General features: G+C 69.9%; 52 protein-coding genes (2 of these 52 running past the window's edge). 20 read left to right on the top strand and 32 right to left on the bottom strand.

What is annotated here, in order from left to right:
- From Q7X29_RS10365 to hrcA, 11 genes are all read right to left on the bottom strand, one after another.
- Window positions 1-107: the 5' portion of a DUF7373 family lipoprotein gene (locus Q7X29_RS10365; protein ID WP_316573913.1), read on the bottom strand. It extends 1,102 nt beyond the left edge of the window; 107 of the gene's 1,209 nt are visible here — the first part of the coding sequence; its start codon is at window positions 105-107; its stop codon lies beyond the left edge, outside the window.
- Complete coding sequence (locus Q7X29_RS10360) at window positions 94-1,788, bottom strand: serine/threonine-protein kinase (protein WP_316573912.1); 1,695 nt, start codon at window positions 1,786-1,788, stop codon at window positions 94-96. Before Q7X29_RS10360 ends, Q7X29_RS10365 begins: the two co-directional genes overlap by 14 nt.
- A gap of 158 nt (window positions 1,789-1,946) precedes the next feature.
- Window positions 1,947-4,778, bottom strand: coding sequence for an ABC transporter substrate-binding protein (locus Q7X29_RS10355; RefSeq protein ID WP_316573911.1), 2,832 nt, complete (start codon window positions 4,776-4,778; stop codon window positions 1,947-1,949).
- A gap of 90 nt (window positions 4,779-4,868) precedes the next feature.
- Window positions 4,869-5,774, bottom strand: coding sequence for a GTPase Era (era, locus tag Q7X29_RS10350; protein WP_316573910.1), 906 nt, complete (start codon window positions 5,772-5,774; stop codon window positions 4,869-4,871).
- The gene (locus Q7X29_RS10345; protein WP_218717359.1) at window positions 5,767-6,102 is read right to left on the bottom strand and encodes a cytidine deaminase; all 336 of its coding nucleotides are present in this window, start codon (window positions 6,100-6,102) and stop codon (window positions 5,767-5,769) included. Before Q7X29_RS10345 ends, era begins: the two co-directional genes overlap by 8 nt.
- Window positions 6,095-7,468: a hemolysin family protein gene (locus tag Q7X29_RS10340; protein ID WP_218717360.1), complete on the bottom strand. Its 1,374-nt coding sequence runs from the start codon at window positions 7,466-7,468 to the stop codon at window positions 6,095-6,097. The genes Q7X29_RS10345 and Q7X29_RS10340 overlap by 8 nt, the downstream gene beginning before the upstream one ends.
- Window positions 7,465-8,019 (bottom strand): rRNA maturation RNase YbeY, encoded by a 555-nt coding sequence (ybeY, locus tag Q7X29_RS10335; RefSeq protein WP_189033070.1) that lies wholly within the window; start codon window positions 8,017-8,019, stop codon window positions 7,465-7,467. Before ybeY ends, Q7X29_RS10340 begins: the two co-directional genes overlap by 4 nt.
- 63 nt (window positions 8,020-8,082) lie before the next feature.
- On the bottom strand, window positions 8,083-9,144 hold the full coding sequence (locus Q7X29_RS10330) for a PhoH family protein (protein ID WP_218717394.1): 1,062 nt from the start codon (window positions 9,142-9,144) through the stop codon (window positions 8,083-8,085).
- A 210-nt stretch (window positions 9,145-9,354) separates the two neighbouring features.
- The gene (locus Q7X29_RS10325; protein ID WP_316573909.1) at window positions 9,355-10,095 is read right to left on the bottom strand and encodes a 16S rRNA (uracil(1498)-N(3))-methyltransferase; all 741 of its coding nucleotides are present in this window, start codon (window positions 10,093-10,095) and stop codon (window positions 9,355-9,357) included.
- Window positions 10,096-10,099: 4 nt separating this feature from the next.
- Window positions 10,100-11,254, bottom strand: a complete 1,155-nt coding sequence (gene dnaJ / locus Q7X29_RS10320; protein ID WP_218717362.1) for a molecular chaperone DnaJ — start codon at window positions 11,252-11,254, stop codon at window positions 10,100-10,102.
- Window positions 11,255-11,384: 130 nt separating this feature from the next.
- A complete protein-coding gene (hrcA, locus tag Q7X29_RS10315; protein WP_218717363.1) occupies window positions 11,385-12,419 on the bottom strand; it encodes a heat-inducible transcriptional repressor HrcA in 1,035 nt (344 codons plus the stop codon).
- A gap of 295 nt (window positions 12,420-12,714) precedes the next feature.
- Here hrcA and Q7X29_RS10310 point away from each other — a divergent pair, with 295 nt between their 5' ends.
- Together Q7X29_RS10310 and Q7X29_RS10305 are read left to right on the top strand one after the other, a co-directional pair.
- Window positions 12,715-13,113 carry a hypothetical protein gene (locus Q7X29_RS10310; protein ID WP_316573908.1) on the top strand — a complete coding sequence of 133 codons (399 nt, stop codon included), beginning with the start codon at window positions 12,715-12,717 and terminating at the stop codon, window positions 13,111-13,113.
- Complete coding sequence (locus Q7X29_RS10305) at window positions 13,110-14,897, top strand: hypothetical protein (protein ID WP_316573907.1); 1,788 nt, start codon at window positions 13,110-13,112, stop codon at window positions 14,895-14,897. Before Q7X29_RS10310 ends, Q7X29_RS10305 begins: the two co-directional genes overlap by 4 nt.
- A gap of 90 nt (window positions 14,898-14,987) precedes the next feature.
- Here the strand turns inward: Q7X29_RS10305 and Q7X29_RS10300 are convergent, their stop codons facing one another.
- From Q7X29_RS10300 to Q7X29_RS10285, 4 genes are all read right to left on the bottom strand, one after another.
- Window positions 14,988-15,215 (bottom strand): hypothetical protein, encoded by a 228-nt coding sequence (locus Q7X29_RS10300; RefSeq protein ID WP_218717366.1) that lies wholly within the window; start codon window positions 15,213-15,215, stop codon window positions 14,988-14,990.
- Window positions 15,216-15,416: 201 nt separating this feature from the next.
- Entirely contained in the window at window positions 15,417-15,959 is a 543-nt protein-coding gene (locus Q7X29_RS10295; RefSeq protein WP_316573906.1) for a DinB family protein, read from the bottom strand.
- Window positions 15,960-16,001: 42 nt separating this feature from the next.
- Complete coding sequence (gene hemW, locus Q7X29_RS10290) at window positions 16,002-17,189, bottom strand: radical SAM family heme chaperone HemW (protein WP_316574029.1); 1,188 nt, start codon at window positions 17,187-17,189, stop codon at window positions 16,002-16,004.
- 99 nt (window positions 17,190-17,288) lie between these two features.
- Entirely contained in the window at window positions 17,289-17,717 is a 429-nt protein-coding gene (locus tag Q7X29_RS10285; RefSeq protein ID WP_316573905.1) for an SgcJ/EcaC family oxidoreductase, read from the bottom strand.
- A gap of 434 nt (window positions 17,718-18,151) precedes the next feature.
- On the opposite strand from Q7X29_RS10285, the gene Q7X29_RS10280 reads away from it, so the two are divergent.
- The 8 genes from Q7X29_RS10280 (at window position 18,152) to Q7X29_RS10245 (ending at window position 27,342) form a co-directional block, all read left to right on the top strand.
- Entirely contained in the window at window positions 18,152-19,942 is a 1,791-nt protein-coding gene (locus tag Q7X29_RS10280; protein WP_316573904.1) for a nitrite/sulfite reductase, read from the top strand.
- Window positions 19,943-19,962: 20 nt separating this feature from the next.
- Window positions 19,963-20,682 carry a phosphoadenylyl-sulfate reductase gene (locus Q7X29_RS10275; RefSeq protein WP_218717370.1) on the top strand — a complete coding sequence of 240 codons (720 nt, stop codon included), beginning with the start codon at window positions 19,963-19,965 and terminating at the stop codon, window positions 20,680-20,682.
- 72 nt (window positions 20,683-20,754) lie between these two features.
- Window positions 20,755-21,714, top strand: coding sequence for a sulfate adenylyltransferase subunit CysD (gene cysD, locus Q7X29_RS10270; protein WP_255587402.1), 960 nt, complete (start codon window positions 20,755-20,757; stop codon window positions 21,712-21,714).
- Between the two features lie 82 nt (window positions 21,715-21,796).
- Window positions 21,797-23,092: a sulfate adenylyltransferase subunit 1 gene (locus Q7X29_RS10265; protein WP_218717371.1), complete on the top strand. Its 1,296-nt coding sequence runs from the start codon at window positions 21,797-21,799 to the stop codon at window positions 23,090-23,092.
- Entirely contained in the window at window positions 23,092-23,877 is a 786-nt protein-coding gene (locus tag Q7X29_RS10260) for a sirohydrochlorin chelatase (RefSeq protein ID WP_316573903.1), read from the top strand. Before Q7X29_RS10265 ends, Q7X29_RS10260 begins: the two co-directional genes overlap by 1 nt.
- 874 nt (window positions 23,878-24,751) lie before the next feature.
- Window positions 24,752-25,579 (top strand): pentapeptide repeat-containing protein, encoded by an 828-nt coding sequence (locus Q7X29_RS33035; protein WP_394358676.1) that lies wholly within the window; start codon window positions 24,752-24,754, stop codon window positions 25,577-25,579.
- A 127-nt stretch (window positions 25,580-25,706) separates the two neighbouring features.
- Window positions 25,707-26,276, top strand: a complete 570-nt coding sequence (locus Q7X29_RS10250; protein WP_255587403.1) for a hypothetical protein — start codon at window positions 25,707-25,709, stop codon at window positions 26,274-26,276.
- A 112-nt stretch (window positions 26,277-26,388) separates the two neighbouring features.
- Window positions 26,389-27,342 carry a hypothetical protein gene (locus Q7X29_RS10245; protein ID WP_316573901.1) on the top strand — a complete coding sequence of 318 codons (954 nt, stop codon included), beginning with the start codon at window positions 26,389-26,391 and terminating at the stop codon, window positions 27,340-27,342.
- Between the two features lie 65 nt (window positions 27,343-27,407).
- Here Q7X29_RS10245 and Q7X29_RS10240 read toward each other — a convergent pair whose 3' ends face one another.
- On the bottom strand, window positions 27,408-28,016 hold the full coding sequence (locus Q7X29_RS10240; RefSeq protein WP_316573900.1) for a TetR/AcrR family transcriptional regulator: 609 nt from the start codon (window positions 28,014-28,016) through the stop codon (window positions 27,408-27,410).
- A 104-nt stretch (window positions 28,017-28,120) separates the two neighbouring features.
- Here Q7X29_RS10240 and Q7X29_RS10235 point away from each other — a divergent pair, with 104 nt between their 5' ends.
- The gene (locus tag Q7X29_RS10235; RefSeq protein ID WP_316573899.1) at window positions 28,121-29,539 is read left to right on the top strand and encodes an MFS transporter; all 1,419 of its coding nucleotides are present in this window, start codon (window positions 28,121-28,123) and stop codon (window positions 29,537-29,539) included.
- A gap of 10 nt (window positions 29,540-29,549) precedes the next feature.
- Entirely contained in the window at window positions 29,550-30,239 is a 690-nt protein-coding gene (locus Q7X29_RS10230; RefSeq protein WP_218717378.1) for an SGNH/GDSL hydrolase family protein, read from the top strand.
- Between the two features lie 45 nt (window positions 30,240-30,284).
- On the opposite strand, the gene Q7X29_RS10225 is transcribed toward Q7X29_RS10230, so the two are convergent.
- Window positions 30,285-31,223: a helix-turn-helix transcriptional regulator gene (locus Q7X29_RS10225; RefSeq protein WP_218717379.1), complete on the bottom strand. Its 939-nt coding sequence runs from the start codon at window positions 31,221-31,223 to the stop codon at window positions 30,285-30,287.
- A 90-nt stretch (window positions 31,224-31,313) separates the two neighbouring features.
- On the opposite strand from Q7X29_RS10225, the gene Q7X29_RS10220 reads away from it, so the two are divergent.
- Window positions 31,314-31,736, top strand: coding sequence for a VOC family protein (locus Q7X29_RS10220; RefSeq protein ID WP_218717380.1), 423 nt, complete (start codon window positions 31,314-31,316; stop codon window positions 31,734-31,736).
- A gap of 4 nt (window positions 31,737-31,740) precedes the next feature.
- On the opposite strand, the gene Q7X29_RS10215 is transcribed toward Q7X29_RS10220, so the two are convergent.
- Both Q7X29_RS10215 and Q7X29_RS10210 read right to left on the bottom strand, forming a co-directional pair.
- The gene (locus Q7X29_RS10215) at window positions 31,741-32,541 is read right to left on the bottom strand and encodes an HAD hydrolase family protein (RefSeq protein WP_316573898.1); all 801 of its coding nucleotides are present in this window, start codon (window positions 32,539-32,541) and stop codon (window positions 31,741-31,743) included.
- Between the two features lie 96 nt (window positions 32,542-32,637).
- Entirely contained in the window at window positions 32,638-34,863 is a 2,226-nt protein-coding gene (locus Q7X29_RS10210) for an Hsp70 family protein (protein WP_316573897.1), read from the bottom strand.
- A gap of 525 nt (window positions 34,864-35,388) precedes the next feature.
- Between Q7X29_RS10210 and Q7X29_RS10205 the strand changes: the two genes are divergently transcribed.
- Entirely contained in the window at window positions 35,389-36,150 is a 762-nt protein-coding gene (locus Q7X29_RS10205; RefSeq protein ID WP_218717383.1) for an SDR family oxidoreductase, read from the top strand.
- Between the two features lie 66 nt (window positions 36,151-36,216).
- On the opposite strand, the gene Q7X29_RS10200 is transcribed toward Q7X29_RS10205, so the two are convergent.
- The 8 genes from Q7X29_RS10200 to Q7X29_RS10165 form a co-directional block, all read right to left on the bottom strand.
- On the bottom strand, window positions 36,217-37,803 hold the full coding sequence (locus Q7X29_RS10200) for an FAD-dependent oxidoreductase (RefSeq protein WP_316573896.1): 1,587 nt from the start codon (window positions 37,801-37,803) through the stop codon (window positions 36,217-36,219).
- Window positions 37,804-37,815: 12 nt separating this feature from the next.
- Window positions 37,816-38,829 carry an AurF N-oxygenase family protein gene (locus Q7X29_RS10195; RefSeq protein ID WP_374104839.1) on the bottom strand — a complete coding sequence of 338 codons (1,014 nt, stop codon included), beginning with the start codon at window positions 38,827-38,829 and terminating at the stop codon, window positions 37,816-37,818.
- A 317-nt stretch (window positions 38,830-39,146) separates the two neighbouring features.
- Window positions 39,147-40,544: an FAD-binding oxidoreductase gene (locus tag Q7X29_RS10190; RefSeq protein ID WP_316573895.1), complete on the bottom strand. Its 1,398-nt coding sequence runs from the start codon at window positions 40,542-40,544 to the stop codon at window positions 39,147-39,149.
- Between the two features lie 172 nt (window positions 40,545-40,716).
- Complete coding sequence (locus Q7X29_RS10185; RefSeq protein WP_218717386.1) at window positions 40,717-41,712, bottom strand: sulfate/molybdate ABC transporter ATP-binding protein; 996 nt, start codon at window positions 41,710-41,712, stop codon at window positions 40,717-40,719.
- Window positions 41,709-42,515 carry a sulfate ABC transporter permease subunit CysW gene (cysW, locus tag Q7X29_RS10180; protein ID WP_218717387.1) on the bottom strand — a complete coding sequence of 269 codons (807 nt, stop codon included), beginning with the start codon at window positions 42,513-42,515 and terminating at the stop codon, window positions 41,709-41,711. Before cysW ends, Q7X29_RS10185 begins: the two co-directional genes overlap by 4 nt.
- A complete protein-coding gene (gene cysT / locus Q7X29_RS10175) occupies window positions 42,512-43,363 on the bottom strand; it encodes a sulfate ABC transporter permease subunit CysT (protein ID WP_218717398.1) in 852 nt (283 codons plus the stop codon). Before cysT ends, cysW begins: the two co-directional genes overlap by 4 nt.
- Before the next feature lie 92 nt (window positions 43,364-43,455).
- Window positions 43,456-44,505 (bottom strand): sulfate ABC transporter substrate-binding protein, encoded by a 1,050-nt coding sequence (locus tag Q7X29_RS10170; RefSeq protein ID WP_316573894.1) that lies wholly within the window; start codon window positions 44,503-44,505, stop codon window positions 43,456-43,458.
- Window positions 44,506-44,718: 213 nt separating this feature from the next.
- Window positions 44,719-44,808 (bottom strand): Ms4533A family Cys-rich leader peptide, encoded by a 90-nt coding sequence (locus tag Q7X29_RS10165; RefSeq protein ID WP_019045829.1) that lies wholly within the window; start codon window positions 44,806-44,808, stop codon window positions 44,719-44,721.
- A 74-nt stretch (window positions 44,809-44,882) separates the two neighbouring features.
- Between Q7X29_RS10165 and Q7X29_RS10160 the strand changes: the two genes are divergently transcribed.
- On the top strand, window positions 44,883-45,932 hold the full coding sequence (locus Q7X29_RS10160) for a M48 family metallopeptidase (protein WP_316573893.1): 1,050 nt from the start codon (window positions 44,883-44,885) through the stop codon (window positions 45,930-45,932).
- A gap of 81 nt (window positions 45,933-46,013) precedes the next feature.
- On the opposite strand, the gene Q7X29_RS10155 is transcribed toward Q7X29_RS10160, so the two are convergent.
- Entirely contained in the window at window positions 46,014-46,277 is a 264-nt protein-coding gene (locus tag Q7X29_RS10155) for a hypothetical protein (RefSeq protein WP_218717390.1), read from the bottom strand.
- A 107-nt stretch (window positions 46,278-46,384) separates the two neighbouring features.
- Between Q7X29_RS10155 and Q7X29_RS10150 the strand changes: the two genes are divergently transcribed.
- Window positions 46,385-48,352: a glycoside hydrolase family 15 protein gene (locus Q7X29_RS10150; RefSeq protein ID WP_218717391.1), complete on the top strand. Its 1,968-nt coding sequence runs from the start codon at window positions 46,385-46,387 to the stop codon at window positions 48,350-48,352.
- Between the two features lie 4 nt (window positions 48,353-48,356).
- On the opposite strand, the gene Q7X29_RS10145 is transcribed toward Q7X29_RS10150, so the two are convergent.
- On the bottom strand, window positions 48,357-50,159 hold the full coding sequence (locus Q7X29_RS10145) for a P-loop NTPase family protein (protein WP_218717392.1): 1,803 nt from the start codon (window positions 50,157-50,159) through the stop codon (window positions 48,357-48,359).
- A gap of 60 nt (window positions 50,160-50,219) precedes the next feature.
- Window positions 50,220-52,163 carry a hypothetical protein gene (locus tag Q7X29_RS10140; RefSeq protein WP_316573892.1) on the bottom strand — a complete coding sequence of 648 codons (1,944 nt, stop codon included), beginning with the start codon at window positions 52,161-52,163 and terminating at the stop codon, window positions 50,220-50,222.
- A gap of 279 nt (window positions 52,164-52,442) precedes the next feature.
- Here Q7X29_RS10140 and Q7X29_RS10135 point away from each other — a divergent pair, with 279 nt between their 5' ends.
- From Q7X29_RS10135 to Q7X29_RS10125, 3 genes are read left to right on the top strand one after another with little or no spacing between them, the layout of a single operon-like run.
- Window positions 52,443-52,808, top strand: coding sequence for a hypothetical protein (locus Q7X29_RS10135; RefSeq protein ID WP_218721353.1), 366 nt, complete (start codon window positions 52,443-52,445; stop codon window positions 52,806-52,808).
- Between the two features lie 35 nt (window positions 52,809-52,843).
- Entirely contained in the window at window positions 52,844-53,536 is a 693-nt protein-coding gene (locus Q7X29_RS10130) for a response regulator transcription factor (RefSeq protein WP_218721354.1), read from the top strand.
- Window positions 53,537-53,574: 38 nt separating this feature from the next.
- Window positions 53,575-54,798 carry a HAMP domain-containing sensor histidine kinase gene (locus Q7X29_RS10125; RefSeq protein ID WP_316573891.1) on the top strand — a complete coding sequence of 408 codons (1,224 nt, stop codon included), beginning with the start codon at window positions 53,575-53,577 and terminating at the stop codon, window positions 54,796-54,798.
- Between the two features lie 12 nt (window positions 54,799-54,810).
- On the opposite strand, the gene lepA is transcribed toward Q7X29_RS10125, so the two are convergent.
- Window positions 54,811-56,658, bottom strand: coding sequence for a translation elongation factor 4 (gene lepA, locus Q7X29_RS10120; protein WP_218721356.1), 1,848 nt, complete (start codon window positions 56,656-56,658; stop codon window positions 54,811-54,813).
- Window positions 56,659-56,763: 105 nt separating this feature from the next.
- Here lepA and Q7X29_RS10115 point away from each other — a divergent pair, with 105 nt between their 5' ends.
- Entirely contained in the window at window positions 56,764-57,315 is a 552-nt protein-coding gene (locus Q7X29_RS10115) for a type II toxin-antitoxin system PemK/MazF family toxin (RefSeq protein WP_218721357.1), read from the top strand.
- A 63-nt stretch (window positions 57,316-57,378) separates the two neighbouring features.
- Here Q7X29_RS10115 and Q7X29_RS10110 read toward each other — a convergent pair whose 3' ends face one another.
- Window positions 57,379-57,497: the final stretch of an aquaporin gene (locus Q7X29_RS10110; RefSeq protein WP_218721358.1), read on the bottom strand. It continues 658 nt past the right edge of the window; the window shows 119 of its 777 coding nt (coding positions 659-777); its start codon lies beyond the right edge, outside the window; the stop codon is at window positions 57,379-57,381.

Here is a 57,497-nt window from a genome sequence, read left to right as displayed (position 1 = left end):
TCGACCCGGTCCGGTTCGGGCGTACCCGTCACCGTGCAGCCGGTCAGTGCGAGGGCGGCGAGCAGGGCGGCCGCCCGCAGTGCCGCGCGGGGATCACAGCGGCGCATCGGTCCACCACTTCTCGCGCAGTTCGGCGCCGTTGTCGCCGCCGTTGACATCGATCCGGCAGAACGAGCGCGCCGGCTCGTCGAAGTAGACGTGCAGGAATCCGGTCACGGTCTTGTCCAGTCCGATATTGCTGCCCCAGTGCAGGTTTCCGCTACCCGAGGGGCGACGCCACTCCTCGTTGCCCTCGACCTGATCGGTGCTGGGCTGCACCAGCATCCGGGAGCGGTCGGTATTGCAGACGACCGTGATCGCGACGGCGGGATCACGATTTCCGCTGCAACTCATCCGCGCGATCGGTCCCGCCTTGTCGGTCGGCACGAAGTCGAACTTCTCGTCGAACATGTAGCAGCCGGTCAGCTCCTGGTAGCCGGCGCCGAAGGGGAAGGCGGGCAGCAGGTCGGGGAAAGTATCGGCCACGAAGCTGTAGGCACCCCACGCGGTCGCCGGTGGCAGCGGGGGCGGTGAAGTGGTCACGGCCGTCCGCGATGCCGAACCGTCGGGGCCGGAGGTGAGCAATACCGCCGTCGCGAGGCCGAGGACGACGACCACCGCGGCCGCCACCTGGACGGAGCGACGGCGGATCAGCCTGCCCAGCGGCGTCCGGCGGCGCAGCAGCGCCGCGGTGAACGGGTCGGCCGCGGGCATCGGGGCGGGCGGCCAGGAACCGCCGAAGCCCGAACCGGCGGGCAAGGACGGACCGGACCGCTCCTGGGCCGGGGCGTCCTGCACCGACGGCTGCGCCCGCACCGGGGCACCAGCGGTGGCGACGGGAATCGGTTGATCGGGAGCGGAGATGGCCGTCGACGACGCCGGGTCCGCCCCGGCCGGCGGCAGCACCCGCCCGTCCATCGCGGCGCGAGCGGCCGCGGCCAGCTCGCCGCAGGAGGCGAACCGCTGCGCCGGGTCCTTCGCCATCGCCTTCGCGATCACGGCGTCGCACTCGGCAGGCAGCTCCGGCCGGATCGACGACGGTCGCGGCGGTGGCTCGTGCAGATGCGCGTACATGATGGCCGCGGGCGTCTGCCGGACGAACGGCACTGTACCGACCAGCAATTGGAACAGGGAGCAGCCGAGGGCGTAGACGTCGGCGCGCAGGTCGACCCGGTCACCGCTCAGTTGCTCGGGCGCGACATAGGACAGGGTCGCGGTGAGTCCGCCGCCCGCGGACAGCGTCGCGGTGTCCTCGGCGCGGCGCGCGATCCCGAAGTCGGTGACCAGCACCCGGTCGGCGTGCCCCGGCTCCTCGGCCACCAGGATGTTGGCCGGTTTCACGTCGCGATGCACGAGTCCGGCCCGGTGCACCGCGTCGAGTCCGCGCGCCGCCTCGCCGATGATGCGCACCGCCCGCGCCGGATCGAGACCCGTCGGGGCGGTGCGGACGAGTTCGGCGGCGTCGGAACCGGCGACGTACTGGGTGGCGATCCAGAGTTTGCCGTCGGTCTCCCCGCGATCGCGCACGGCGACGAGGTTCGGATGGGTCAGCGTGGCGGCGAGTTCGGCCTCGCGCAGGAACCTGGCGCGGAACTCGGGGTCGGCGGCGTGGTCGTCGGCGAGGATCTTGAGCGCGTCGTGTCGGGGCAGCCGCGGATGGCGGGCCAGGTAGACGGTGCCCATGCCACCGGCGCCCAATCGCCGTTCGATCAGATACCCGGCGAACTCCGCGCCCTCTGCGATACTCACCCGCCCCGGTCTCCCACGGTCACAGCACTACCGGGACCCTTCCGGCAGCGTTTCCGAATCGGTCGCCGCTGAAGCCGGTCCCCACCCGGAGGTCATGTTCGAGCGACTATAACAGCACGAATCCGGCGGTGCGGTCCGGGAATTCCGGCATTACCGCACTAGCGCCCCGGTTCAGCCCAGCTCTCGAGATCGCTCTTGGTCCCCGCCGGGCAGCCGTCCTGACCGCTCTGGCGCGGGAACATCATCAGGCAGCGTTGCGGACCGGGCCCGCCGACCGCCGTGGTGACCAGTACCGCGATCGACGAGCCGTCCGCGACGCGCCGCGTCGAGAAGCCCAGGGTGCCGGTGACGCCGCGATAGTCGCTCTCGCGCAACTGCACCGCGATGGCGGTGCGGTTCGGCGGCAGGTCGGCGAGCACACCTCGGCTGGCGCGCACGGCCTGCAGGAACAGGCCGCTCACGTCGAACGCGAGGCCGGTGCGGTCACCCGCCCAGGTCGGGCGGTAGTCGGCCAGTTCCGGGTAGCCGCGCAGGTCCTCGATGAGTCCGGCCAGTTCGACGCACAGCTGCTCGTGTTCGAAGGGCACCGGCTGATTGCCGAGTTTGCCCACGCCGCTGACACAGTCGGCGCCGCCGAGCATCACCGGCGCGGCCTTGGCCACATAGCGCACCGTCAGGTTGGCGGGCAGCGCGGCGGTGGCCTTGGGGTCGGTGATCAGCCGGGTGACCGCGTCGTTGCCGAGGATCGCCGGACCCGCGCCGCTCAGACAGCCGCGACTGACCGCTTTGGCGAAGGTGGGGAAATCGTCGTTGCGGCCCGCGAAGAACAGCAGGGTGCGCCGGTCGGCACCCTCGGTCTCACACGGTGCGGGGAAGCGGTAGAGCTGTTGCTGTTCGCGCCAGCTCAGACTCTGCTGGGCGACACCGCGGGTGCTGAGCTCGGCCTGCAGATCGGCGACCAGTGTGGTCACGTACAGGTCGTCGGCCGCTTCCGGGTGGTAGATCGTCACCTTGTCGTAGCGGGCGGTGCCGTTCGCCTCGCGCGCGCCCTGGACGTAGTCGGCGACCAGCCGGGCCTGCACGGTATTGCTCGGCGCCGCTTGGAAATACAGGGGCGAGGCCTGGTCGAGCCCGTCGGCGGACAGCGTCGTCGCGACCGCGGGCACGCCCAGTTCACCGAGCCGGGCGATCGCCGCGCGGGTCTCGTCGGTACTGCGATCGATGCCGACCACGCCGAGCACGCTGGGATCGTCGGCCACCAGACCGCGCAGCGCGTGCTCGACCACCCAGGTCGCCTGGCGCATGTCGGAGCCGCCGTTGGCGACGACGACACGCAACAACGGTTCGGACTCGTCGGAGGCCAGCAGGGCGCGGCGCTGCTGCACCGCGAGCCCGGCCAGCTCCTCGACCTGGGCGTGCGGGTAGCGCACGTTGGTGTCGGCATAGCTGAGACCGGCGAAGTACACCAGCGAGACCAGCGGCCGGTTGGGGTTGCTCTCGCGGGCCTGCACGGCCGCTTCGTTGAGCCGGAACACCTCGCGCTGCATCGCCGTCAGCTCGGGATCGTCGGCGAAGAGCTGCGCGGTGTTGTCGCTGTAGCCCACGCACTCACCGTCGCGCAGGCTCACCGAGACCCCGCCGGTCCACGGCCACTGCGAGCACGGCGCGCCACGCAGCGGCGGGAAGTAGACCAGCGCGGCAGCGATGGCCAGCGCGATCGGGATGAGCACGCACAGGCCGACGAACCAGCTGCGCGCCGCCATCGGCGGTGCGGGCGGCAGCGCGAGACCGCGGAAGCGCGGGTCGCTGATCCGCGGCGGGGTGTCGGCGGGCAGCAGCGCGCGCAGCGGCAGGAACCAGGCGTCGGCCTGCCGGTGGGTGCGCCGGTTGTCGATCTCGCGCACCCAGCTCTGCAACGGGTCCGGCGGTTGCGACGACGGCTGATCGGCCAGACTCTCCAGGGTGCGCAGGGTGCGCAGCTCGCCGATGTCGCCGAGTTCACCGACCTCCCGATTCGGGCCCTCGTCGCGGAAGGCGACGAGCACCAGCGGATCGAAATGGCCGGTCTCGTTCCTGATCTCGTTGATCCAGGTGAGGATGCGCGCGCCGTCGCTACCCTCGGCGAGCCCGCCGAGCAGCGCGACCGGGTAGGCGGTGCGCCGCCAGCTCGACGGCCGCCAGATCCGGCGCCGATACGCGTCGCGCAGATCCTCGAGGAACGCGTGGATGAGCAGTTTGGCGACCTGCTCCTCGTTCTCGTCGACCCGGTGCGAGGCGGTCAGGCGGGACGCGAAACCCAGGAAGCTGCCGGACAATTCGGGTGCGAGGTAGCGCTGGTGCAGGAACCACCTGGTCACCTTCGACATCCCGGGAATGCGCCCGGACACCCACAGCCACAGCCGCAGGACCGGCCACAGCGCGAGCACCCCGAACACCACCCGCGAGATCGTGTCGCCCGCGACGCCTTCGGCGGTGTCGGAGCGGCTCGTCGGCGATCCGCTGCGCAGCAGTTTCGGCAGGCGGCGCCGCAATTCGTCGGGCGCCTCGGACTCGTCGCTGGTGACCCGTTGGCGCGTCAGCCAATCGGCGGTGCGGTAGCGCGGGAACTTGATCGCGCCCATCGCGGTGTCGTCGGCGGCGAAGCCCGCGACGAGCTGCTGGATGATCGGCAGACAATGCCCGGCGATCTCCTGATCGTCGTGCGAGCTGACCGCGCTGAGATCGGGCGTGAGCGCGGTGCGCGGCAGGTCCGGCGCGTGCAGATCGACCTTGGCGCGCGGCGTCGCCCGCCTGCCTCCCGATTCGCCCAGCCAGCTGTAGAGGTCGGCGACCAGCGCGGAATGCCCCTGTACCCCGACCAGTTCGACGATCGGCCGGGGCAGCGTGCGGCGTCCGCGCAGCAGCGTGCGCAGCACTCGCGGCTTGGTGTCGGGGATCTCCAGCGCCCGCAGCAACTCCAGCAGTTTGCCGACATCATTGGCATCGGGCACTTCGACGGCCTCCCCGGGCGATCAGCGAGCACGCCGGGCACTGTCGGCGTATTCGCCGAACGATACCCCGTACCGCCGACGCTCAAACGGTCAAAAGCCCAGCTTCCCCAGCTGTTTCGGATCGCGCTGCCAGTCCTTGGCCACCTTCACGTGCAGGTTCAGGTAGATCCGGGTACCCAGGATGTGCTCGATCTGCTTGCGGGCGTTGGTGCCGACCTCCTTGAGGCGGGAACCGTTCTTGCCGATGATGATCGCCTTCTGGCTCGGCCGTTCGACATACAGCAGGGCATGCACCTCGAGCATGTCCTCGTTGGCCTCGTAGGGCTGGATCTCCTCGATCACCACGGCCAGCGAGTGCGGCAACTCGTCGCGCACGCCCTCGAGCGCGGCCTCGCGGATCAGCTCGGCCATGAGGGTTTCCTCGGGCTCGTCGGTGATCTCGCCGTCGGGGTAGAACGCCGGGCCCTCGGGCATCTTCGAGGCGATGACATCGACGAGCACCTCGACCTGTTCGCCCTTGACCGCCGACACCGGAACCACCTCGGCCTCGGGACCGAGCAGTTTCGAGACGGCCATCAGCTGATGGGCGACCTGATCGCGACCCACCTTGTCGATCTTGGTGACCACACCGAGCACGGTGGTCTTGGGCGCCATCATCTTGATCTGCTCGACGATCCAGCGGTCACCGGGGCCGATCTTCTCATCGGCCGGGATGCACAGGGCGATGACGTCGACCTCGGAGTAGGTGTCGCGCACGAGATCGTTGAGGCGTTGGCCGAGCAGGGTCCGCGGACGGTGCAGGCCGGGGGTGTCGACCAGGATCAGCTGGGCGTGGTCGCGGTGCACGATGCCGCGGATGGTGTGCCGGGTGGTCTGCGGGCGCGAGGAGGTGATCGCGATCTTGGTGCCGACCAGGGCGTTGGTCAGCGTCGACTTGCCGGTGTTCGGACGGCCGACGAAACAGACGAAGCCGGAACGGAATTCCTTCTCAGCCACCGTGCACCTCGCTCAGCACGGCGCCGGCGCGATCGGTGCGGATCACCGCGGCCGACGGGGAGACCTCGCGCACCGCGGCGATGCCCGCGTCCTCGGCGTCACCGCCGACGACGACCGCCGCCTCGAAACCCTCCGCACCGCTGGAGATCGCGGCGGCCACCGCGGCCTGCAACGCGGTCAGGCGCAGCGCGGTCAGCGCCACCGCGCCCGCGGCGTAGGTACGACCATCGGTGTCGCGGATGGCGGCACCGCTCGCGCCGCCGGTGCGGCCCAGTGCGCCCCGGGCCAGCACCAGCAGCTTGTTGTCTTCGGCGTCCAGTTCACTCATCGGTCTCTCCGTTGTCGTCGGGCACGGTGACCTCCGTCGGCGCGGTGCCGTTGGTGGTCTGCTCGGTGCCGTTGGTCTTGCCCTTGCGGGACTTGTCGGTCTTCTTGTCCTTGTCGGCCTCGCGGCGCACCAGCACGGTGTTCACCCGCATCCGCCCGCGTGCGTCGGCGCCGCCCTCGCCGCGCAGGACCAGCCCGTAGACGGTCACCTTCGACCCGGGCAGCGGGACGCGCCCCAGCTCGTGGGCCAGCAGCCCACCCACGGTGTCGACGTCCTCGTCCTCGATGTCGAGGCCGTACAGCTCGCCCAGGTCCTCCACCGACAACCGCGCCGACACCCGATAGCGGCCGTCGCCCAGGTCCTCCACCGGCGGGGTCTCGTCGGTGTCGTACTCGTCGGCGATCTCGCCGACGATCTCCTCGAGCACGTCCTCGATAGTCACCAGGCCCGCGATGCCGCCGTACTCGTCGATCAGCAGCGCCATGTGGTTGCGGCGGCGCTGCATCTCGTCGAGCAGATCGTCGAGCGGCTTGGAGTCGGGAATGAACACCGCGGGGCGCATGACCTCGCGCACGGTCACCTTGCGGCTGCGATCGGCGTACGGGACAAGGTCTTTCAGGTACACCACGCCGAGCACGTCGTCGACGTTCTCGCCGACCACCGGGATCCGGGAGTGCCCGGACCGCACCGCCAGCGACATCGCCTGGGCCGCGGTCTTGTCGGCCTCGATCCACACCATCTCGGTGCGCGGCACCATCACCGCGCGGGCGGCGGTGTCACCGAGCTCGAACACCGACTGGATCATCCGGCGTTCGTCGTCGGCGACCACGCCGCGCTCGCGGGCCATGTCGACGACTTCGCGCAGCTCGATCTCGGAAGCGAAGGGGCCGTTGCGAAATCCCTTACCCGGGGTGATCGCGTTGCCGAGCAGAATCAGCACTCTGCTCACCGGGCCGAGCAGCGCGCCGATGATCTGTAGCGGCACCGCGGCGCCGAGCGCGATCGAATAGGCGTGCTGGCGGCCCAGCGTTCGCGGACCGACGCCGATCACCACGTAGGAGACGACGACCATGACCGCGGCGGCCACCAGCAGTGCCGTGCCCGCGCTCCACAGCTCGAGGGTCGCGGCGGCGAGCAGGACGGTGGCGGTGATCTCGCACAGAATGCGCAGCAGCACCATGAGATTGACGTACCGGGGGCGGTCGTCGACGATCTTGCGCAGCCGCGCGGCGCCGGGCCGTTCCTCGCGGACCATGTCGTCGAGCCGGGCGCGCGAGACCGTGTTCAACGCCGAGTCCACCCCGGCGAATACCCCGCCGAGCCCGATCAGCAGGATCGCCAGCAGGATCTGGGTCAGTGAGGTCACGCGGGTCCCAGTGCGTCACCCGGTGCGGTGAAACCTGCCTTGCCGAGGAGTTGGGCATCCCGCTCGGCCAGTTCGGCGCGTCGCTGTTCCTCGCGCAGGCTCACGTACCACTCCTCGAGCAGCTGGGCCTGCAGCGCGAACATCTCCTTCTCCTCCTCCGGCTCGGCGTGGTCGTAGCCGAGCAGGTGGAGCACCCCGTGCACGGTGAGCAGTGCCAGCTCGTGATCGAGGGAATGGCCGGCCTTCTGCGCCTGCCCCATCGCGAACTCGGGACAGAGCACGATGTCACCGAGCATCGACGGGCCGGGCTCGGGGCTGTCGGGACGACCGCCCGGCTCCAGCTCGTCCATCGGGAACGACATCACGTCGGTCGGGCCGGGCAGGTCCATCCAGCGCACGTGCAGGTCGGCCATGGTGTCGAGATCGACGAGCACCATCGACAGCTCGGCGGCGGGATGCACGTCCATCCGGCCGATGACGAAACGTGCGACGCTGACCAGGTCTTCTTCGGGGACGTCCATGCCCGATTCGTTGGCGATCTCGATGCTCACCTGTTCAGGGTACGGTGCCGACCCGACGCCGCCGGGAGCGGCATCGGGCCAGCGTGGCGTGAGTTACCCCCGGTTCGCACGCCCGGCGGCGCGCCGCTGCGCCCGGTTGCCCGGGTAGTGCGGGCCGGGCACCGCGCGGGTGTCGGACTCGAACCGGTCGTAGGCGTCGACGATGTCGGAGACCAGCCGGTGCCGCACCACATCGGCGCTGGTGAGCTCCGAGAAATGGATGTCGTCGATGTCGACGAGGATCTCCGCCGCCGCGCGCAGGCCCGAGCGCTGCCCGTTGGGCAGGTCGACCTGCGAGATGTCACCGGTGACGACCATCTTCGAACCGAAGCCGAGACGGGTCAGGAACATCTTCATCTGCTCGGCCGTGGTGTTCTGCGCCTCGTCGAGGATGATGAACGAGTCGTTGAGGCTGCGGCCACGCATGTAGGCCAGCGGCGCGACCTCGATGACGCCGGAGGCGAGCAGCTTGGGGATCGCTTCCGGGTCCATCATGTCGTGCAGCGCGTCGTAGAGCGGCCGCAGATACGGGTCGATCTTGTCGTTGAGAGTGCCGGGCAGGAAGCCCAGCCGCTCGCCGGCTTCGACCGCGGGCCTGGTCAGGATGATGCGGGTGACCTGCTTGGACTGCAGGGCCTGCACCGCCTTGGCCATCGCCAGGTAGGTCTTGCCGGTACCGGCGGGACCGATGCCGAACACGATCGTGTTGGCGTCGATCGCGTCGACGTAGCGCTTCTGGTTCAGCGTCTTGGGGCGGATGGTCTTGCCGCGGCGCGACAGGATGTCCAGGCTCAGCACCTCGGCGGGCGATTCGGACACGCCTTCGGTGAGCATCGAGACGGTGTGCCGGACCGCTTCGGGGGTGATCACCCGATTGCGGCCGGTCAGCGCCACGAGCTGCTCGATGACGCGCTCGGCCAGCGCCACATCGCCCGCCTTACCGGTGATGGTGACAGTGTTGCCGCGGACGTGGATGTCGGCCGGGAGAAGCTTCTCCAGCTGACGGAGATTCTGGTCGGCCGAGCCGAGGAACGGGAAAACAGACTCCGGCGCGAGTTCGATGCTGGAACGCACTGTTCGCGCTGCGGGACCCGCGTTGTTTCCGCCTGCGCCGATGCCTGATACGGGGTTGGTGGGGTCGCCGATCTCGCCTGAGTTCTTCAAAAGTGGCTATGGCCTGCTTCCGGTCTCGACTGTGTGTTCGATGAGCTCAGTTTAACGCGCGGCACCGACACCGCCCAGCGATATAACGGCGGGATCGGCCGAACCGCGATCGACCGGTGATCGCAGGTCACGAGCGGAAGGCGGCGGACGGGGGGCCGTGATCTACCAGCGCGGGGTAAGCGCGCCGAGTGCTCCCAGCGCCACCGCGGCAGCCGTGGAAGTGCGCAGCACGGTCGGGCCGAGCAACACGGAGTCGGCGCCCGCCTCGGCCAGGGCGGCCAGTTCGGCGTCGTCGAGGCCGCCCTCGGGACCCACGATCAGGACGACCTCGCGCGCCGCGGCCAGCGGCAGCTCGGTGAACTTGCCCGCGCCGGATTCGTGCAGGGCGGCGACGATCGCGCCCTCGGCCTTGGCCCTGCGCACCAGTTCCACCAGGTCGCGAGTGCGGTGCAGGTCGGCGACCTCGGGAATGTAGGCCCGCCGGGACTGCCGCGCGGCGGACTTGGCCGCGGCGCGCCACTTCTCGACGCCCTTGGCGGCCTTGGCTTCCCAGTTCGAGACACACCTCGCCGCCTGCCACGGCACGATGACGTCGGCGCCGGCCTCGGTCATCAACTCGACGGCCAGCTCCGACCGATCCGACTTGGGCAGCGCCTGCACCACGGTCACCCGCGGGGTCACCGGCGGGGCGATCCGCCGGTGGTGCACCGCGAGTTCGAGCCGGTCCTTCTGGGCCGCGACGACTTCCGATTCGGCCAGCACACCGCGTCCGTCGGACAGGGTGATCGGCTCGCCGACCTTGATCCGGCGCACGGTCGCCGCGTGCCTGCCCTCCGGACCGTCCAGGACGGCGACGACACCCGGCTCGGGCACCTCGTCGAGGTAGAAGACCGTCGCGGCCACGGCCTCAGCGTCCGCTGAAGGAGGCGCGCAGCCGGGCGAACAGGCCGCTGTTGTGCTCGGACTGCGACGACATCACCTCGGCGCGATCCTTGTCACGCAGGCCCTTGAACTTGCGCAGCAGATCGGTCTGCTTGCCGTCCAGCTTGGTCGGCACGACGATGTCGAGGTGCGCGAGCAGGTCGCCACGGGCGCCCGAACGCAGCCGGGGCATGCCGTGGGCGCGCAGCTGGATGATCTCGCCGGGCTGGGTGCCCGCCGCGATGGTGAGCTCGGTCGGGCCGTCGAGGATGGTGTCCACGACGACCGTGGTGCCCAGGATCGCGTCCACCATCGGGACCCGGACGGTGCAGTGCAGGTCGTCGCCGTCACGGACGAAGGTGTCGTGCGGCTGCTCGACGACCTCGACGTAGAGGTCGCCGGCGTGGCCGCCACCGGGGCCGACCTCGCCCTGCGCGGCAAGGCGCACGCGCATGCCGTTGGCGACACCGGCCGGGATCGGCGCGGCGATCTCGCGACGCGCGCGGACACGGCCGTCACCACCACACTTGTGGCAGGGATCGGGGATGGTCTCGCCCGCGCCGCGGCAGGTCGGGCAGGGACGCGAGGTGAGCACCTGGCCCAGGAAGGACCGCTGCACCGACTGCACCTCACCGGCACCGTCACAGGTCTCACAGCGCACCGGCTTGGAGTTGCCGTTGGTGCCCGCGCCCTGACAGATGTCGCAGAGGATGGCGGTGTCGACGGTCAGATGCTTGGTGACGCCGACCGCGCATTCGGCCAGGCTCAGCCGGGTGCGGATCAGTGAGTCGGCGCCGGGCTGGACGCGGCCGCGCGGCTTGCGCGCGCCACCACCCTGGCCACTCATGCCGCCGAAGAACGCCTCGAAGACGTCACCCAGACCGCCGAAGCCGGCGCCGTTGAAACCGGCTCCGCCGCCACCACTTTCGAGCGGGTCACCACCGAGGTCGACGATCCGGCGCTTCTCCGGGTCGGTCAGTACCTCGTAGGCGGTCGAAACTTCCTTGAACTTGGCCTGGGCGGCCTCGTCCGGGTTCACGTCGGGGTGCAGTTCGCGGGCCAGTTTGCGGTAGGCGCGCTTGAGCTCCTGGTCGGTGGCGTTCTTGCCGACGCCGAGCAGTCCGTAGTAATCCCGTGCCACTGTGAGTTCTCTAGTCCTTGGTCGCTGTGGTCCAGCCGAGCGCCGGGCGCATCCTTAGTCGAATCCACTCAACTTTACCGGCCGAAGTACCGACCTTAACAGTTGCGGTTCGGGCCGATTCCGGCCCTCGTCACCTTTCGGCCAGTACCTCGCCGATGTAGCGGGCGACGGTCGCCACCGAGGCCATCGTCCCCGGATAATCCATGCGGGTCGGGCCGAGCACACCCATGCCGCCGAGCACCGCGCCCGCCGCGCCGTAGCCGGTGGACACCACCGAGGTGCCGCGCATCTGCTCGACCTGGGTCTCCTCGCCGATCTGCACCATGACCTGGCCCGGCTGCTGCGCCGCGGCCAGCAGCTTCAGCACGATGACCTGTTCCTCGAGTGCTTCCAGCACGGTCCGCAGCGAGCCGGGGAAACCGAAATCGGCGACATTGCGGGTGAGGTTGGCCGTGCCACCGAGGACCAGCCGTTCCTCGGGATGCTCCACCAGGGTCTCCACCAGCACCGTGGAGACCCGGACGAGCACGTCTTTGATCTTGGCGGGCGCTCGCTCCGGCAGGCCGGCCACCGAGGCGCTGGCCACCGACAGCAGCTTGCCGTCCATGGCGCCACCGAGCAGGCCGCGCACGGCGGCGAGATCGTCGTCGGAGATGACCGCGCCGAGGTCGACGATGCGCTGATCGACCCGGCCGGTGTCGGTGATCACCACCAGCAGCAGGCGCGCCGGATTGAGCGCGACGACCTCGATGTGCCGAACGATCGACGCCGACACCGTGGGGTACTGCACGACCGCCACTTGACGGGTGAGCTGGGCCAGCAGGCGCACGCCGCGACGCAGGACGTCGTCGAGATCGACGCCGGATTCGAGGAACTCCATGATCGCGCGCCGCTCGGCGCCCGAGAGGGGCTTCACCTCGGCGATCCGGTCGACGAACTCGCGATACCCCTTGTCGGTGGGAATGCGGCCCGAGCTGGTGTGCGGCTGGGTGATGTACCCCTCGGCCTCCAGCACGGCCATGTCGTTGCGGATCGTGGCACTGGAAACACCCAGGTGGTGCCGTTCCACGAGCGACTTGGAGCCGATCGGTTCCTTGGTGGCGACGTAGTCCGCGACGATCGCTCGCAGGACCTCGAATCGCCGATCCTCGGTGCTCGACGCCATCGACCCCACCTCCTCGCTCGTGCCGGGTACGTCATCGGCCCGCGTGTACCGCTGTGTTCGACGCACAGACTCGCACGCGGACGCTCGCAGCGTCTCGTTGTCCAGTCTAATTGTCCAGTCCCGGATCGCCCGCTCACATGGTCGTGCCGGAGCGGAGTTGTGCACAGGCCGCGGTTTGTCCACAGGTGGCACGTTGGGTCTGGTACCGCCGTCGACAGCGGCGTACGTTCGGCACTGATTCAGCTGTTTACCAGCGTTTTTCGGGTGTCCACGGCGGGCGGGGAGGGGCTTTGTGATGCAGCGGAACGGCAGCGACGGCGCCACGGGGGTGGCGCTGAATCCGGCGGAGTTCGCCGGATTCGATCGGGGGTGTGCGGAGTTCTTGCGCGTGATCGGCCAGCTCATCGCGCTGGCCGGGGAGATCGGCGCGCGGACGCGATGGGGTCTGGGTGAGGACGACGCGAGGTTGATCTCCGCGGCCACCGTCGTGGCCCGGCTGCGCGCCAAGGCCGACGGCGACGCGAACAGCATCGCCGCGGTGCTGGCGGCTCATGCCGACATCGTCGCCGACCTCCGGTCCGCGTGCCGGTCCGCGCGGGACGAGCTGATACGCACCGACGACGACTGGGCCGGACAGGTCGGCGCGGCCGAAACCGATGCGGGACAACCAACTTTCCGGCAGCGACTGCCATGACCGGGCACGAGCCGAGCACGATTCCCGACGGCGGTGAGAACGCCTGGAATTGGCGTCACGCGCAGATCGTGGCGGCGTTCACCTCGCGCGAGGTGACCGACGCGGTCACGCAGGCGGATCGGTTCGAACGGATCGCGGCACGGTGGGCCGAGGGGTTGGACGCCTTCGAACGAGCCGTGCACGGCTCGTTCGCGACGGCATGGGCGGGAGTGGCGGCCGAGGCGGCCGCAGCGGCCGTGCGCGCGTATGTGACGCAGGCGCGGGAGTTGACGCCGGCACTGCTGGAGCTTCCAGGCCTGGTCCGGGCCGCGGCCGAGGCGATCGTCGCCACGAAGTACGCGATCCCCGAGCTGGTCGTGGACGGCGCGGGAACCTCGATCTCCTCGATGAGCGTCGGGGGCAAGTCTCCGATGCTGCCACCGATGGGTGAGGCAGCCATGTCGCCGATGAGCGGGGCCGCCGCGCATCCGATGTCACCGATGGACGCGGCAACCGCACATCGTGCGGCAGCGTCCGCGGAGGAGAACGCGAGGATCGCGATGCGGGAGCGATATGTGGTGCCGTTCGGTGCTATCGACGGCAGGATTCCGGTGCTGCCCATGCCGATTCGACGGTGCGTTTCCGACATATATTCCGGCCGACAGTGGGTGATCGTCGGGAGTTCGAACCGCGAGAACGCGCTGCCGACGGGAGGCAACCACCCGCCGACGATGAGTGGCGACCACGCGCTTCCGACGCGCAGCGACCCGCCGGCGACGGGAACCGCCCGCGCACAGCCGACAGCAGGCAACCACCCATCAGCGACGGGTAGCGACCACCAGGGCTCGGTGGAAGGCGAGGATTCCGTGTCGGCGAGTGGTGGGACGAGTTCCTCAGCGACCACAGCGGACCGGCCGGTTCAGGTCTCGTCACCGGGCATCGGCGCGGCGGACGATAGGGCGACGAGCGATGGCACGGCGGATGACAGCGGCTCGACGATCGGAAGGTCGACGGTCACCGACTCGGCGGCGGACTGGCGTGGCTCTGACACGGAGACGCCGGGGTGGGGTGGCCCTGGCTCGGAGCTGGCAGGGTGGGGTGATCCGGGCTCGGAGGTCGAGGATCGGGGTGCGTTCGGATCGGGCGACGACCTGGGTCCGGACGTGGAGTCGGTGGCGGGGTCCACCGTGGTGTCGTCGTCGAGTGCGGGCGTGAGTACCGCGTTCTCGGGGGCGCCCGGCGGTCCGGGGTTTTCGCAACCGGGTGGTCCGGGAGTGGCTTCTTCAGTGCCCGCGCTCCCGGGTATCGAGGGATCGGCGACTTCGCTCGGCCGCGCCGCCCTCGACCTCAGCGACAGCAGGGCGGGATCGTCGATGCCGGCGACCGCGGTGGGAGATCGTCCGGCGGCCGGCACTCACTACCGGCCGGCACACGACGGCGCCTTCCTCCATCCGGGAGGGCGCAGTGGGGCGGGGGCAGGCATCGGTCCAGTGGACAACGGCGCCTGCGGTCGTCCGGAAGCCGGACGGAGCGTGCCCGGGGCGGTGGGTCCGGTCATCGGCGCGAATCCGCCGACTGTCCCGGCGCCGACCCGTGGACTCGATCGGTGGTACTACGCCGGACCATTGGGGCCCGGGCTGCCACCGACCGGTGAGACGGAGCGCGCGGTGCCGGAATACCTGATCACGCAGGCGAATACCGACGCACTCCTCGGCGACAGGCGGCCGACGGTGGTCGGGGGCGTGATCGGTGGCGCGGACGGCGGCGGGCCGGACGCGCAGCACGCGGCCTCGGCTCGGGTCTGACCAGGTCAGTGAGCCGAAGGCATCGAGTCTGTGCGGCCGATCCGGTCGGCCGCCGGCTCGGACCGCCCAGAGGGGGCGGTCCGATCCGATTCAGCTCCGGGCGGCGGCGGTGGAAGCGGCGCCCACCTGCTTGCCCGCGAGGGCATCCAGGCCGAGCATCGCCAGCAGCGATACGCAATCTTCCGCGTCGTTGGAATGCGACGCGACCGTGCGGGCGGCGACCGCGCACTGCCGCGCGTTCTCCGCCTTCTCCGCAGAGCGCGCCTCAGCGAATTCGCTCTGCTCGTGGACGAGGGTGATGTGCCGTTCGGTGGACATATAGCTCCCTAGGATCGAGTCGAAGCCTACGCCCCCAATCGTTATCTTCGGCCCCGAACCCACCGAACCTCGCGCTTGCGGACCCCGGTGCGCGGGCCCTGCGGTGAGGTGTGCATCACGTCCGCTCATGACGCTGACCGGGCGATCCTCGATTACGTCCGCGCCACCCGAAAGCCCCGGAAATCCGGTCACGAATCGGTGTCAAGCGACCTGTGTCCGAGCCGCCCGCAGCAGTCGCAGCTGACCGATCTCGGCCACGTTCTTCATCAGTTCCGCATCGACCCAGGAGACCAGATGAGCGTTCGTCAGCCCGGCATCGGCCGGCCACGGGTAGGCCGAGGGCGCGTCCAGGTCGGTGTCGTCGAGCGCGTCGAGGATCGCGATCCAGTCCGTGCGCAGCCGACGCAGCCAGGCGATCGTCGGCGCTCCCGGTCCGGGCCACCCGATGTCGGTCCGCTGCCGCGGTGGCCGGCCGGCCAGATGGTCGGTGGCCACGCTCCACCACCAACCGATGTGCCAGCTCAGCCACGCGATCGTCGGGACCGGGATCGGGTCGGGTTCGGTGTCGGCCCAGTCCGCGACCCATCCGCCGGTGTCGTCCGGCCGCAGCGTCCAGCACAGTTCGGCCGGCTCCCAGCGGAAGTCCGCCGCCGACAGCCGGTCGAGATGGAACTCGAGAAGCGACCAGGTCAGGTCGAACCGCCAGCGCACCAGCTCATTCCGCGAGGAAGACACGCTGCGCATCGTGTCACGGCGACGGCGGGACCGACACCGAATTTCGGCGGCTCAGTCGAGCAGGTCGCGGACCACGCCGTCGGCGAGCAGACGGCCGCGGTCGGTGAGGACGAGGTGCTCGCCGGTGATCTCGGCGAGGCCGTCGGCGAGGATACGGTCCAGCGCGGTCCGGGCCGTGGGCGCGAGAGTGGCCAGCGGCAGGCCGGTCCGGAGGCGGACGGTGAGCATGAGGTGTTCGGTGTAGCGCTCGTCGTCGGTGAGCGCTTCCCAGCCCGCGGCGGGCAGGCCGCCGAGCGCGACGCGGTCGGCGTAGCGGGCAGGGTGCTTGATGTTCCACCAGCGGACGCCGCCCACATGGCTGTGCGCGCCGGGGCCGGCGCCGAGCCAGTCGCCGCCGTCCCAGTAGCCGAGGTTGTGCCGGCAGCGGGCATCGTCGTCGGCGGCCCAGTTGGAGACCTCGTACCAGGCCAGGCCCGCGTCGGCGAGGCGGGCGTCGATGCGTTCGTACCGGGTGGCCAGCACGTCCTCGTCGGGGGCGGGCAGTTCGCCGCGACGGACCTTGCGCGCCAAGGCGGTGCCGTCCTCGACGATCAGGGAGTAGGCGGAGACGTGGTCGACCCCGGCGGCCAGCACGGCGTCGAGGCTCGCGTCCAGATCTGCGTCGGTCTCGCCGGGCGTGCCGTAGATGAGGTCGAGGTTGACGTGGTCGAACCCGCCAGCCCTGGCTTCCTTCGCCGCCGCGACCGCGCGGCCGGGGGTGTGGGTGCGGTCCAGGATCTTCAGCACGTGCTGGGCGGCGGACTGCATTCCCAGCGACACCCGGGTGTAGCCGGCGGCCCGGATGCGCTCGAAGAACTCCGGCGAGGTGGACTCCGGGTTGGATTCGGTGGTCACCTCGGCGTCGGCGGCCAGGGTGAAGTTCGCGCGCACCGCGTCCAGGACCGCGGCCAGTCCGTCGCCGCCGAGCAGCGAGGGGGTGCCACCGCCGACGAAGATCGTCGACACCGGCGGCGTCGCGCTCGGCAGCGCGGCGAACTCGGTCGCCGCGGTCGCGAGCTCACCGCGCAGCGCCTCGAGCCACGACTGCGGCGACGCGGAGGTGCCCAGCTCCCCCGCGGTGTAGGTGTTGAAGTCGCAGTAACCGCAGCGCGTCGCACAGAACGGCACGTGCACGTAGACCCCGAACGCGCCGCCCCCGAAATCGCGCAGCACCGGCCGATCGGCGTCGGCCGGTGTCACGCCGGGAGCCCCGGAAGCAGCGCTGATAGTCACCCCTCCAGTCTGCCGGGCTCCCCTCGGACCCGGCACGCAGGGCCCGCCCCCGGCACCGGTCGACGATCAGTCGGCCACCACGGGGGTGTTCTGGTTGGCGGTGAGCACCCACGCACCGTCCTCCTTGGTCATGACGTACAGGGGCGTGCCCTGCCCCGACAGCTCCCCGTCGAGGGTGAAGTAGCGCTGCCGGATCTTGACGGCGGCGACGTCGGGCCGCAGGAACAGCACATGCTCGATCTCGTAGGTGGCCTTGCCGTGGGTGGTGGTGCCGGGCAGCACCTGGGCGGTGAACTCGGCGATGGCGGGCCTGCCGTACAGCCGCTTGCCGTGTCCAGTGGTCCAGATCGCGTCCGCCCGGAAGGCGGCGGTGAACTCGTCGATCAGTTCGTTGGCCTGCGCGTGGGCGATGGACTCGACGACGGCGGTGACGGCCGCGAGTTCGGCCTCCAGATCGACGGGGGTCTGCCCCGTCACGGTGGCATCGTTGCTCATGCGACCACTCTGCAACCTCAACGAGACTCCAGGTCAACGCGCTGTGCCGCACCGCACATCCAGGGTCCACGACGAATCACGGGTCGCTTCCGGCGGGTGAACTATGACCCCCGTCACAGAACGGGACGACCGTCCAGGGAATTTCCCTCAAAAGTGCGGGAAATATCTCCTTGCGGTCGGAACGACCCGGCTGACATGGCACAATAGGCCCATGCACGCAACTGGAGTACGACTCGTGGCCCGGCGCCACGTCGACTTCCAGCGCGTCTGCAGCGCCTGTTGTCGGCCCGGTTTCCCCCGGTAGCGCAGCGGCGTCCACGCCCGGGTATCCCCCGGTGCCATCGACTTTCATCGGCCCGCTGACCACCTGACGCGAGCCAGCCCCTCGCGCCTTCAGCACGGATGTACCACCCACCCCGCAGGAGCGACCCCACATGACGTCGAGCACCGACGCCGCTTCGACCGAACAGTCGTCGCCGGCCCGCCCCGAGCGCCCGGCGGCCGAACGCCGCGTCCGGCCCGATCGGCCGCGCAGCGAAGCCCCCGTCGCGCCGCGCGAGCGCACCGGCAAGCCCGTGCGCCGCCGCTCCGAAGGCCAGTGGGCCCTCGGCTACCGCGAGCCGCTGAACCCGAACGAGCAGTCCAAGAAGGACGACAACCCGCTCAACGTGCGCGCGCGCATCGAGAACATCTACGCCAAGGGCGGCTTCGACTCGATCGACAAGGCCGATCTGCGTGGCCGCTTCCGCTGGTGGGGTCTCTACACCCAGCGTGAAGAGGGCTACGACGGCACCTGGACCGACGACGACAACATCGACATCCTCGAAGCCAAGTACTTCATGATGCGGGTGCGCTGCGATGCCGGCGCGCTCAATGTCGCCCAGCTGCGCACCATCGGCGGCATCTCCACCGAGTTCGGCCGCGACACCGCCGACCTGTCGGACCGCGAGAACGTCCAGTACCACTGGATCGAGGTCGAGAACGTCCCCGAGATCTGGCGACGGCTCGAGTCGGTCGGCCTGCACACCACCGAGGCCTGCGGTGACTGCCCCCGCGTCGTCCTCGGTTCGCCGCTGGCCGGTGAGTCGCTCGACGAGATCATCGACCCGACCTGGGCCATCGACGAGATCGTCGAGCGCTATATCGGGAAGAAGGAGTACTCCAACCTTCCCCGCAAGTTCAAGACGGCGATCTCGGGCCAGCAGGACGTGGTCCACGAGATCAACGACGTCGCCTTCGTCGGCGTGAACCACCCCGAGCACGGCCCCGGCCTCGACCTGTGGGTCGGCGGCGGCCTGTCGACCAACCCGATGCTGGCCAAGCGGGTCGGCGCGTGGGTGCCGCTCGACGAGGTGCCCGACGTGTGGGAGGCCGTGGTCTCGCTGTTCCGCGACTACGGCTACCGCCGCCTGCGCACCAAGGCCCGTCTGAAGTTCCTCATCAAGGACTGGGGCATCGAGAAGTTCCGTCAGGTGCTCGAGGACGAGTACCTCGGGCGCAAGCTGATCGACGGTCCGGCCCCGGAGCAGCCCGCCAAGCCGATCGACCACGTCGGCGTGCAGAAGCTGCGCAACGGACTCAACGCCGTCGGCTTCTCCCCCATCGCCGGTCGGGTCTCGGGCACCATCCTGAGCAAGGTCGCCGACGCCGCCGAGCGGTACGGTTCGGACCGCATCCGCTTCACCCCGTACCAGAAGCTGATCATCCTCGACATCGCCGACGACCAGGTCGACGCGCTGATCGACGAGCTCGAGCCGCTGGGTCTGCAGGCCCGCCCGTCGATCTGGCGGCGCAACCTGCTCGCCTGCTCGGGCATCGAGTTCTGCAAGCTGTCCTTCGTCGAGACCCGCAAGCGCTCGCAGGTGCTCGCGCCGGAACTCGAGCAGCGCCTGGCCGACATCAACGCCGAACTCGACGTGCCGATCACCATCAACATCAACGGCTGCCCGAATTCCTGCGGCCGGTCCCAGATCGCCGACATCGGCTTCAAGGGTCAGCTCGTCGACGACGGCAACGGGAATCAGGTCGAGGGTTTCCAGGTTCACCTGGGTGGCAGCCTCGGCCTGGACTCCGGATTCGGCCGCAAGCTGCGTCAGCACAAGGTGACCAGCGTCGAGCTCGGTGACTACATCGACCGCGTCGTCCGCAACTTCGTCAAGAACCGGGAAGCCGGTGAGCGGTTCGCGGTGTGGGCCGTGCGCGCCGACGAGGCCGACCTCCGCTAGTGGATGAGGGGATCTCAACTGTGACAACGAATCTCGCCGCGAAGCTGTCCGAGGACGAGCTGCGGTCCATCGCCGAGCAAGGCGCGGCCGAGCTCGGTACCGAGGCCTCGGCCGCCGACCTGATCGCCTGGACCGACCGCACATTCGGAAACGGCTACATCGTCGCCTCCAACATGCAGGACGGCGTGCTGGTGCACCTGGCCGCGCAGACCCGGCCCGGTGTCGACGTGCTGTTCCTCGACACCGGCTACCACTTCGCCGAGACCCTCGGCACCCGCGACGCGGTCGAGGCCGTGTACGGCGTGAACGTGATCAACGTGCGCCCCGAACACAGCGTCACCGAACAGGATCAGCTGCTCGGCAAGGATCTGTTCGCCCGCGACGCCGCCGAATGCTGCCGGTTGCGTAAGGTCGTTCCCCTGAAGAAGTCCCTCGCCGGCTACAACGCGTGGGTCACCGGTATCCGCCGCGTCGAGGCGCCGACCCGCGCCAACGCACCGCTGATCTCGTTCGACGAAGCCTTCGGACTGGTGAAGATCAACCCGATCGCACCGTGGTCCGACGACGAGATGCAGGCCTACATCGAGGCCAACGGCATCCTCGTCAATCCCCTGGTGGAGGAGGGTTATCCGTCCATCGGCTGCGCGCCGTGCACGCGTAAGCCCGAGCCGGGGTCCGATCCGCGCAGCGGACGCTGGGCCGGCCTCGCCAAGACCGAATGCGGATTGCACCAGTCATGACCACGTCAGCGCCCGGAGGCGGAAGCCTGCGTCACCGCGAAGGGCGCCGTGGGCATGCAGATAGGACACAGCATGACCATCACCACCACCGGGAGTGAGCCTGTGAGTACCAACACCACCGAACGCGACCTCGGCCTGACCGAGTTCGACACCCTCGCGGCGCTGGAATCCGAGGCGATCCACATCTTCCGTGAGGTCGCGGGCGAATTCGAGCGGCCGGTGATCCTGTTCTCCGGCGGCAAGGACTCGACCGTGCTGCTGCATCTGGCGCTCAAGGCCTTCTGGCCCGCGCCGCTGCCGTTCGCGCTGCTGCACGTCGACACCGGGCACAACCTGGACGAGGTGCTCGAGTTCCGCGACAAGGTGGTGGAGAAGTACGGTCTGCGCCTGCACGTGGCCTCGGTCGAGGAGTACCTGGCCGACGGCCGCCTCACCGAGCGCCCCGACGGCATCCGCAACCCGCTGCAGACCGTCCCGCTGCTCGACGCCATCACCGAGCACCGCTTCGACGCGGTCTTCGGCGGCGGCCGCCGCGACGAGGAGCGCTCGCGCGCCAAGGAGCGGATCTTCTCGCTGCGCAACGCCTTCGGCCAGTGGGACCCGAAGCGCCAGCGTCCCGAGCTGTGGAACCTCTACAACGGCAAGCACGCCCCGGGCGAGCACGTGCGGGTGTTCCCCCTGAGCAACTGGACCGAGCTCGACATCTGGCGCTACATCGCCCGCGAGGACATCGATCTGGCCAGCATCTACTACGCCCACGAGCGCCCGGTGTACCAGCGCGACGGCATGTGGATGACCCCCGGCGTCTGGGGCGGCCCGACCGAGAACGAGGTCCTCGAGACCCGCTCGGTGCGCTACCGCACCGTCGGTGACGGTTCCACCACCGGCGCCATCATCTCCGACGCCGCCGACAACGAGGCCATCCTGGCCGAGGTCGCCGCGTCCCGACTGACCGAACGTGGTGCGACCCGTGGCGACGACCGCGTGTCCGAGGCCGCCATGGAAGACCGCAAGCGAGAGGGTTATTTCTGATGTCCGACCTATTGAGGCTGGCCACCGCCGGTTCTGTCGACGACCATGGGCACAGCCACGCTGGTCGGACGGAGGCGCGACAGTGAGCGACCTACTTCGCCTGGCCACCGCCGGTTCTGTCGACGACGGCAAGTCCACCCTGGTCGGACGGCTGCTCTACGACACCAAGTCCGTGCTGGCCGATCAGATCGACGCCGTCACCCGCGCCTCGGTCGACAAGGGTCTGTCCACCCCGGACCTGTCGCTGCTCGTCGACGGCCTGCGCGCCGAGCGTGAGCAGGGCATCACCATCGACGTGGCGTACCGCTACTTCGCCACGCCCAAGCGGTCTTTCGTGCTGGCCGACACCCCCGGTCACGTGCAGTACACCCGCAACACGGTGTCCGGCGCGTCCACCGCGCAGCTGGTGATCCTGCTGGTCGACGCGCGCAAGGGCGTCATCGAGCAGACCCGTCGCCACGCCGCCGTGCTGGCGCTGCTGGGTGTGCCGAAGCTGGTGCTGGCCGTGAACAAGATCGACCTGGTCGACAATCCGGCCGAGGTGTTCGCCGCGATCTCCGCGGAGTTCAACGCGCTGACCTCGAAGCTGGGCTGGGCCGATGAGGACGTCCTCGAGATCCCGGTGTCGGCGCTGCACGGCGACAATATCGCCAGCCGCTCGGACAACACCCCGTACTACGACGGCCCGTCGCTGATCGAGCACCTGGAATCGGTGCCGGTGGACGCGGATTCGACCGGAACGCACGCCCTGGGCCTGCGCTTCCCGGTGCAGTACGTGATCCGTCCGCGCACCGCCGAGTACCCCGACTACCGTGGCTACGCGGGTCAGATCGCGGCCGGTTCGGTCTCCCCCGGTGACGAGATCGTGGTGCTGCCCTCGGGCAAGCGCACCACCGTCGAGCGCATCGATACCCCCGACGGTGAACTCGCCGTCGCGCAGGTGGGCCGCAGCGTGACGCTGATCCTGGCCGACGAGGTCGACATCTCCCGCGGCGACATCATCGCCTCGGTGGCCGACGCCCCGGAGGCGATCGACACCTTCGACGCGACCGTGTGCTGGCTCGGCGACAAGTCGCTGCGCCCCGGCGCCCGGCTGCTGCTCAAGCACGGCGCCAAGACCACGCAGGCGATCGTCGGTGCGCTCGTGGAGCGCTTCGACGAGCAGACCCTGACGGCCGAGCCGAGCCCGGAGACGCTGGAGCTCAACGATATCGGCCGCGTGTCGCTGCGCCTGGCCGAGCCGATCCCGGCCGATGACTACCGCACCAACCGGCACACCGGGTCGTTCCTGCTGATCGATCCCGCCGGTGGCAACACCCTCGCCGCCGGCCTGGTCGGCGATGTGCTGACCTCGGTCGAGGTCGGTACCGCGGTCTGATGTCGCCCGTGCTCGCCCCGCTGCGTGGTGCCGTTGTGGCCCCGCGCGGCGGGAGCGAGCCCGCGCTGATCCTGGTCGCCCACGGCAGCCGTGACCCGCGTTCGGCGGCGAACGCGGCGGCCGTGCGCGATCTGGTCGCCGCGCAGCGACCGGACCTGACCGTCCGGCTCGCCTTTCTCGATCTCAACGCGCCGTCTGTCGACCAGGTCGTCGACGGGGTGGCCGCGCTGGGGTTCACCCGCGCGATCGTGGTACCGATGCTGCTGGGCAGCGCGTTCCACGCCCGCGTCGACCTGCCCGGCCTGCTCGACACGGCCCGGCGCAGGCATCCCCTGCTCCGGTTGGATCAGGCCGATGTCCTCGGCCCCGACCCCCGCCTGCTCGACGCGCTGTGCGACCGGATCATGGCGGCGATCCCCGAAGACACGGCGGGCCGGATCGGGATCGCCGTCGCCGCGGTCGGTTCCACGCGGCCCGGCGCCAACGAACGCACCGCCGACGTGGCCGCGCGGATCGCCCGGCGCACCGGCCTGCTCACCGAGATCTGCTTCGCGACCAGCGAACCCACCGTCCGCGGGGCGACCGATCGGCTGCGTGACCGTGGCGCCGAGCACGTCGTCGTCGCGCCGTGGTTCCTGGCGCCTGGCCTGCTCACCGACCGGTTGCATACCGCCGCACCGGAATCCACCCACGCCCCGACGCTCGGTACCCACCCGTCGCTCGCCGCCGTTGTGTGGGATCGCTACGACGTGACCGTCGGCGCCGAGTGGGAACTGACCGCCTGAACAACCGATCTCAGGGGTGTGATGCTCCCGGTTCGGGTGCCGTCGCGACAGGGACGGGCGGGACTTCGGCGAGCGAATCCGGCAGGGCTACCGAGGCTTGACCCGGAATTTCTCCGGGAACCGACGTCGGGGTGTAGTCGATCGGAACACCGTGGCCGGGATCGACCGGGCTGTCTGGCGTCTCCGGTGGGGCAGGGATCTCGAGCGTCAGAGTCAACGGGGCCGGGGCAGCCGGGAGGCCGGGTCCTGGTGCGGCCGAATCCGGGGCGGTCGGCGAGTAGGTCACGGGGACACTCGCCGAACTCTCGACGAAACCACTGGATTCGGTCGTGGCGGCGTACCCCGACGAGGGTCCCGGCATCGGTGAGGCCACGGAGGGATCGGCCACGGTCCGGTCCGGCTGCGCCCTGATCGATCCGATCGGCCGCATAGCGGCCCCGGCCCACAGGGTCGCCGGCAGTGCGTCGACCAGCACGGAACCCGGTATCGCGTCGACCCGCTCGCCCGGTAACGCCCGGCCGGGCACGGCGACCATCGCGCCACCCCGCCCGTCATCGGCGCGCAACAACCCCAGCGCGACCGAGAACAGCAGAGGCACGGCGACGGCGGCCGCGACGAACGCACCGCGCGACACCGGTCGGCGCACCGGAACCAGCACGGTGCCCGTCGCCGAGCGCCGGGCCCCGAGCAGCGCGGCACCCCGGGCGATGGAGGTGCCCGGCTCCCGTTCGCGCACAACCGGACAGCGCAGCGCACCGGCCAGGGTGTGCGCGACGTCGTCCGGGGTTGCCGCGCCTCCGACGAGCAGCACCGCGTCGAGACGTGCGACGGAAAGCCCTGCGGTGCGCAGACATTCGTGCACGAGCGGCAGTGAATCCCGGACGAGCTGGGCACGAACCGCGATCGCGCGCCGTGGATCCGAACCCGCACCCAGTTCCATCGCACCCGGTTCCGCCGCGCCCAGTTCCATCGCACCCGGTTCCGCCGCGCCCAGTTCCGCCGCGCCCAGTTCCGCCGCAGCCAGTTCCGTAGCGTCCGGTTCCATCGCACCCAGTTCCCCAGCGCCCGGTTCCATCGCGCCCGCCAGGTCGTGCTCGGCGATCGCGAGCGCCGCGGCGGTCGAGCGGCCACCGAAGGCGTAGGACCGGGCGGGGCGGCCGGCGATCCGGTGGCCCCGCCGGTCACGCACGACCACCGTGAGATCGAGCGAGGTCGCACCCAGGTCGTACACCAGCAGCGCCGCGACATCCGTTGCGGCATCGACGTTCTCGTCCGGCCGATCGAGCGCCGCCGCTGCCGCGATCGGCTCGGCCACCAGCGCGACCTCGCCCAGTCGCGCCCGCCCGAGTTCGCGCCGCAGCGCGGCGAGGTGTCGCTCGCGGTAAATCGCCGGGTGTGCCAACACGGTGTGCTCGGCCACCGCACCGTGGGCGGCCATCGTCGCGCCGAGGACCCGGACGACCAGCTCTTCGGCCGGGGGCTCCTGCGGCAGCCCACCGGCGACGGTCAGATCGGCGAAACCGAGAATCCGGCCGTCATGGGAGGTGGTCCGGTCTCGCCGGACCACCGGATCGCCGCCGCCGACCGCCACGCAGACGGTATTGCGCGCACCGAGGGACACTCCCCATCCGACCACCATCGCTCACCAATCTCTCTCGGCCGACAGCGGCCGGGAACGTCTTTACCCGACCCGAAGAAATAGTTTAGCCTCCCCTAATCTCTTGTGGACACACCGGGCGGAGGCATCAATGCCGGAAAACTTGCTGGTCATTCGACCTGATGCGGCGGCAGCGCCGACGGTCTGGGGCACGCTTCACACCCCGGCCCCGATGCCGCGGGGCGGCCGCTGGCCGGCGCCGGAACCCGAGCGGCCGATCGGCCTGCTCGATTCCTGGTGGCTGATCGGCGCCGCGGCACTCGGGTCGACGGCGCTGCTCGGCGGCGTCCTGTGGGTGGCCACCCACGTACACCCGGACCCCGCGCTGCATACCGCCGGGTTGTTCGTCCACCTGGCCGGCTTGACGCTCGGGTTCGGCGGGGTGCTGATCGCCGACTACCTGACCGCACTGTGGCTGACCGGGCGCAGCACCTTGGCCGAGGCGATGGCGGGCGTGTCCCGAATGCACGTGCCGATCTGGTTGGGCCTGGCGACGCTGGTCGTCAGCGGTGGCGTCCTCGAGCCCGATCTCGGTTCGCCTCCGACGCAGATCAAAATGGCGCTGACCGCGATCCTTACCGTCAACGGGCTACAAGCGACGGTGCTGAGCAAGCGCCTGGCCGAGCGGACCACCGGGCCGTTGCCGCCGCGACTGCTGGCCTGGGGCGCCGCGTCCGGTGCGATCTCCCAGATCTGCTGGTGGGGCGCCATCGCCATCGGCTTCTGGAACGCCCAGCACTGACCCGGACGCCCGGACCGGTGTGACCCAGTCCACAGGTCATCACTCTTCACTACATACCCCCTAGGGGTATATGTTCGTAGCAACGCACAGCGAACAGAGAGAGGCGACCACGATGACCACCAACGCCCACGCCGGACACCACACCCACGCCGGACACGCTGACGCCGCGCCCGCCGCGCACCGGAACAACCACGCGGACAACGGCATCGATACCACCGCGCACGCGGCACACCAGGGACACGGCAAGCACGCCGCCGCCGAGCCGGCCCACGCCGGTCACGGCGACGCTCACGCCGGTCACGGCGCGGGCGCGCCGGGCGGACTGCTGGTCACCCAGGACGGATACACCCTGGACCTCGACACCACGATCGCCGCGCCCGGCGGGATCGATTTCCGGTTCCGGATCCTCGGGCCGGACGGAGCGCCGGTCACCGAGTTCGACCCGATCCACGACCGCGAGCTCCATCTGATCGTCGCGCGCCGGGAACTGACCGGGTTCTGGCACGTCCATCCGGTGCGCGAGGACGATGGCACCTGGGTGATCCGCCTCGATCTCCCCGAGGCGGGCGCCTACCGCGTCTTCACCGATATCGCGCCGCGCGCGCTCGGCCGCACGATCACCCTCGGCGCCGATCTCGCGATCGCGGGTCACTATGCGCCACAGCCGGTTCCGGCGGTGGGGCGCACCGCGACGGTCGACGGGTACGAGGTCACCGTCGACGGCGACCTGCGCACCGAGGGCGACCTGCTCACCCTGACCGTGCGCAAAGATGGTGTGCCGGTGACGGATCTGCAGCCCTACCTGGCTGCCTTCGGCCATCTGGTGATCCTGCGCGCGGGCGACCTCGCCTACGTACACGTGCACCCGAACGGTGAACCGGGCGACGGCGTCACCCCGGCCGGACCCGAGATCACCTTCCACACCGCGGTTCCCGGCCCGGGCACCTACCGCCTCTTCCTCGATTTCCGGCACGGGGAGGTGGTCCGCACCGCGGCGTTCACGCTCACCGCGGGCATCGCGACGCCGCGGCACGACCCGCACGCCGGACACGCACACCACCACTGAGCCGCCGACCGATGGCGTCGTCACCCGACCCGGGTGACGACGCCATCGGCGTTTACCGGGGCAGGCTAGGACGCGAGCAGGCGCGCGGCGATGGCGCGCGCGGCCTCGACCCGCGCCGAATCCCCGATCTGGCGAGCGATATTGGCCGCGCTCACCACCGCGTCGAGCTCGAACACCAGCTGTTCCGGATCGGCGCCGGCGAAGTCGCCGACTTCCTGCGCTTTGCGGATCTCGACCGCGAGCAACGCCAGCCACTCGTCATGGTCGGCCACCACGGCATCGCGGACCGGCCCCTCCTTGCTGCTGTACTCCGTCAGCGTGGCGACGCGAAAACAGCCGCCGGGGAAGGGCGGATCCTCGATGTGGGCGAACCAGCGGTCGATCAGAGTGCGGATCCGGCCGACGCCGCGTGGTTCGCGCAGGCTCGGCGCGATCACCCGTTCGATGAATACGTCACGGGCGGTCGCCACGGCGGCCAGCTGTAGCGCCTCCTTGGTGCCGAACAGCGTGGCGATGCCGCTCTTGCTGATCCCGAGGTCGGTGGCGAGCATGCCGATGCTGATGCCGTCCAGCCCCTCGATGGAGGCGAGTTCGGCGGCGCGGCGCGCGATGGTCGCCCTGGCACGCGCGCCCTTGGCCAGTCGTTGGTCGCCGGACTCGGACAGCTGCGTCATGAACTCCATTGTTCCACCACCTCTTGCATGGGCGAACGATCGGTCGTACTTTTATTTACGAACGATCGTACGTTCTTATTTCTCCTCCGTGAAGGACCTTCCCCATGACCGACGTTTCTGCTCGGCCCGAAGATTCGCCGACCAGCACGACACCCGACACCGGCGCCGCGGGCCGCACCCTGGCCGTGGCGTCGGGCGCCGCCTTCATCGCCTTCATCGACCTGTCCGTGGTCAATATCGCGTTCCCGACCATCGCCACCTCCTACCCCGGCACCGCGACCAGCACGCTGACCTGGATCGTCAGCGGCTACGCGATCGCCTTCGCCGCGCTCCTGACCCCGGCGGGCCGGCTGGCCGACGTCCTCGGACGGCGCCGGATGTTCGCCCTGGCACTGGCGGGATTCGCCGTCACCTCGCTGCTGTGCGGGCTCGCGCCGAGCGCGGGCTGGCTCATCGCCGGACGCGTCCTGCAGGGCATGACGGCGGCGTTCATGGTGCCCGCCGCGCTCGCGCTGGTGCTGGCGGCCACGCCGCGCGCGAAGATCGGCTCCGCCATCGCCGTCTGGACGGCCGCGGGCGGATTCGCCGCGGTGGTCGGTCCGGCCATCGGCGGCGCGCTCGTCGAGAGCCTGGGCTGGCGCGCGATCTTCCTCGTCAACGTGCCGATCGCGCTCGCGCTGATCGTGCCCGGCCTGCGCCTGCCCAGCACCGACGATGCCCGCCGCGATACCGCCCTGCCCGATCCGCTCGGCACCCTCGCCGTCGCGCTCGGCCTCGGCGCGCTCGTCGCCGCGGTCACCGAGGGCCAGAGCTGGGGCTGGACGGCCCCGGTCACGCTCGCGGCGCTCATCGGTGGCGCCGTACTGGTGACGTTCGCGCTGGCCCGCTCGAAGCGGCACCCCGATCCGGCCGTGGCCGTAACACTGTGGCGGAATCGGCAATTCGCGCTCGCCAATGCCGGCTCGCTGCTCTTCGGCGCGACCATGTTCGCCTGGCTGCTGGCCGGACCGATGTTCCTGGACGCGCTCTGGGGCTACTCGGTGCTCGAATCGGCCGCGGCGCTGACCGTCGGCGCGGCGGCGTCGATGGTGACCTCGGTGATCGTCGGCCGGATCACCGCACCGCGGGGCCAGCGCTGGGCCGGCGTGGTCGGCGCGCTGATGTACGCCGCCTCGCTGGCCTGGATGAGCACCGACGCGTTCGGCACCGATCCCGCGCTGTGGTCGGCATGGGTACCCGCCGGACTGCTCGGCGGCGGCGGCATCGGCATCGTGGTCACGGTGCTCGGCACCGCGGCCGCGAGTTCGGTGCCCCCGCAACAGTTCGCGGCCGGTATCGGCATGAACGTGACCGCCCGGCAGGTGGGCGGCGCGCTCGGCGTGGCGGTGCTGGCCGCCGTCTTCACCGCGGTGCCCGACGACGCGGTGCGCGCCTTCCACACGGTATTCGCCGTCGGCGCGGTGATCGGGCTCGCGGTCGCACTGCTGCTCCTCGTCCCGTCGCAGGCCCGTACTACCCGTTAGGAGTCGCGAGATGTCTTTCACCACACCGTTGTCCGAGCAGTACACCGAGGCCGACGATCCGCTGTTGTTGCGCCCGGACGAAGCGGTCGAGTTGCTGCGTGCGGCCCCCTGGCAGCGCTTCGCCGTGCTGGGCGACTCGATCGCCGCGGGTACCGGCGATCCCAGCCCCGGCTACGCGGCCCGAGGCTGGGCCGACCGGGTCGCCGCCACCCTGGCGACGGTGAATCCCGCACTGGTGTACCGCAATACGGGACGGATCGGCGCGACCAGCACCCAGGTCCGGCAGCATCAGTTGCCCGAGATCCTGGAATTCGCACCGGATCTCGTGCACATCAGCTGCGGGGGCAACGACCTGTTCGAGGCGGGCGGCGACCCGGAGCGGCTGCGGAACAACCTCTCGGCGATGTTCGCCGCGCTGGCCGCGACGGGAGCGCAGCTGTCGGTGTTCACGGTGGCCGATGTGTGGGCGATCGAGCGGATGGCGCCGATGCGTCCGATGCGTCCGCGCATGGCCGAGATGAACGAGGTGGTGCGGGCGGTGGCCGCCGACTTCGACGCCGTGCTGACCGAGTTCTGGGAGCACCCGGTGCGGACGCGGCCGAGTCTGATGAGCGCCGATCTCATCCATTTCACGACGAGCGGTCACGCGGTCGTGGCGACCGAGGTGGTGCGGGCACTGGCCGCGCGGCTCGAGCGCTAGACCGTCCGTGGTGTCGGCGGCGCGTCCCGCCGGCACCACGGCCGCTCAGCTGTTGCCGCGCACCAGCTCGGTGCCGAGGGCGACGAGCTCGGCCCGGACTTCCGGTGGCCCGACGACTTCGACGTCGGCGCCCCAGCCCGCCAGTTGCCGGGCGACCATCTTCGCGGTGTCGGCGGTGACGCTGGCCTGGACCCGGCCGTCGTCCACCGGCCCGAGCAGGGTGCAGTTGCGGCCCTGCTGATCGGCCAGGATCGGCGCCAGTGTCGCCGACACCAGTACCGTCGCGGCGACGGCGGCCCGCCGCTGCTCCATCCGGGTGACGATCCGCGCCCATTCGGCCGAGAGGTCGAAATCCGCGGGGCGATCGGCGGTCTCGTCGAGGACGGTGACCGCGCCGACCCGGTCCAGCCGGAAGGTCCGGCGACCACGCTCGGTGCCCGCGATCAGGTACCAGACCGTTTCCTTCTCCACCAAGCCCCACGGATGCACCACGCGGACGGTGCGCTCCCCGGCCCGCGAGTACTCCATCCGGACCTGCCGACGATCGACCACTGCCCGTTGCAGCAGGGGCAGAACCGCGGGGGGTTCGGGATCCGGTCGGCCCCAGCGGGCGGGATCGACGACGACCGCGTCGGCCGCCGCGGCCGCGTCCGCCCGGAAGGTCTGCGGCAGAGCCCGCACCAGCTTGCGCAGCGCGGACTTCACCTCCGGCGCGGCCTGCGCGGCCGGACCGGCCAGCAGGAACAGCGCCCTGGTCTCGCCCGCGGTCAGGCCGGACAGATCGGTGCGGGCACCGCCGACCAGCGACCAGCCACCGCCACGGCCCGCCTGGGGATACACCGGGATACCCGCAGCCGACAGTGCCTCCAGGTCGCGGCGGGCAGTCGCCACCGAGACCTCCAACTCGGTGGCGACCTCGGCGGCCGTCACCCGGCCACGCGCCTGCATCAACAGCAGGGTGGCCACCAATCTGTCCGCTCGCATACTCGTGATTCTGCCCAACAAAGTGCTCATTCGGTGAGCACTTTGCCTGGCAAAGTCGTTCTCACCACAACGACGACATCGGGAGCAGACATGCTGCAGGGAATGGCGACCACCACCTACTACGCCGACGACCTCACCGCCGCCAAGGACTGGTACACCGAGTTCCTCGGCCTGGCCCCGTATTACGAGGTGCCGGGCGGCTACTACGAGTTCCGGGTCGGGCCGATGCAGGCCGAGCTCGGCCTCATCAACCGCGCCTACGCGCCGGCGGGCGCTCGCAACGCACCCGGTGGCGGCGGTGTCGTGTTCTGGCATGTCGACGATCTCGCCGCCACCTTCGCCCGGCTGCTCGCGCTCGGGGCCACCGAGTACGAGCCGATCACCGAACGCGGCGAAGGCGCGGGGTTCGCGACCGCGGCGGTGCTCGATCCGTTCGGCAATGTCCTCGGGATCATGAGCAATCCGCACTTCGTCGCGATGACGGCCGCGTCGCGGGCGGCGGCCTCCGCCTAGCCCATCAGGCGGCGAACCAGCGCTCGAGGACGGTGGCGACACCGTCCTCGGTCACGTCGCCGGTCACCTCGTCGGCCAGGGCGAGCACCGAGTCCGGCGAGCCCGCCATCGCGACGGAATGCGCGGCCCAGCGCAGCATTTCGCGGTCGTTGAAGCCGTCGCCGATGGCGAGAGTGGCGTCCGGCGGGATGCCGAGCGCGAGCCGGAGTCGTTCCAGCGCCCAGCCTTTGGAGACACCCCGGCGCGATACCGTGACCCACGGCCCGAATTCGCCGTGCACCCACGAGGCGTCGGGCACCTCCAGCGAGGCGAGCAGGTGCAGCATCTCCTCGATGGTGCCGCCGGGCCACCAGCCGTTGAGTCGCGGAGTCGGTGCGCTGCCCAGCATCTGATGGTCGACGAGCAGGAACTCACCGATGGAGAACTCTCCCGGTCCGTGTCCCGTCGCCCAGGTGCCCTCCCCCACTCGCTCGGCCGCGAAGACCATGTCCGGGAACAGCGCACGCAAGGCGTGGATGGCGGGTGCCGGGTCGAACGACTGCACCGCGACCGGCTCGCCCCGCGCCACATCGATATGCACGGCGCCGTTGGAGCACAACGCGTGTCCTTCGGTGAGCCCCAGTTCCTTCAGCACCGGCCGCGTGGTCAGCAGGGTGCGCCCGGTGGTCACCACCACGTGCGCCCCCGCCGCCACCGCGGCCGCCACTGCCGCCGAGACCCGCGCGCTCACTTCGAACCCCGTCGCCAACAGGGTTCCGTCTACATCGAGCGCGATCAGTTTCGGCGCTCCCCCGAGTAATGCCATCAGCCCATTGTGCCCGCCCCCACCGACACCCACCCGAGAATTCACCAGCCCTACCAGCCACGATCAAGGGACAGGGGTGGGCGGGTCAGCCCGGGGTCAGCGGCGCGAACCACCGCCGCCACCGCCGCCACCACCTCCGGCGCCGCCACTCATGCCACCACCCTTGGACCCGCCGGAGGACGCGCCGCCGCTGGAAGCACCACCGCCCGAGGCACCGCCGGACGAAGCTCCCCCGGACGAGGCTCCGCTGGAGGCCGCGCCTCCGGACGAGGCCCCGCCGCCGGACGAGGCGCCGGACCCGCCGCTCGAGGCGCCACCACCGGAAGCAGCACCGCCCGAGTCACTTCCACCGGAAGCACCACCGCCCGAAGCACCCCCACTCGACGCGCCCCCACCCGAGGCACCCCCGCCCGAAGCACCGCCACCGGAGTCACCGCCGCCCGCGGCACCGCCACCGGACGCACCGCCACCGGAATCACTTCCACCGGAAGCACTTCCGCCGGAAGCGCCACCACCGGAGGCGCCGCTGTCGGAGCCACCGCCGGACGCACCGCCGGTGCCACCGCTGGAGGTGCCACCGGTACCGGAGGTGTCGGAGCCGCCGGTGGTTCCACCGCCGGAAGTGCTGCCGCCGGTGGTGCCGCCGACGGTCGAACCGCCTTCCGTCGTCCCGCCGGTCGTGCCACCCGTGCTGCCGCCGGTCTCGGTGCCGCCGGTCGTGCCGCCGGTCGTCGCGCCACCGGAAGGCGCTGTGCCCGTGTCGGTTCCGCCGGTGGGTGCCGAGGCGCCGGTGTCGGTGGACGGCGCGGTCGTACCGCCCGGCGTCGACGGGTCGGTACCGGGAGTGGTGGCGCCGGGCGCGGCCGGTGTGCCCGGGGCAGGCACCGAGGGAGCACTGGGTCCGGAACCGGTGATGGGGCCACCTCCGGGGATATCGCTCGGCGCGGTCGGCACATTCGACGGTTGCGCGGGGGTACCGAGCCGGAAAGGCAGCGGGTTGATGAAGCGCGCCGGATCACCGTAGGTCGACCGCGCGAGAAGCGGTGAACGACACTCCTCGCTCGTGGTCTGACGGTCCGATCCGCCGCGTTCGCCGCCGTCAGCGGTCTTGCCACGGGCCGCGTTGGCGGGGGCGACGATCCTCTCGTACGCGCTCTGCGCGATGGCGGCGCCGGCCACGCGGACCCGGCCGGTGATCGGGTCGACAGCGCCGAGCAGGCTGCTGTTCTGCGCGGCGACGAGGTCGGCGCTCATGTCGTAGAGCAGGGCTTCGGCGGGCGCGCCCAGGGCCGGGAACCGGTCGAGCACCGGGGTCAGACCCGGGTCGAAGGGACTGCCGAACACCGTCATCGCCGACATGGCGAGCGCGGAAACGACCGCCGCGCTGGAGAACACGGCGACGTGCGGCGCCGAGGGACCACCCTGCTGCACCGGCGCGAAGGTCCGAGCCGCGAGCGCGGCGGCGCCTGCGGCGACCACCTGACCCGGATCGGCGACGGTGACCAACGGGACGCCGAGTTCGGCCAGCGTGCGCGCGACCTCCGGCGGCCGCGAGGCACCGCCGACCACCAGGATGCGCGAGAGATCGGCCAGGCGCAGACCTGCCGCCGCCACGGTCTTGCTGACCAGCGGGAAGGTATCGCGGATGTGTTCGGCGCGCAGCGCGTCGGTGTTCACCATCGAGGTGAGCGTCGGCGCCGCACGGCCCACCTTGCCCGACCCGGCGTAGCGGGCGACCATCTCACCGAGCGGCTTGCCGCCGAAGTCGGTGGAGCGCACCGGGGTTCCCACCATCGGATGGTGCGGCCAGTCCGGCCCGACGCGCAGCACGGTCAGGTCCAGGCTGTTCGCGCCCAGGTCGTAGACGAGCACGAAGCCCGGCGCCAGCGGACCCTGGTCGGCCTCCAGCCATTCGGCCGCGGCGACCGGCTCCGGCGCCAGGAGCACCTGACCGGCGCCCGCCAGGTGCAGCGCCTGTCCGAGCAGCGCGACCTGCTTGTCGGAATACACTGCCGGATAAGTCAATACGGCACCGGCGGCCGGTTCGGCCAGTTCGATCAGGCCGGTGACCACTGCGGCGATCAAGTTGGTCGCCGAGAAGAAGCGACCACCGATCACCATCGGCTCCGGCTCGCGGCTCAGGTCCGCGAAATCGGTGATCGCCGAAGCGAATTCATTGATGGCTCCGATGCGGGGCCGACCCGCGTCGTCGAAGGTGAGTGCGGTACGCCGTGTGCGCACCGTCGGCTTGGTCGGATCATCGGCCACCACCGCCGAAATCGCATTGACCGTACCGATGCTTAAGCCCAGACCTCTGGTCATGTATTTGCTATCCCGTCAACGCACCGTGACCACGTCCAGCACGCGAGCGCACCATGTGGCCGCGGTCGTCTTCCAAACAGCTCGCACAGATTAACCGGCCCAAAGCCGAATTGCTGCCTGATTGATACGAAACACGTGACCTTTGACCCTTGTTAGGGGATCTCCCCAGGTAAGCCGATATACGGACAGACGTCCAGTCCCCTGAACGTTGCCAAAGCTACTGACAGACTCCGAGATACAGCTACTTGCGAGTAATCAACTTGGGCGCCTGCCGAATACATTCCTACGGTCTGTTTCAGGCCGTGATTAACGCACTTACCGACTGGTAATCAATTCTTTTCCCGCCATCAGCATTAAGCCATTCGCCGAATTCGGGTGCCACATACCGAAGTACACGCCAAATGCTATGACGCGTCAACGTCACGGCCGATACCCGCCAGCGCCCGCCCGGCGGCCGCGGTTGACTCGAAGCACGGAGTGACACCGAGTCGTGCTCCGAAATGCCAGGGAGAGAAGGGAATAGCGATGTCCACTCGTTTCGCCGACCAGGTCGTCCTCGTCACCGGCGCCGGTTCCGGCATCGGCAGGGCGGTCGCGCTGCGGGTCGCCACCGAAGGCGCCGCGGTCGTGCTCGGCTCGCGGGGCAAGGATCAGGGCGAGCGGGTCGCCGAACAGATTCGAGCGGCCGGCGGCCGGGCGTTGTTCGTGCCCACCGATGTCACCGTCGACGCCGATGTCGAGCGGCTCACCCAGGCGGCGCTCACCGAGTACGGCAGGCTCGACGCGGCGTTCAACAACGCGGGCGCGGTCACCGCGTTCGGTGGGGTGGCCGAGATCGACGACGCGTCCTGGCGCGCCGAACTCGACCTGAACCTCACCGGGGTGTTCCACGGGCTCCGGCACCAGGTGCCGGCGATCACCGCTTCGGGCGGCGGCGCGATCCTGAACAACGCCTCCAACCTCGGCGTGGTCGGGATGGCCTCGGTGGCGCCGTATGTGGCGGCCAAGCACGGCGTCGTCGGTCTGACCAGGTCGGTGGCGCTGGAGACCGCGGCGGCGGGCGTACGGGTGAACGCGCTGGTCTCCGGCGCGGTCGACACCCCCGCCTTCCGTGCCTCGATGGGCGCCACGCCCGAGGGCGAGGCCGCGATCGCGGCGCTGCACCCGATCGGGCGGATCGCCCGGCCCGACGAGATCGCGGCGCTGTGCGCCTTCCTGCTCAGCGGCGAGGCGTCCTTCGTCACCGGGGCGGCGGTCACGGTGGACGGCGGCTTCACCGCCCAGTAGGACGCCGAAGGCCCGCCGCGTCGTTCCCAGACGACGGGGCGGGCCTCGGCGCTGTCGCCGGTCGCGTCAGCCGCGAGCCAGCAGGCGCTTGATCGGTCCCCCGTGGGGCACCGCGGCGCCACCGGCGCGCGCCTGGGGTCGGCGGGCACGCACCAGCCGGTCGAACTCCTGCGCGTCGCGCGCCGGCGCGCGCAGCTTGCCGGCGTTGAAGTCCGCGGCCAGCTGCTGCACCGTCTCCTGCGCGCAGGACTTGTTGGTGCCGATGAAGCCGGTCGGACCACGCTTGATCCAGCCGGTCACGTACGTGCCGGCGACGACCTCGCCCCCGGGCGCGGTCAGCACCCGGCCCTGCTCGTTCGGGATGACGCCGCGAGCGTCGTCGAACGGCAGATCCTTGGTCGGCACCCCTCGGTAGCCGACCGAGGTGAGCACGACACCCGCTTCCAGCAGATCCGTGTCCCCGGTCGCCACCGCACTGGTGCGGCCTTCGGCGTCGGTGACCAGCTCGTTGCGCTCGACCCGCACTCCGGTCACCGTGTCGGTACCGAGGATCTCCACCGGCGAGGACAGGTAGCGGAACACGATGCGCTTACGCTCACCGAACGGACGCCGCGCGACGCTGTGCAGCAGACGCAGCTTCTGCTCGACCTTGTACGGCAGCTCGGGGGTCACCTCGGGCAGCTCACCGTCGATCGCGATGTCGATGTCGGCGGCCAGCAGGCCGACGAACTCGGGCACCGTGAAGGCCGATTCCGCCGGGCCACGACGACCCAGGATCACAACCTCTTCGATCTTGCTCTCGCGCAACGCCTTCAACGCGTAGGGCGCGATGTCGGTGTCGGCCAGGGTGGCCGGGTCGACGGTCAGGATGCGGGCCACGTCGAGAGCGACGTTGCCGTTGCCGACGATCACGACGCGCTTCTGGTTCAGGTCGAACCGGTCCTCGGCGTGGTCGGGGTGACCGTTGTACCAGGCGACGAAGTCGGTGGCCGACACGTTGCCCGGCAGGCCCTCACCCGGAATGCCCAGCTTGCGATCCGCCGACGCGCCCACGGCGTAGATGACGCCGTGGAAGTACTCCAGCAGCTCGGCATGGCTGACGTGGGTGCCGATCTCGACGTCGAGGTAGGTACCGAAGTCCTCCTGCTTCGACATCACGTCGAACAGATCGGCGACCTGACGGGTGCGCTTGTGATCGGGCGCGACGCCGAGCCGGGCCAGCCCGTAGGCCTGCGGCAGCCGGTCGAACATCGTGACCGAGACACCGGGCTGGGTCAGCAGCTCGTCGGCGGCGTACATCGCCGACGGGCCCGACCCCACGATGGCGACGCGCAGCGGCGAACGCTGCGTGTCGATCGCGGGCGGCATCACCGGGCGAGCCAACGTCGGCCGGTCCCGCTGCACGCGGTAGAAGTCGGCGTTGATCTCGATGAAGGGCTTCTGCTCTTCGGTCAGCTTCTTCGAGGAGGTGATCGCGTCGACGGGGCACGCGGTGGCGCAGGCGCCACAGTCCACGCATGCCGCCGGATCGACGTAGAGCATCTCCGCGCTGAGGAAGTCCGGCTCATCCGGGGTCGGATGAATGCAGTTCACCGGGCATGCGTAGACGCACGAGGCGTCACTACAGCATGACTGGGTAACGACGTATGGCATATTGCTATCGTCTCAGGCCGCGTGCTTGGCGGAGCGCTTGGGCTCCGAGCGGTAACGGCTGGACGGGCCGTCGATACCGAGCAGCTTCCACACTCGCTTGGCGATCGGGTTCATCAGACCGATCTCCTCGGCGAGCGCACGCACGTCGATGAAGTAGTCCGCGAAGACCTGCTTGGCCTCCTTGGAACCGTAGAACAGCTCCTTGCGGACATCGGCGGGCATCTCGAACTGCTTGAAGAAGGTCTTCGGCGGGGTCGCGATGGCCCGGCCGAGCACGAACATGACGATCGGCATGGCGACCGAGAGCACGAACTTGTTGACCGCGGGCTGCGCCGGGACGTTCTTCTTCAGGAACTCGTGGGCGAAGGAGATGTGGCGAGCTTCCTCGGCCACGTGGATCGCCATCACGCCGCGCATGATCGGGTGGATGTCGTCACCCGAGCGCAGGATGTCCTTCTGGATGTGGTCGATCGGCTCTTCGCCGGCGAGCACGGCCATGAAGAAGAAGTTCGGGAACAGCGCACCGGCCGGGGCGGCCAGGTGGCGCAGCTGACGCACGAGCGGGTTCATGCCCGGCACGTCGGCGACGCGGTTCACCATCTCCTGGAACATCAGAGTGTGGTTGTGCTCTTCGATCATCTCGTGCGAGCAGTACCGGAACTCCGGATCGTTGTTCTTCAGGTTGAAGATGTGCTGCATCATGCCGATGATCAGGATGGCCTCGAACTGCAGGCCGACCTTGGCGACATTGGCCTGGCGGACCTTGCCGATCTCGATCTTCTTGTCCAGCGGCAACGCCTGGTACCAGGGGTGGCGGCCGATCGGGTCGGCCGAGGTGACCAGAACCCAGCGCTCGGGCTTGTAGTTCGGGTCGAACTCGGGGTTGTCCCAGTCGATGTCCTCGAACGGGTCGAAGTGCCGGTCGACCGACGCCTCGGACAGCATCAGCAACTTTTCGGCGTACGCCTGAGCCTCCGCGACTACGGGATCGACGTCAGGGGTGGTGGGCGCAGACATCGTCGTCACTGCCTCTCCTCAAGGGACGTTTACTGTTTCCAATAGTTACACCTACGAGGAGTCACGTCAACTCCCCACCTCGCCCGATTTCCCGTGTTCGGCGCGCCGAACCACCACCAGGAAAAGCTACTCACCAGTAAAAATGGTTCTACCTGTGACACTGCGTCATGCACAGTTCGCCGATGGCCGCGGCGGCGTCGAGAAAATTCGTGCGGCCGGATCCGGCGATTCGCCGGACGGACCGGCGGTACCGGATATCGTGCGCGGCCGCTGCCCGGATGACCGCGCCGCGCACGGCCAGCGAACGGCCCGTCCCAGCGCCCCGCTCAGGGCGCGGCGGGGGTGATGTTCGCGTTGTGCCGGAACACGTTGTCCGGATCCCAGGTGGCCTTGACCGTGCGCAGCCTGCGGTACTTGGCGCCGTAGCTGACGGCGACCTGCTCCCGACCCGGGTCGGCCAGGAAGTTCACATAGCTGCCGTCGCCGCGGGCGAACGGCCGCAGCTCGTCCCAGAACTCGCGCACCCACTCCCGCTCCGCGGCGAAGACGGCGGGGTCGGGGCAGGACGCGGAGATGTTCACCAGCACGCCGGGGTCGCGGGAACCGCCGAACGCGGTGTTGCCCTCGGGCACGTCACAGAACCGGCCGCACAGGGGCATCGACGGCATCACCGACAGCGGCGAGTGCTTGCGCGGATACTGCTCGACCATCACCTCGGCCACCGCGGCATCGATGCGGTCCAGGTAGAGCGACTTCTCGTAGGCGAAGGTGCCCCACGGCGCGATGCCGTCGAAGAGCTGCTGCAACGCGGCGTAGGGCATCTCCGCGACCAACTCCCAGGCCGGAGTCGGGGTCAGCGCGCGCAGCGGGGCGACCGCGTCGGCCAGGTCGTTGGCCGACCTGTCGCCGGCGATACCGACCACGAAGCCGGGCACGCCCTGCCAGTGTTCGGGCACGAACGGGGCGGGCGGGCAGCTGATCGCGTTGATCGTGCCGCAGTGCCGGGCGGGCAGATCCATCAGCACGGCCTGCCCCTCGACCAGCGGACCGACCGCCTCCGACGGCGGCCACCACAGCAGCGCGACCTGCACCATCGGGCCGAACTCGTGCAGTGTGAACTCGAAACCGGTGACGATCCCGAAATTGCCGCCGCCCCCGCGCAGCGCCCAGTACAGGTCCTGGTTCTCCTGCATCGACGCCGCGACGACGTGTCCGTCGGCGCTCACCACCTCCGCGGCCACGAGGTTGTCGCACGACATCCCGAACAGCGGGGTCAGCCAGCCGAGACCGCCACCCAGGGTGAGCCCGCCGATGCCGGTGTCGCTGATGAAACCCCCGGTCACCGCGAGGCCCTGCCGGTTGGCCATGCCGTCGAGCTCGGCCCAGGTCGCGCCGCCACCGCACCGGGCACGCAGGCGCACCGGGTCGACGAGCACGCTGTCGAGCTTGCTCAGATCGAGCATCACCGCGCCGTCGGCGACCGCGTGCCCGGCGTAGTTGTGGCCGCCGCCGCGCACCGTGAGATCGGCGCCGCCGGCCCGGATCGCGGCGACCGCCTCGGCCACTTCGGCGGTGTCGGCGGGTCGCACCACCGCGAGCGGACGACGATCGATGGAGCCGTTCCACACCGCCCGCGCCTCGTCGTACCCCGCGTCCGCGGGCCCGATGACCTGCGCCCTGATCGAGCGCCGTAACAGATCTACGCTGAACACCCCGGTCGACATGACGTCTTCCTCCGGTCCGGGCGCTCTCGCCCAGCAGTGCCGACCCCCAGGTCCCCGACGACGGTCGACGCGACCCGCGCACACCCCTGGCGCGGGTCCCGCCCGGTTCGGTGCGGCCGCACCGGATCCCATCGTCTCACCGGGTGCGCGCGGGCAACAGGGGTCCCCGGTCTCAGCTCTGCGGCAGATCCGGAATCCGGGTGGCACGGGCGTAGACGGTCTCGCCCTCGCTCAGATGCAGGGCGGCCGCGTCACCGCGGGTGACTTGCGCGGCGAACTGATCACCAGTCGCGGCATTGCGTAGCTCGAGGCGGACCTCGAACCCGAGCCGCACGATCCGCTCCACCGTGGCCCTGGTGATGCCGGCGGACTCCGCGGTGCCTTCGTGCTCGGCCATCGCCATGCTCGGATCGCGCCCGATCCGGATATCGTGCGGCCGGACGAGGTGACCGTTGAGCCGGGCCACCGCGCCGAGGAACGACATGACGAATTCGTTCGCGGGCCGGTCGTAGACGTCCTCCGGGGAGCCGATCTGCTCGATCCGCCCCTTGTTCATCACCGCGATCCGGTCGGCGACGTCGAGCGCTTCTTCCTGATCGTGGGTGACCAGCACCGTGGTCACGTGCACCTCGTCGTGGAGCCTGCGCAGCCACTGACGCAGATCGGTGCGCACCTTGGCGTCGAGCGCGCCGAAGGGCTCGTCGAGCAGCAGCACCTGCGGATCGACGGCCAGCGCGCGGGCCAGCGCCATGCGCTGACGCTGACCACCGGAGAGCTGGGCCGGGTAGCGGTGCTGGAAACCGTCGAGGCCGACGATGCCGAGCAGTTCGTCGACGCGCTTGTCGATCTCCTTCTTCGGCCGCTTGCGGATGGTCAGGCCGAAAGCGACGTTGTCGCGCACCGTCATGTGCTTGAACGCGGCGTAGTGCTGGAACACGAAGCCGATGTCGCGCTTCTGCGGCGCCACGTGGGTGACGTCGTTGCCCGCGATCGAGACGATGCCCGAGTCCAGCGACTCCAGACCGGCGATCGAGCGCAGCAGCGTCGACTTGCCTGACCCGGACGGGCCGAGCAGCGCGGTCAGCTCGCCGGAAGTGATGTCGATGCTGACATCGTCGAGAGCGGCGAAGGAACCGTAGTTCTTGCGCGCGTTGGTCACGGTGATCATTCGGTGCCCCGCTTGCGTTCGAGGAGAGTCATCAGGAGAAGAACAACCAGCGCCATACCCATCAGCAGCGTGGCCGCGCTGTAGGCGCCGAAGGTGTTGTGGTCGTTGATGTAGCGACCGTGCACCAGCAGGGTCAGCGTCTGCGACTTGCCGGGCAGCGCGGTCGAGACCATGATCACCGCGCCGAACTCGCCCAGCGCGCGGGCCACGGTGAGCACGACGCCGTAGGTCAGGCCCCAGCGGATCGCAGGCAGGGTGATCCGCCAGAAGGTCTGCCAGCGCGACGCGCCGAGAGTGGCCGCGGCCTGCTCCTGATCGTCGCCGATCTCGTGCAGCACCGGCTCCACCTCGCGCACCACGAACGGCAGCGTCACGAAGATGGTCGCGATCACCATGCCGGGCAGGCTGAAGATCACCTTGAAGCCCAGGGATTCCAGGCCACCGAACCAGCCGCCCGCACCCCACAGCAGGATCAGCGACACACCGACGACGACCGGCGAGACCGCGAACGGCAGGTCGACGATGCCCTGCACGAGGCTGCGCCCCGGGAACTTGCTCCGCACCAGCGCCAGCGCCGTGATCACCCCGAATACGACGTTGAGCGGCACGACGATGGCCACGATGATCATCGACAGCTGGAACGCCGAGATGGCCGCTGGCGTGGTGATCGAGTCCAGGAAGGCGCCGATCCCCCGCTCGAAGGTGCGCCACAGGATGATCGCCAGCGGCAGCACCAGCAGTACGAACAGATAGCCGAGGGCGACCGTGCGCAGCGAGAGCCGGGTGAACAGGGACAGCTTCATCGGGCCGCCTCTTCCTTGCGGGCGGTGCGCTCGGCGAGCAACCGCAGCACGAGCAGGCTGGCGAAGGAGATCGCCAGCAGCGCGACCGAGACCGCGGCGGCGTTGACCGGACGATCCACCTCGATCTGCTGCTGGATGTACTGCGAGGTCATCTGCGTCTCGCGCGGGATGTTGCCGCCGATCAGCACGACCGAGCCGTACTCGCCGATCGCCCTGGCGAAGGCGAGGCCGCCGCCGGAGATGATCGCGGGCGCCAGCGTCGGCAGCACGATGCGGCGGAAGGTGACCCAGTTGCTCGCGCCCAGCGAGAGCGCGGCCTGTTCCACTTCCTTGTCGACCTCGATCAGCACCGGCTGCACCGACCGTACGACGAACGGCAGCGTGACGAACGCCAGCGCCACCACCAGGCCGGGCTGGGTGGCGTTGAGGTGGATGTCGATCGGGCTGTTGGGGCCGTAGAGCGAGAGCAGCACGATCGAGGCGACGATCGTGGGCAGCGCGAACGGCAGATCGATCAGCGCGTTGACGATGCCCTTGCCGGGGAATTCGTCGCGCACCAGTACCCAGGCGATGAGGGTGCCCATCACGACGTTGAGCACGGCGACGACCACCGAGACCCCGACGGTGATGCGCAGCGAGTCCAGGGCCGCGGGCGCGGTGACCGCGTCCCAGAAGCCCGACCACCCGTCCTCGAACGAGCTGACGGTCAGTGCCGCCAGCGGCAGCAGCACGATGACGCTGAGCCAGAGCACGGCGACGCCGATGCCGACCGGGCCCACCGAACCGGTCACGCGCAGCCACGACCGGCGGGGCCCGCGCGGGGCGGGCACGGATTTCTCCAGTTTCACGGCGACGCCGGGATCGGAGGTTGCTCCGGTCCCGGCGTGCCCACTGCTGTCAGTCACAGTTGTCCAGTATCGCGTGTGTCTTGGGTCACGAGTTACTTGGTCGCCTTGTCGTAGATGACCGCGACCTTGCCGGTGCCCTGCGCGAACAGGTCCTTGTCGACGGCCTTCCAGCCACCGAGGTCATCGATCGTCCACAGCTTGGCCGGGGTCGGGAAGTCCGCGGCGAACTCGGCGGCGACCTTCGGATCGACCGGACGGAAACCGGCCTGCGCCCACGCCTTCTGGCCTTCCGGGGTGAACAGGAAGTCACGGAAGGCGGTGGCCTTGGGCAGGTTCTGGGAGTTCTTCAGCACCGCGACCGGGTTCTCGATCTTGAAGGTGGTCGGCGGGTTGATGTGCTCAATCGGGTCGCCGTTGCGCTCGGAGAAGATGGCCTCGTTCTCGTAGCTCAGCAGCACGTCACCGGTGCCCTGCAGGAAGGTCTCGGTCGCCTCGCGGCCCGACTTCGGCTGCACCTTGACGTGCTCGGGCGAGATCAGCTGGGACAGGTAGTCCAGGCCGGCCTGCTGGTTCTTGCCGCCGTCGCTCTTGGCCGCGTAGGGGGCGAGCAGGTTCCACTTGGCCGAACCCGAGCTGAACGGGTTCGGGGTGACGACCTCCACGCCGGGCGCGAGCAGGTCGTCCCAGTCCTTGATGCCCTTGGGGTTGCCCTTGCGCACGACCAGGGTCACGACCGAGCCGAAGGGGATGCCCTTGCTCGCGTCGACGTTCCAGTTCGACTCCACCAGGCCCGCATCGACGAGGCGGGTGATGTCGGGCTCGACCGAGAAGTTGACGACATCGGCCTCGGCGCCGTCCTTGACCTTGCGCGACTGGTCGCCCGAGGCGCCGTAGGAGGCCTGGATCTGCACGCCCTTGCCCGCGTCGGTCTTGTTGAACTCCGGCACGACTTTGTCGAAACCCGGCTTGGGAACGGCGTAGGCGTACAGATAGAGACTGCCCCCGCTGCCGTCAGCGCCCGCTTCGCCGTCGGTCGAGTCGCTGGCGCCACCACCGCAGGCGGTCAACGCGACCGCGGCGACAGTAGTGACGGCGACAGCGACAGCGCGACGGCGCGAGCCGATCCAGGTGTTGCGAGACATCGGGGTGAACCTTTCGGGAAAGGACCTGCGGCGCAACGTCTTTCGCTGCGGCAGGGAACGCTCTTGTCGATCGGTAGACCTGTCGTGCAGGGAATGAACACGACAGTTGGCGCGACTCGGGCCCACTGGCCCCCGGAGTTCGGACGACGACTGCGAAGGAAAAGCGCGCGCCAGTCTACTGGGCAAGTACGCGCAGACGAGTCCGGTGGCCGATCATCGACAGAGGATGTCCGCGACCGCGAGGTTGCCGACAGCGATCAACGCCAGCTCATGGCGGATCTGCGGGGCGACACTCGACGACACAGGCAGACTGTAGCAGATTGCGACATGATGATTCGACTCGACGAGAGTTCCACACCCAGGGGGAATTTCACACCATGACCATGGCACCAGACCGCGTTCGCGTGCGGTTTCCCGAGATCAGCACCCGCACGTGGGAACATCCGGCCGATCGCACGGCGCTGGTCGCGCTGCGAGCCCTGACCGGATTCGACACGGTGCTGAAGGCGCTGTCGAGCCTGCTGCGCGAGCGCCAGCACCGGTTGCTGTACCTGGCGACGGCCGTCCGGGTCGACGACCGTCAGTTCCGCACCCTGCACCAGTTGCGGGCGGATTGCGTGGGTGTGCTCGACGCGCGGTCGACGCCGGAGATGTACGTCCTGCAGGACCCGACCGTGAACGCTTTCACCATCGGCATGGACCGGCCGTTCATCGTGCTGACCACGGGGCTGCTCGATCTGATGGACACCGAAGAACTGCGCTTCGTCATCGGCCACGAGCTCGGGCACGCGCTGTCCGGGCACGCCGTGTACCGCACGATGCTCTTGCATCTGCTGCGGCTGTCGGCCTCGATCGGCTGGATGCCCGGCGGCGGGTGGGCGCTGCGCGCGATCGTGGCCGCGCTGATGGAGTGGAGCCGCAAGTCGGAACTGTCCGGCGACCGGGCCGGACTGCTGTGCTGCCAGGACGTGGAGGCCTCGGTGCGGGTGCACATGAAGACCGCGGGCGGCACCTGGCTGTCGGAGATGAACCACGGCGCGTTCCTCGACCAGGCCGACGACTACCTGCGCTCGGGTGACCTGCGCGACGGCGTGCTCAAGCTGCTGAACCTGGAGCTGCAATCGCACCCGTTCTCGGTGCTGCGCGCGGCCGAGCTGCGCCGCTGGATCCAGTCCGGCGACTACGACCGCGTGCTCGGGGGCACCTATCCGCGGCGCGAGCACGACCGCAACGCCACGATCACCGACGAGGTGAAACAGGCCGCCCGCAGCTACCGGGAGTCCTTCGATCAGTCCGACGACCTGCTCGTGCGCACCGTGCGTGACCTGGGCCGCGATGTCGGCGCGGCAGTGAGCACCGTCGGCCAGGAAGTCGGCCGGACCGTCTCGGACCTGGGCAAGCGCTTCGACGACTGGCGCCGGAACTAGCGCGTCAGCGGGTGAAGAACCACGCGATGACGACGAGGACGAGCAGGGCAACCAGCGCGAGCTGAACGCGAGAACGAGGCATCAGCGGGCACCGCTGCCGACCGTCGGGCGCACCGGCGCGGCGGCGGTGACCGGCACCGTCGTCGCGGCGACCGGCGCCGACGGCTCGTGGCGATCGCCGCGGCCGAGCAGGCGGAAGACCGCGCGCAGGGCGCGGTCGAGCACGAAGGCGATGGCGAAGCTGATCGGGACCATGCCGACCAGCACGACCAGGAACTGGGGGATGAAGGGCAGCCCGGCTACCCAGAGTTCGAAGCCGTCCCACCAACCTGCGATGCGTTGCACGCCGACCAGACTAGTCGGTCGGCGTGAACGGGCGAATTCCGTCGCTGTGAGCGGCGCGTCAGCGCCGCACGGTGGACGACTACGGTGCCGCGCCCCGATGATGGGGTATGGAGTCTCCCAGTGCCGACAGCCTGCCGATTCTGAGTCCGGTCTCGTCCAGTGGCAGTCGTGGCGCGTTCCCGCCGATCGACGACTACGCATTCCTGTCCGATTGCGAGACCAGCTGCCTGATCGCCAACAGCGGTTCGGTCGAGTGGTTGTGCGTGCCACGCCCCGACTCCCCCAGCGTCTTCGGCGCCATGCTCGACCGCAGCGCCGGGCACTTCCGGATCGGCCCGTACGGCAAGAACGTGCCCGCCGAGCGGCGCTACCTGCCGGGCGGAATGATCCTGGAGACCACCTGGCAGACCGAGACCGGCTGGCTGATCGTGCGCGACGCGCTCGTGCTCGGGCCCTGGCACAACAACAACCAGCGGTCCAAGACCCATCGCCGCACCCCGATGGACTGGGATGCCGAACACACCCTGCTGCGCACGGTCAAATGCGTGAGCGGGACGGTCGAGCTGGAGATGAGCTGCCAGCCCTCGTTCGACTATCACCAGGGCGGCGCGACGTGGGAATACACCGGCAAGGTCTACGAACAGGCCACGGCCAGGGCCTCGCTCGACCCCGACGCCGGGCCCGCGCTCGTCCTCACCACCGATCTGCGCCTCGGCCTCGAGGGCCGGGAGGCTCGGGCCCGCACCCGAATGTCCGAAGGCGACGAGGTGTTCGTCGCGCTCACCTGGTCGGAGCTGCCCGCGCCCGCCACCTTCGCCGAGGCCGCGCAGAAGATGTGGGCGACCGCCGAATGCTGGCGGCGCTGGATCACTCTCGGCGATTTCCCCGACCATCCCTGGCGGGGCTACCTGCAGCGCAGCGCCCTCACCCTCAAGGGCCTCACCTACGCGCCGACCGGCGCCCTGCTCGCCGCGGCCACCACGTCCCTGCCGGAAACCCCAGGTGGACATCGCAACTGGGACTACCGCTACACCTGGGTTCGCGATGCGAGCTTCGCCCTGTGGGGCCTGTACACCCTCGGCCTGGACCGGGAGGCCAACGACTTCTTCGCCTTCCTCAACGATGTCACCACCGGCGACAACGGCGACGCCCTCCCGCTCCAGGTGCTCTACGGCATCGGCGGCGAGCGCCGCATCACCGAGTACGAGCTGCCCAACCTGTCCGGCTACGACGGCGCCACCCCGGTCCGCGTCGGCAACGCCGCCTACGACCAGGACCAGCACGACATCTGGGGCACCATGCTCGACGCCGTCTACCTGCACGTGAAATCGCGGGGGCAGGTGCCGGAATCGCTGTGGCCGCTGCTGGAACGCACCGTGCACGCGGCGATCGCGAACTGGCGTAAGCCCGATCGCGGGATCTGGGAGGTGCGCGGCGAACCACAGCACTTCACCTCCTCGAAGGTGATGTGCTGGGTCGCCCTGGACCGCGGCGCCCGGCTGGCCCAGCTGCACGGGCAGCACACGCGCGCGGCGGAGTGGTTCGATATCGCCGAGCAGATCAAGGCCGACGTGCTCGAACACGGGGTGAACGACGAGGGCGTGTTCACCCAGACCTACGGCGGCGACACCCTCGACGCCTCGCTGCTGTTGGTGGTGCTGACCCGCTTCCTGCCGCCCGACGACCATCGCGTGCGCGCGACGGTGCTGTCGATCGCGACCCGGCTCACCGTCAACGGCCTGGTGCTGCGCTATCGCACCGACACCACCGACGACGGCCTCGACGGCGAGGAGGGCACCTTCACCATCTGCTCGTTCTGGCTGGTCTCGGCGCTGGTGGAGATCGGTGAGCTGGAGCGGGCCACCCACCTGTGCGAGCGCCTGCTCGGACTGGCCAGTCCGCTGCGCCTCTACGCCGAGGAGATCGACTCCCGCACCGGACGGCACCTGGGCAACTTCCCGCAGGCGTTCACCCATCTGGCGTTGATCAACGCGGTCACCCACGTCATCCGGGCCGAGGACTCACGCAACGCCGGCCAGTTCCAGCCGGCGCACACGCCGACGCACCGGCCCTAGCCGGTCAGTACGCGAGCCGTTCGGCGCGTTCCCGCAGACCGGCGATGGTCCGCAGGCCCGCGTCGATCTCGGTGATCCGCAGTTCGCGGTGGTCGCCGTAGCGCAGGCCGGTCTCCTCGGCGGCGCGCAGCGCCTCGTCGGCGGTACGGCCTACCTCGGCGGCGATCTCGGTGTAGTGGTCGCGCAGGACCCGCTGCAACGTGCGCAGCCGGTTCCGGGATTCCTTGCCCACCTGGAAGATCACGTCGTCGGCGAGCCGGGCGACGGCGACTTTGGCCTCGGCCTGCCTACGCTGCTTGCGATTACGGCGGTCGTCCCACAGCGCGTTCACGCCCAGCAGCACGCCCGCGCCCGCCGAGTACCAGTTGACCAGCGACATCCCGAGCAGGCTGGTGGCCAGACCGACCATCAGGATGCCGCCGTAGGAACCGCGCAGGGCCGACAGCGCCTGCTGTCCGACACTGGATTTCGCGCTCTCCAGCGTCTCCAGCGACTGCACCGGCTCGAGCACGTCGCCGGGGTTGGTCAGGCGCAGTTCGGGCAGCGGCGGGGTGCGGTTGTCCGGCGGGAACTTCGCGGCGACCTGTTCGGCGAGCTCGACGGCGCGGTAGTGCGCCATCACGAAGTTCTCCTCGACGGCCTCGCAGATCCGCGCGTCGAGTTCGGTCGCGAATTCGTTCCACTTGCGGGCCGGGTCGGTGCGCGAGATCTCCGCCTCGGCCTCGCGCACGAGCGTGCGCAGCCGATGCCGCAGATCGTGTTCGATGTCGGCGCTCAGCTCGGAGCTGCCGTCGACGAGGGTGACCTGCCAGGTCGCGGTGCGCTGGCGCAGCTGATCGGCCGCGGTCCTGGCCGCCGCCAGCCGCTGGGTGATCTCGGCCCGGCTGCGCGGGTCGCGCAGGGCGTCGGCCTCCGCGCGCAGGGTGAGCGTGAGCTGATCGGTGACCAGGGCGATGTCGCGCACCGCCGCCGCCACGGCCACCGAATCGGCCCGGGCGACAACATAGTCGTGCAGATGATCGATGAGTTGCGGTACGCCGGACTCGATGTCGCGCTGCTGATCGCCGCTGTCCTGCGCCTGTCGGTGCATCACCGCCGAGACGGGCGCGACGGCGAAATTGAGGCCCGCGCCATCGAGCAGCGCGCGGTTGCGGCGCTGGGTCAGCGACCAGTGCGGGTTGCGGTCGATCTTGGTGAGCACGCACACCACCGACGGGCACACCTGCTCGACCCGGCGCAGATAGTCCAGCTGCGCCTCGGTCAGCTCGGCGGCGGCGTCGGCGGCGTAGAGGACCACGTCGGCGGCGGCGATCATCGACCAGGCCGCGCTTTCGTGGGCGGACGCGCCGGGGGCGTCCATCACCACCAGTCCGTCGGCGAGCAGCGGGCTCGGCTCGGCGAATTCGGCGCGCAGCACCCCGAGGGCGGTCAGCGCGGGTCCGGGATTCAGCGGGTCGACCGGCACCCGCTCGACGCGGCCGCGCTGCGCCGACTTCACCAGCGTCGCGGCCGGTTTGGGCCCGTACTCGACGATCACGGGCACGCTCGGCTTGCCGTCGGTGGCGCTGACCGGGGTGCCGACCATGCTGTTGACCAGCGTGCTCATCCCGGCTTGTGGTTCACCGACCACGACCAGACGCACCCGCGGATCGCTCAGCCTGGCTCGCACCATGCCGAGCCTGGCGTCGAGGTCGTCACGACCGCCCGTGCGGACCAGTTCCCGCAGTTCGTCGACCAGGGAAACGACCGGAGCCATCACATCCGGATGCTTCACCGTCGCGGCCTGCAGTCCGGCAGCGGCTGACAACCTGTTCCTCACTCTCGTTGCATGAGTCCGGCCGAGACGCTGGGACCAGACGTCGTCGTGTCAGACGACGAAGTCATACCCATGGTGCTCGACGGGAAACCCGGCAGCCAGATGATCGGCGCCACCCACCCCGGTGTCGAACAGTCCAGCCGAGACGCCATGGTAGCCGTCGTCGGTGTAGCTGATGTCGGCGGCGATCGGCTTGGTGTCGATGACCGGCGGTTTCACCGGGACCTGGGTCGGCTGCACGGTGACCACCGGCGGCGGGGTGACCACGGTCGGCGGATCGATGTCGACGGTCGGCTGCTTGGTCGGCATCGTCGGCTGGTGGGTGGGCGCGGTCGGCTGCTGGGTGGGCACCGTCGCGGTCGGGTGCGATCCGGTCGGGTCGGGCACGTCGACGGTCGGGGTGCTCGCCCCGGTCGAGGGCGCCGTGACGCCGCCGGTGGTCCCCGGCTTGGTGACGACGTCGTCCGGGACCGTCGGCTTGGCCGGGCCGGTCGCGGCGGTCGGCGGCACGGTGACCACCGCCTTGGTCGGGTCCGGCAGCTGGGCCGTCGGCTTGGGCAGCTCGGGCAGCTTCACCGTGGTCGGGGTGTCGATGTCGACGGTCGGCTGCTGGGACGGCACGGTCACCGGGACGGTGGTCGGGGTATGGCCACCGGTGATGTCCGGCACGACCACCGGCTTGGTCGGCGTGGTCGGCGCGAACAGCGCGGGCACGGCGGCCGCGGGCGCGGTCAGCGGCGAGGTGGCGGCGCCCGCCCCACCGAAGACGTTGGCGATCGGGGTCGACGCGGCGTCGGGCTGGATGGTCGTCTGCAGCGGCGTGCTGACCACCGGGTTGACGGCCACCGGCGCGGGCGCGGCGGGCGCGACCGGCGCCGGAGCGGGCGCGATGGGCGCCGGCGCGGCGGGAGCCGGGGTCTGCGCCAGCGGGGCGGCCGGGGCGGGCGCCGGGGCCTGTGCCAGCGGGGCGGCCGGGGCGGGCGCGGCGGACGACGGTCCGGTGGCGCCGCCGGGAAGGCCGACGCCCGAGGACGACGAGCCGGGCAGGCTCGGCCCGGTCGGCGAGGACAACCCCCCGCCGGTACCGCCCGCGGTCGTGTCGCCGGGCACCTTGATGCCGTCGCCGAGCCACTTGCCGTAGTCGTCGAGCTGATCGCCGACCTGGCCGACCTGCGCGGTGACCTTCATCTGCGAGGTGAACCACACGCCGTCCAGGCCGGCGTGCGCGTCGATCTGCCATTCGGTGTTCACCATCGCGCCGAAGCCGTCGAACATGTCACCGATGCCGTCGAACAGTCCGTCGCCGGGCTGACCCGCGCCGGGCACGCTCGCGCCGGGCAGGCCACCGGGCGAACCGGGCAGGCCGATGCCGTCATAGCCGGGGATGCCGATGCCGTGGCCGGGCAGCCCGTCGAAACCGGGAATGCCGATCCCGTGACCGGGCAACCCGAAGGCGGGCGTCTCCGGCAGGCCGAACGGGTTGTCGGTGTCGGTGTCGCCGAGACCGCGGCCTGGCGTGGTCGGTGCCTGCGCATAGCCGGGGATGCCGAAGCCGCTGGAGTGATGGCTGTCGGAGCCGGGAATCCGCAGCTCCCGCTCATCGTCGGAGCCGGGAACCTGTGGGCGCCAGTCGGATTCGGTGGCTCGCGCGACCATGGTGACGTCGGCCGGGGCGGGCGCGTGCGGAGCGAACGGCGTATGCGGCACCGGATGTGGCGCGGGCACGTCGGCGAGGTCGGGGAACGTCACGACCGGGCTCGGCGCGTCCGGGCTGGGGTCGGAGGGGTACTGCGAGGACCAACCGGCGACCCGGCTGTCGGCGTTGCTGGTGCCCGGGGTCGTGTCGGGACCGGTGCCGTTCGCGGCGACCAGGGCTCCACCGGTGACGTAGGCGCCCGCGCGGGCTACCCGCGCGACACCGTTGGCGACCCGGTAGGCCGTGTCGGTCCCCTCCGCGCGCGCAGCATCGTCATCGAAAGGCAGATCACGCGTCATCAATGCTCCAACACTCGCATCACTGTCGACCCCCCACCACGAACGAGGCGAAGTGAAGATCATCCAACACTATTACCCGGAGGCCGAACCGTTGTTTCGTCCAGAACGGTTGGTACCACCTTATGGCGAGCAACAGTTTTCGGCGACCCGGTGGAATCGGGGGGTTCACGATCCCAAGAGAACTCTAACGATTGCTCAACGGTCCCTGAAGATCGGCTGCTTAGCGTCGGTTTCGCCGGTCGCACCGATCGGCGAAACCCCCTCGGAGGAGTCCCGCCCATGACCGTATTCACCGCCCGCCGCCGTTCCCGTGCCGCCGCCCTGGTCGGCGGCACCGCACTGCTGACCGCGACGATCGCCGCAGTGGCCGGCGCCGCGACCGCCGATCCCGCCGTGACCAGGGAAATCGGGCCGGAACGGACGCTGATCATCTGCTCGGCGCCCGGTACTCCCGCCCGGCCCCTGCCGCCGGAGGGCGCGCGCATCCACATCGAGCGCTACGAGGGCGCCCCCGCGGCACCGCTGCCCGCCCTGCCCGGACACCCGGGCGACCCGGCCGTCGAGGCGCCGGGCGACTGCCGCGACGTCGACCCGGGCGAGGCACCGGGTGGCGTTCTCGTGATCCGCCCGCCGCACGTGCGCTGACCAGGAGAAACGAGGGATCGAACTAGGGTGAGCGGATGACCGGACAGCAGATCTTGGTCGTCGACGACGAGGTCAGGGTACTGGCCTCGCTGCGGCGCGGCCTGGAACTCTCGGGCTTCGACGTCGTCACGGCCGGTGACGGCGCCGCGGCGCTCGCCCTGGTGCGTTCCACCACCCCGGACGCCATGGTGCTCGACGTGAACATGCCCGAACTCGACGGCGTCGGCGTGGTGACGGCCCTGCGGGCGATGGGCAACGACATCCCCATCTGCGTGCTCAGCGCCCGCAGCGCGGTGAGCGACCGGATCGCGGCACTCGAACGCGGCGCCGACGACTACCTCACCAAACCGTTCGACCTCGGCGAGCTGATCGCCCGGCTGCGCGCGCTGCTGCGCCGCAGCGCGGCAACCGCTGCGCCGCAGGGCAAGACGGTGCGGGTGGGCCGGGTCGAGATCGATCCGGCCGGGCACCGGGTGCACGCGGCCGGACGACTGGTCGAACTCACCAAACGCGAGTTCGAGCTGCTGGCGATGCTCGCCGACAACGTCGGCATCGTCCTCGGGCGCGAGCAGATCCTGTCCGCCGTCTGGGGTTACGACTTCGCCACCGACACCAATGTGGTCGACGTGTTCGTCTCGTATCTACGGCGCAAGCTCGAGGCCGACGGCGTCGGTCGGGTCGTGCACACGGTGCGCGGCGTCGGATTCGTCCTGCGCGAGCGCCCGTGAGGACCGGGTCGTGGTCGTTGCGAACGCGGGTGGCCGTGGTGTCGGCGTTGGTCGCCGCGCTGGTGGCGATCACCCTGGGACTCACCTATGCGGCGCTGCTGAAGGTCGCGGGCACCCGGCAACTCGATCAGACGGTATCGACGATGAATGTCCGGGTGGTGCAGCGCGTCGACGGCGTCCCCGCGCCGCCGATCCCGCTCCCGGCGGACGAGCGGACCGTCCCCGGCACCCCCGAACCACCGGTGGTGGCAGCGCCGGGCAGTCCGTCCGACACCGCGCTGGCCAAGGTCCAGGGCGCGCCGGGCCTGCTGGTCCGGCTCGATCCCGATCGTGAGCTGGTCGACGCCGCGATCACCCGCAGCCAGCTCATCGGCTTGGGCATCGGCGTCGGCGGGGTGCTGATCGCGGCCGGATTGGGTTGGGTGCTGGCCGGTTTCGCGGCGCGCCCGCTGCGCAGGCTGGCCACCGCCACCCACGAGATCGACACCCTCGACGAGTTGCCACCGCTGTCGGGCCGTGGTGCCAGGGAGGCCGAGGAACTCTCCGACGCCATCACCCGGATGCTGGCGCGCCTCGAGACCGCGCACGGTGAGACCAGGCAGGCGCTGGCGGGCGCGCGCGATTTCGCCGCGGTCTGCGCGCACGAACTGCGCACCCCGCTCACCGCGATGCGCACCGACTTGCAGGTCCTGGCCGGTGCCGATCTCCCGGCCGAGCAGCGCGACGCCGTCCTGTCCGATGTGCTGGCCGCCGAACGCCAGATCGAACGCACCCTCACCGATCTGGAGCGCCTGGCCGTCGGCGAGCTCACCGACGCGGGCGCGTTCGAGCCGTTCGAACTCTGCGAGACTCTCGATCGCGCCGTCCAGAACGCCCGGCGCGCGCAACCCGGCGTCGACATCGCGCTGACCGCGTGCGACCCGGTTCCGATCACCGGCCTGCCCGGCGGGATCCTGCTGATCGTCACCAATGCCGTCGCCAACGCGGTCCTGCACGGACACGCCACCGAGATCGCGGTCGCGGCACACGCGGACGCGGACGGGATCGAGATCACCGTCGACGACAACGGCACCGGGGTACCGGAACACCTGTCCCCCACCGCTTTCGACCGCTTCGCCAAACGGCCCGGCTCCCCCGGCTCGGGTCTGGGCCTGGCGCTGGTCCGGCAGCAGGCCGAATTGCACGGCGGCACGGCCGAACTCACCGAAAGCCCACTCGGCGGGACGCGCCTGCTGGTGCGCATCACCGCCGAGCCGGGGTGAACGGGGTGGGAACTATTTGCCCTTGGGCTTGTCCGAGGCAGCGTCCGAGGACAGCGCGGCCACGAAGGCTTCCTGCGGCACGTCGACCCGGCCGATGGTCTTCATCCGCTTCTTGCCTTCCTTCTGCTTCTCGAGCAGCTTGCGCTTGCGGCTGATGTCACCGCCGTAGCACTTGGCGAGCACGTCCTTGCGGATCGCCCTGATGTTCTCGCGCGCGATGATCTTCGAGCCGATCGCGGCCTGGATCGGCACCTCGAACTGCTGACGCGGGATGAGTTCGCGCAGCTTGGAGGTCATCTTGTTGCCGTAGGCCTGGGCGGCGTCCTTGTGCACGATGGCACTGAACGCGTCGACAGCCTCGCCCTGGAGCAGGATGTCGACCTTCACCAGCGCCGACGACTGCTCGCCCGCCTCCTCGTAATCGAGCGAGGCGTAACCGCGCGTGCGCGACTTCAGCGAGTCGAAGAAGTCGAAGATGATCTCGGCCATCGGCAGCGTGTAGCGCATCTCCACGCGCGTCTCCGACAGGTAGTCCATGCCGAGCAGCTCACCGCGACGGCTCTGGCACAGCTCCATGATGGTGCCGACGAACTCGCTCGGCGCGATCACGGTGCACTTGGTGACCGGCTCGAAGGTCTGGCGCACCTTGCCCTCGGGCCAGTACGACGGGTTGGTGACGATGTGCTCGGTGCCGTCTTCCATGACGACCCGGTAGATCACGTTGGGCGCGGTCGAGATGAGGTCGAGGCCGAACTCGCGTTGCAACCGCTCGCGGGTGATCTCCATGTGCAGCAGGCCGAGGAAGCCGCAGCGGAAACCGAAGCCCAGCGCCACCGAGGTCTCCGGCACGTAGGTCAGCGCCGCGTCGTTGAGCTGCAGCTTGTCCAGCGCGTCACGCAGATCCGGGTAGTCGGAGCCGTCGACCGGGTACAGGCCCGAGTAGACCATCGGGCGCGGTTCCTGGTAGCCGGCCAGCGCCGAGGTGGCGCCGTCGCGCGCGGAGGTGACGGTATCACCGACCTTGGACTGACGCACATCCTTCACACCGGTGATCAGGTATCCCACCTCGCCGACGCCGAGTCCCTGGGTGGGCTTCGGTTCGGGCGAGACGATGCCGATCTCGAGCAGCTCGTGCTGCGCGCCGGTGGACATCATCTTGATCTTCTGGCGCGGGGTCAGCTTGCCGTCGACCACCCGGACGTAGGTGACCACGCCACGGTAGGTGTCGTAGACCGAGTCGAAGATCAGCGCGCGAGCCGGGGCATCGGCGTCACCGACCGGCGGCGGCACCTCGGCGATCACCTTGTCCAGCAGCTCACCCACACCCACGCCGGTCTTGCCCGACACCCGCAGCACGTCGTCGGCCTCGCAACCGACGATGTGGGCGATCTCGGCGGCGTAGCGGTCCGGGTCGGCGGCGGGCAGGTCGATCTTGTTCAGCACCGGGATGATCACCAGATCGCGTTCCATCGCCAGGTACAGATTCGCCAGCGTCTGCGCCTCGATGCCCTGGGCGGCGTCGACCAGCAGGATCGCGCCCTCACAGGCCTCGAGCGCGCGCGAGACCTCGTAGGTGAAGTCGACGTGGCCCGGGGTGTCGATCATGTGCAGGACGTAGTCCTGGCCGTCGACAGTCCACGGCAGGCGCACGTTCTGCGCCTTGATCGTGATGCCGCGCTCGCGCTCGATGTCCATCCGATCCAGGTACTGGGCGCGCATGGCCCGTTCCTCGACCACACCGGTCAGCTGCAGCATCCGATCGGCCAGGGTCGACTTGCCGTGATCGATGTGCGCGATGATGCAGAAGTTCCGGATCCGGGACGGATCGGTGAACGTCGTATCGGCAAAACTGGAAGCCACTCCACTCCTCGAGGGGTATCGGCGAACTGCGTCTATCGTCCCATGCGTCGAATCGCCGCCTTGTCACCGGTGCACCGAAGCGTGCGTCACCGTTATATTTCAGGGATGGCCAGCAGTTGGAACACTCTCGGTAAGCAACTCGGCGTCATCGCCAAGGAGCAGGGACCGAAGATCGTGCGCAAGCAGGGTCCACGGCTGCTCGAGAAGCTGGTGGGGGCGCTGGCGGCCAAGCCGGAACCCACCGTCGCGGTGCGCCCGACCGCGTCGACGCCGGTGCCCACCGCCCACCGCGCCCGGCAGATCGTCTACTGCCCGCAGCTCGACGGACGCGCCGACCCGGGCGAGATCGTGTGGACCTGGGTGCCCTACGAGGAGGACCCCACCAACGGCAAGGACCGCCCGGTGCTGGTCGTCGGGCGTGACCGCAAGACCCTGCTCGGGCTGATGCTGTCGTCCAAGCCCGACCGCGCGCACGATCACAACTGGGTCGGGATCGGTTCGGGCCCGTGGGACCACGACGGCAGGCCCAGCTGGGTCCGGCTGGATCGGGTGCTGGACGTGCCGGAAGACGGCATCCGCCGCGAGGGCGCGATCGTGGAACGCAAGACCTTCGACCTGGTCGCGCATCGGCTCGTCGCCGAATATCGCTGGAGCTGAGCGAGACTGCGAAGCCCCGATCCGGTACTCCGAATCGGGGCTTCGTCGTCGGCGCGTCCTGCGCTAGCTCAGGACGTCCCTGGATCGCCCGAAGATCAAGCCGTAGACCAGCGCGCCCAGAACCCCGCCGAGCAGCGGGAAGACGATGAAAGCCCACACCTGGCCCATCGCGCCGTCCTGGT

The sequence above is a fragment of the Nocardia canadensis genome (genome assembly GCF_032656385.1).
GTDB classification, from domain to species: Bacteria; Actinomycetota; Actinomycetes; order Mycobacteriales; family Mycobacteriaceae; genus Nocardia; species Nocardia canadensis.
This window is presented reverse-complemented; position numbering and strand designations above follow the sequence as displayed.

Bases quoted from the DNA above. Each gene is read 5' to 3' on its own strand.
- Q7X29_RS10190 (WP_316573895.1), bottom strand. From the start codon at position 40,544: ATGTCGACCGGGGTGTTCAGCGTAGATCTGTTACGGCGCTCGATCAGG.
- Q7X29_RS10230 (WP_218717378.1), top strand. From the start codon at position 29,550: ATGTCTTTCACCACACCGTTGTCCGAGCAGTACACCGAGGCCGACGAT.
- Q7X29_RS10185 (WP_218717386.1), bottom strand. From the start codon at position 41,712: ATGATCACCGTGACCAACGCGCGCAAGAACTACGGTTCCTTCGCCGCT.
- Q7X29_RS10200 (WP_316573896.1), bottom strand. From the start codon at position 37,803: ATGCCATACGTCGTTACCCAGTCATGCTGTAGTGACGCCTCGTGCGTC.
- Q7X29_RS10305 (WP_316573907.1), top strand. From the start codon at position 13,110: ATGACCGGGCACGAGCCGAGCACGATTCCCGACGGCGGTGAGAACGCC.
- Q7X29_RS10140 (WP_316573892.1), bottom strand. From the start codon at position 52,163: ATGACGCGTGATCTGCCTTTCGATGACGATGCTGCGCGCGCGGAGGGG.
- cysD (WP_255587402.1), top strand. From the start codon at position 20,755: ATGACCATCACCACCACCGGGAGTGAGCCTGTGAGTACCAACACCACC.
- hrcA (WP_218717363.1), bottom strand. From the start codon at position 12,419: ATGGCGTCGAGCACCGAGGATCGGCGATTCGAGGTCCTGCGAGCGATC.
- cysW (WP_218717387.1), bottom strand. From the start codon at position 42,515: ATGAAGCTGTCCCTGTTCACCCGGCTCTCGCTGCGCACGGTCGCCCTC.
- Q7X29_RS10300 (WP_218717366.1), bottom strand. From the start codon at position 15,215: ATGTCCACCGAACGGCACATCACCCTCGTCCACGAGCAGAGCGAATTC.
- Q7X29_RS10115 (WP_218721357.1), top strand. From the start codon at position 56,764: ATGGCCAGCAGTTGGAACACTCTCGGTAAGCAACTCGGCGTCATCGCC.
- Q7X29_RS10240 (WP_316573900.1), bottom strand. From the start codon at position 28,016: ATGACGCAGCTGTCCGAGTCCGGCGACCAACGACTGGCCAAGGGCGCG.
- Q7X29_RS10245 (WP_316573901.1), top strand. From the start codon at position 26,389: ATGACCACCAACGCCCACGCCGGACACCACACCCACGCCGGACACGCT.
- Q7X29_RS10215 (WP_316573898.1), bottom strand. From the start codon at position 32,541: ATGGCATTACTCGGGGGAGCGCCGAAACTGATCGCGCTCGATGTAGAC.
- Q7X29_RS10235 (WP_316573899.1), top strand. From the start codon at position 28,121: ATGACCGACGTTTCTGCTCGGCCCGAAGATTCGCCGACCAGCACGACA.
- Q7X29_RS10225 (WP_218717379.1), bottom strand. From the start codon at position 31,223: ATGCGAGCGGACAGATTGGTGGCCACCCTGCTGTTGATGCAGGCGCGT.
- Q7X29_RS10260 (WP_316573903.1), top strand. From the start codon at position 23,092: ATGTCGCCCGTGCTCGCCCCGCTGCGTGGTGCCGTTGTGGCCCCGCGC.
- Q7X29_RS10150 (WP_218717391.1), top strand. From the start codon at position 46,385: ATGGAGTCTCCCAGTGCCGACAGCCTGCCGATTCTGAGTCCGGTCTCG.
- Q7X29_RS10130 (WP_218721354.1), top strand. From the start codon at position 52,844: ATGACCGGACAGCAGATCTTGGTCGTCGACGACGAGGTCAGGGTACTG.
- Q7X29_RS10170 (WP_316573894.1), bottom strand. From the start codon at position 44,505: ATGTCTCGCAACACCTGGATCGGCTCGCGCCGTCGCGCTGTCGCTGTC.
- Q7X29_RS10160 (WP_316573893.1), top strand. From the start codon at position 44,883: ATGACCATGGCACCAGACCGCGTTCGCGTGCGGTTTCCCGAGATCAGC.
- Q7X29_RS10205 (WP_218717383.1), top strand. From the start codon at position 35,389: ATGTCCACTCGTTTCGCCGACCAGGTCGTCCTCGTCACCGGCGCCGGT.
- Q7X29_RS10250 (WP_255587403.1), top strand. From the start codon at position 25,707: ATGCCGCGGGGCGGCCGCTGGCCGGCGCCGGAACCCGAGCGGCCGATC.
- Q7X29_RS10285 (WP_316573905.1), bottom strand. From the start codon at position 17,717: ATGAGCAACGATGCCACCGTGACGGGGCAGACCCCCGTCGATCTGGAG.
- Q7X29_RS10210 (WP_316573897.1), bottom strand. From the start codon at position 34,863: ATGACCAGAGGTCTGGGCTTAAGCATCGGTACGGTCAATGCGATTTCG.
- Q7X29_RS10295 (WP_316573906.1), bottom strand. From the start codon at position 15,959: ATGCGCAGCGTGTCTTCCTCGCGGAATGAGCTGGTGCGCTGGCGGTTC.
- Q7X29_RS10135 (WP_218721353.1), top strand. From the start codon at position 52,443: ATGACCGTATTCACCGCCCGCCGCCGTTCCCGTGCCGCCGCCCTGGTC.
- Q7X29_RS10310 (WP_316573908.1), top strand. From the start codon at position 12,715: ATGCAGCGGAACGGCAGCGACGGCGCCACGGGGGTGGCGCTGAATCCG.
- Q7X29_RS10280 (WP_316573904.1), top strand. From the start codon at position 18,152: ATGACGTCGAGCACCGACGCCGCTTCGACCGAACAGTCGTCGCCGGCC.
- Q7X29_RS10345 (WP_218717359.1), bottom strand. From the start codon at position 6,102: ATGAGTGAACTGGACGCCGAAGACAACAAGCTGCTGGTGCTGGCCCGG.
- Q7X29_RS10220 (WP_218717380.1), top strand. From the start codon at position 31,314: ATGCTGCAGGGAATGGCGACCACCACCTACTACGCCGACGACCTCACC.